49 protein-coding genes, 2 pseudogenes and 1 riboswitch (1 of these 52 running past the window's edge) are annotated in these 57671 nt (G+C 74.3%); of the genes and pseudogenes, 23 read left to right on the forward strand and 28 right to left on the reverse strand.

Annotated features, from left to right (window positions below):
- Positions 1–613: 613 nt before the first annotated feature.
- The 4 genes from ACI79O_RS08340 to ACI79O_RS08355 are packed head-to-tail and all read right to left on the reverse strand — an operon-like array spanning position 614 to position 5864.
- The gene (locus ACI79O_RS08340; RefSeq protein WP_456887038.1) at positions 614–1237 is read right to left on the reverse strand and encodes an isochorismatase family protein; all 624 of its coding nucleotides are present in this window, start codon (positions 1235–1237) and stop codon (positions 614–616) included.
- Positions 1234–3111 carry a hydantoinase B/oxoprolinase family protein gene (locus ACI79O_RS08345; RefSeq protein ID WP_456887040.1) on the reverse strand — a complete coding sequence of 626 codons (1878 nt, stop codon included), beginning with the start codon at positions 3109–3111 and terminating at the stop codon, positions 1234–1236. Before ACI79O_RS08345 ends, ACI79O_RS08340 begins: the two co-directional genes overlap by 4 nt.
- 3 nt (positions 3112–3114) lie before the next feature.
- On the reverse strand, positions 3115–5175 hold the full coding sequence (locus tag ACI79O_RS08350) for a hydantoinase/oxoprolinase family protein (RefSeq protein ID WP_456913835.1): 2061 nt from the start codon (positions 5173–5175) through the stop codon (positions 3115–3117).
- Positions 5172–5864, reverse strand: coding sequence for a GntR family transcriptional regulator (locus ACI79O_RS08355; protein ID WP_456913836.1), 693 nt, complete (start codon positions 5862–5864; stop codon positions 5172–5174). The genes ACI79O_RS08350 and ACI79O_RS08355 overlap by 4 nt, the downstream gene beginning before the upstream one ends.
- A 177-nt stretch (positions 5865–6041) precedes the next feature.
- Between ACI79O_RS08355 and ACI79O_RS08360 the strand changes: the two genes are divergently transcribed.
- Both ACI79O_RS08360 and ACI79O_RS08365 read left to right on the forward strand, forming a co-directional pair.
- Positions 6042–6929, forward strand: coding sequence for an isocitrate lyase/PEP mutase family protein (locus ACI79O_RS08360; protein WP_456913837.1), 888 nt, complete (start codon positions 6042–6044; stop codon positions 6927–6929).
- Positions 6930–7052: 123 nt separating this feature from the next.
- Positions 7053–13010, forward strand: a complete 5958-nt coding sequence (locus ACI79O_RS08365; RefSeq protein ID WP_456913838.1) for a DUF4011 domain-containing protein — start codon at positions 7053–7055, stop codon at positions 13008–13010.
- Between the two features lie 203 nt (positions 13011–13213).
- Here the strand turns inward: ACI79O_RS08365 and ACI79O_RS08370 are convergent, their stop codons facing one another.
- On the reverse strand, positions 13214–15433 hold the full coding sequence (locus tag ACI79O_RS08370) for a SpoIIE family protein phosphatase (protein ID WP_456913839.1): 2220 nt from the start codon (positions 15431–15433) through the stop codon (positions 13214–13216).
- A 10-nt stretch (positions 15434–15443) separates the two neighbouring features.
- Positions 15444–15794, reverse strand: a complete 351-nt coding sequence (locus ACI79O_RS08375) for an STAS domain-containing protein (RefSeq protein WP_456887052.1) — start codon at positions 15792–15794, stop codon at positions 15444–15446.
- 68 nt (positions 15795–15862) lie between these two features.
- Between ACI79O_RS08375 and ACI79O_RS08380 the strand changes: the two genes are divergently transcribed.
- Entirely contained in the window at positions 15863–16291 is a 429-nt protein-coding gene (locus ACI79O_RS08380) for an ATP-binding protein (RefSeq protein ID WP_456887054.1), read from the forward strand.
- Between the two features lie 11 nt (positions 16292–16302).
- On the opposite strand, the gene ACI79O_RS08385 is transcribed toward ACI79O_RS08380, so the two are convergent.
- From ACI79O_RS08385 to ACI79O_RS08395, 3 genes are all read right to left on the reverse strand, one after another.
- The gene (locus ACI79O_RS08385) at positions 16303–16659 is read right to left on the reverse strand and encodes a cupin domain-containing protein (protein ID WP_456913840.1); all 357 of its coding nucleotides are present in this window, start codon (positions 16657–16659) and stop codon (positions 16303–16305) included.
- Between the two features lie 61 nt (positions 16660–16720).
- A complete protein-coding gene (locus ACI79O_RS08390; protein ID WP_456913841.1) occupies positions 16721–17050 on the reverse strand; it encodes a hypothetical protein in 330 nt (109 codons plus the stop codon).
- Positions 16978–17685, reverse strand: coding sequence for a TIGR03557 family F420-dependent LLM class oxidoreductase (locus tag ACI79O_RS08395; RefSeq protein ID WP_456913842.1), 708 nt, complete (start codon positions 17683–17685; stop codon positions 16978–16980). The genes ACI79O_RS08390 and ACI79O_RS08395 overlap by 73 nt, the downstream gene beginning before the upstream one ends.
- A gap of 198 nt (positions 17686–17883) precedes the next feature.
- Between ACI79O_RS08395 and ACI79O_RS08400 the strand changes: the two genes are divergently transcribed.
- Both ACI79O_RS08400 and ACI79O_RS08405 read left to right on the forward strand, forming a co-directional pair.
- Positions 17884–19047: an RtcB family protein gene (locus tag ACI79O_RS08400; protein WP_456913843.1), complete on the forward strand. Its 1164-nt coding sequence runs from the start codon at positions 17884–17886 to the stop codon at positions 19045–19047.
- 98 nt (positions 19048–19145) lie between these two features.
- A complete protein-coding gene (locus ACI79O_RS08405; RefSeq protein WP_456913844.1) occupies positions 19146–20075 on the forward strand; it encodes an MBL fold metallo-hydrolase in 930 nt (309 codons plus the stop codon).
- 15 nt (positions 20076–20090) lie between these two features.
- Here the strand turns inward: ACI79O_RS08405 and ACI79O_RS08410 are convergent, their stop codons facing one another.
- The 3 genes from ACI79O_RS08410 to ACI79O_RS08420 all read right to left on the reverse strand — a co-directional run bounded on the left by ACI79O_RS08410 (position 20091) and on the right by ACI79O_RS08420 (position 21071).
- Entirely contained in the window at positions 20091–20390 is a 300-nt protein-coding gene (locus ACI79O_RS08410; RefSeq protein WP_456913845.1) for a hypothetical protein, read from the reverse strand.
- Positions 20391–20473: 83 nt separating this feature from the next.
- Positions 20474–20671, reverse strand: a complete 198-nt coding sequence (locus tag ACI79O_RS08415; RefSeq protein WP_456887065.1) for a hypothetical protein — start codon at positions 20669–20671, stop codon at positions 20474–20476.
- A gap of 247 nt (positions 20672–20918) precedes the next feature.
- Positions 20919–21071 (reverse strand): hypothetical protein, encoded by a 153-nt coding sequence (locus ACI79O_RS08420; protein ID WP_456873727.1) that lies wholly within the window; start codon positions 21069–21071, stop codon positions 20919–20921.
- A 354-nt stretch (positions 21072–21425) separates the two neighbouring features.
- A riboswitch (cyclic di-AMP (ydaO/yuaA leader) is annotated at positions 21426–21577 on the forward strand.
- Positions 21578–21589: 12 nt separating this feature from the next.
- Here ACI79O_RS08420 and ACI79O_RS08425 point away from each other — a divergent pair.
- Both ACI79O_RS08425 and ACI79O_RS08430 read left to right on the forward strand, forming a co-directional pair.
- Complete coding sequence (locus tag ACI79O_RS08425) at positions 21590–22111, forward strand: C40 family peptidase (RefSeq protein WP_456887067.1); 522 nt, start codon at positions 21590–21592, stop codon at positions 22109–22111.
- Positions 22112–22167: 56 nt separating this feature from the next.
- Entirely contained in the window at positions 22168–23082 is a 915-nt protein-coding gene (locus tag ACI79O_RS08430) for a carbohydrate kinase family protein (protein ID WP_456913846.1), read from the forward strand.
- Positions 23083–23084: 2 nt separating this feature from the next.
- On the opposite strand, the gene ACI79O_RS08435 is transcribed toward ACI79O_RS08430, so the two are convergent.
- Positions 23085–24161 (reverse strand): extracellular catalytic domain type 2 short-chain-length polyhydroxyalkanoate depolymerase, encoded by a 1077-nt coding sequence (locus ACI79O_RS08435; protein ID WP_456913847.1) that lies wholly within the window; start codon positions 24159–24161, stop codon positions 23085–23087.
- A 185-nt stretch (positions 24162–24346) separates the two neighbouring features.
- Here ACI79O_RS08435 and ACI79O_RS08440 point away from each other — a divergent pair, with 185 nt between their 5' ends.
- A complete protein-coding gene (locus ACI79O_RS08440) occupies positions 24347–25534 on the forward strand; it encodes a DUF222 domain-containing protein (protein ID WP_456913848.1) in 1188 nt (395 codons plus the stop codon).
- Positions 25535–25658: 124 nt separating this feature from the next.
- Here ACI79O_RS08440 and ACI79O_RS08445 read toward each other — a convergent pair whose 3' ends face one another.
- Together ACI79O_RS08445 and ACI79O_RS08450 are read right to left on the reverse strand one after the other, a co-directional pair.
- The gene (locus ACI79O_RS08445; protein WP_456913849.1) at positions 25659–26807 is read right to left on the reverse strand and encodes a hypothetical protein; all 1149 of its coding nucleotides are present in this window, start codon (positions 26805–26807) and stop codon (positions 25659–25661) included.
- Positions 26797–30132, reverse strand: coding sequence for a TM0106 family RecB-like putative nuclease (locus tag ACI79O_RS08450; protein ID WP_456913850.1), 3336 nt, complete (start codon positions 30130–30132; stop codon positions 26797–26799). Before ACI79O_RS08450 ends, ACI79O_RS08445 begins: the two co-directional genes overlap by 11 nt.
- Positions 30133–30233: 101 nt before the next feature.
- Here ACI79O_RS08450 and ACI79O_RS08455 point away from each other — a divergent pair, with 101 nt between their 5' ends.
- The 3 genes from ACI79O_RS08455 (at position 30234) to ACI79O_RS08465 (ending at position 33389) form a co-directional block, all read left to right on the forward strand.
- On the forward strand, positions 30234–31637 hold the full coding sequence (locus ACI79O_RS08455; RefSeq protein WP_456913851.1) for an ADP-ribosylglycohydrolase family protein: 1404 nt from the start codon (positions 30234–30236) through the stop codon (positions 31635–31637).
- A gap of 363 nt (positions 31638–32000) precedes the next feature.
- Complete coding sequence (locus ACI79O_RS08460; protein WP_456887079.1) at positions 32001–32621, forward strand: hypothetical protein; 621 nt, start codon at positions 32001–32003, stop codon at positions 32619–32621.
- A gap of 87 nt (positions 32622–32708) precedes the next feature.
- The gene (locus tag ACI79O_RS08465) at positions 32709–33389 is read left to right on the forward strand and encodes a helix-turn-helix domain-containing protein (RefSeq protein ID WP_456913852.1); all 681 of its coding nucleotides are present in this window, start codon (positions 32709–32711) and stop codon (positions 33387–33389) included.
- A 20-nt stretch (positions 33390–33409) separates the two neighbouring features.
- On the opposite strand, the gene ACI79O_RS08470 is transcribed toward ACI79O_RS08465, so the two are convergent.
- Positions 33410–34033, reverse strand: a complete 624-nt coding sequence (locus ACI79O_RS08470; protein WP_456913853.1) for a hypothetical protein — start codon at positions 34031–34033, stop codon at positions 33410–33412.
- Between the two features lie 133 nt (positions 34034–34166).
- Between ACI79O_RS08470 and ACI79O_RS08475 the strand changes: the two genes are divergently transcribed.
- Positions 34167–34538: a DUF1330 domain-containing protein gene (locus ACI79O_RS08475; protein WP_456873699.1), complete on the forward strand. Its 372-nt coding sequence runs from the start codon at positions 34167–34169 to the stop codon at positions 34536–34538.
- A gap of 215 nt (positions 34539–34753) precedes the next feature.
- Positions 34754–34951 (forward strand): annotated as a pseudogene (locus ACI79O_RS08480) (tetratricopeptide repeat protein); the annotation flags it as partial.
- A gap of 294 nt (positions 34952–35245) precedes the next feature.
- Here ACI79O_RS08480 and ACI79O_RS08485 read toward each other — a convergent pair.
- The 3 genes from ACI79O_RS08485 to ACI79O_RS08495 form a co-directional block, all read right to left on the reverse strand.
- Positions 35246–36637 (reverse strand): DUF4407 domain-containing protein, encoded by a 1392-nt coding sequence (locus ACI79O_RS08485; protein ID WP_456913854.1) that lies wholly within the window; start codon positions 36635–36637, stop codon positions 35246–35248.
- A gap of 134 nt (positions 36638–36771) precedes the next feature.
- Positions 36772–37170, reverse strand: coding sequence for a type II toxin-antitoxin system VapC family toxin (locus tag ACI79O_RS08490; RefSeq protein WP_456913855.1), 399 nt, complete (start codon positions 37168–37170; stop codon positions 36772–36774).
- Positions 37167–37391 carry a FitA-like ribbon-helix-helix domain-containing protein gene (locus tag ACI79O_RS08495; protein WP_456913923.1) on the reverse strand — a complete coding sequence of 75 codons (225 nt, stop codon included), beginning with the start codon at positions 37389–37391 and terminating at the stop codon, positions 37167–37169. Before ACI79O_RS08495 ends, ACI79O_RS08490 begins: the two co-directional genes overlap by 4 nt.
- 344 nt (positions 37392–37735) lie before the next feature.
- Here ACI79O_RS08495 and ACI79O_RS08500 point away from each other — a divergent pair, with 344 nt between their 5' ends.
- Positions 37736–38872, forward strand: a complete 1137-nt coding sequence (locus tag ACI79O_RS08500) for a hypothetical protein (RefSeq protein ID WP_456913856.1) — start codon at positions 37736–37738, stop codon at positions 38870–38872.
- 142 nt (positions 38873–39014) lie between these two features.
- Here the strand turns inward: ACI79O_RS08500 and ACI79O_RS08505 are convergent, their stop codons facing one another.
- Complete coding sequence (locus tag ACI79O_RS08505) at positions 39015–39959, reverse strand: hypothetical protein (RefSeq protein WP_456913857.1); 945 nt, start codon at positions 39957–39959, stop codon at positions 39015–39017.
- Between the two features lie 601 nt (positions 39960–40560).
- Between ACI79O_RS08505 and ACI79O_RS08510 the strand changes: the two genes are divergently transcribed.
- The 3 genes from ACI79O_RS08510 to ACI79O_RS08520 all read left to right on the forward strand — a co-directional run bounded on the left by ACI79O_RS08510 (position 40561) and on the right by ACI79O_RS08520 (position 43357).
- Complete coding sequence (locus ACI79O_RS08510; RefSeq protein ID WP_456913858.1) at positions 40561–41775, forward strand: hypothetical protein; 1215 nt, start codon at positions 40561–40563, stop codon at positions 41773–41775.
- Between the two features lie 28 nt (positions 41776–41803).
- Entirely contained in the window at positions 41804–42493 is a 690-nt protein-coding gene (locus ACI79O_RS08515; protein WP_456913859.1) for a DUF6308 family protein, read from the forward strand.
- Between the two features lie 177 nt (positions 42494–42670).
- Entirely contained in the window at positions 42671–43357 is a 687-nt protein-coding gene (locus ACI79O_RS08520) for a DUF732 domain-containing protein (protein ID WP_456913860.1), read from the forward strand.
- Between the two features lie 245 nt (positions 43358–43602).
- Here ACI79O_RS08520 and ACI79O_RS08525 read toward each other — a convergent pair whose 3' ends face one another.
- Entirely contained in the window at positions 43603–43728 is a 126-nt protein-coding gene (locus ACI79O_RS08525; RefSeq protein ID WP_456913861.1) for a hypothetical protein, read from the reverse strand.
- On the opposite strand from ACI79O_RS08525, the gene ACI79O_RS08530 reads away from it, so the two are divergent.
- The 3 genes from ACI79O_RS08530 to ACI79O_RS08540 all read left to right on the forward strand — a co-directional run bounded on the left by ACI79O_RS08530 (position 43729) and on the right by ACI79O_RS08540 (position 46521).
- Positions 43729–43935, forward strand: a complete 207-nt coding sequence (locus ACI79O_RS08530; protein WP_456913862.1) for a hypothetical protein — start codon at positions 43729–43731, stop codon at positions 43933–43935.
- 83 nt (positions 43936–44018) lie between these two features.
- Positions 44019–45224: a hypothetical protein gene (locus ACI79O_RS08535; RefSeq protein ID WP_456913863.1), complete on the forward strand. Its 1206-nt coding sequence runs from the start codon at positions 44019–44021 to the stop codon at positions 45222–45224.
- A 91-nt stretch (positions 45225–45315) separates the two neighbouring features.
- A complete protein-coding gene (locus tag ACI79O_RS08540) occupies positions 45316–46521 on the forward strand; it encodes a hypothetical protein (RefSeq protein ID WP_456913864.1) in 1206 nt (401 codons plus the stop codon).
- Positions 46522–46541: 20 nt separating this feature from the next.
- On the opposite strand, the gene ACI79O_RS08545 is transcribed toward ACI79O_RS08540, so the two are convergent.
- On the reverse strand, positions 46542–48197 hold the full coding sequence (locus ACI79O_RS08545) for an FAD-dependent oxidoreductase (protein ID WP_456913865.1): 1656 nt from the start codon (positions 48195–48197) through the stop codon (positions 46542–46544).
- A gap of 127 nt (positions 48198–48324) precedes the next feature.
- Between ACI79O_RS08545 and ACI79O_RS08550 the strand changes: the two genes are divergently transcribed.
- Positions 48325–48843 carry an HAD domain-containing protein gene (locus ACI79O_RS08550; RefSeq protein WP_456913866.1) on the forward strand — a complete coding sequence of 173 codons (519 nt, stop codon included), beginning with the start codon at positions 48325–48327 and terminating at the stop codon, positions 48841–48843.
- Positions 48844–48936: 93 nt separating this feature from the next.
- Here the strand turns inward: ACI79O_RS08550 and ACI79O_RS08555 are convergent, their stop codons facing one another.
- The 4 genes from ACI79O_RS08555 to ACI79O_RS08570 form a co-directional block, all read right to left on the reverse strand.
- On the reverse strand, positions 48937–50034 hold the full coding sequence (locus tag ACI79O_RS08555; RefSeq protein ID WP_456913867.1) for a DUF475 domain-containing protein: 1098 nt from the start codon (positions 50032–50034) through the stop codon (positions 48937–48939).
- A 56-nt stretch (positions 50035–50090) separates the two neighbouring features.
- Positions 50091–50732 carry a TerD family protein gene (locus ACI79O_RS08560; protein ID WP_456913868.1) on the reverse strand — a complete coding sequence of 214 codons (642 nt, stop codon included), beginning with the start codon at positions 50730–50732 and terminating at the stop codon, positions 50091–50093.
- An 86-nt stretch (positions 50733–50818) separates the two neighbouring features.
- Positions 50819–51481 (reverse strand): TerD family protein, encoded by a 663-nt coding sequence (locus tag ACI79O_RS08565; RefSeq protein ID WP_456913869.1) that lies wholly within the window; start codon positions 51479–51481, stop codon positions 50819–50821.
- 447 nt (positions 51482–51928) lie between these two features.
- Positions 51929–52438: an HNH endonuclease gene (locus tag ACI79O_RS08570; RefSeq protein ID WP_456913870.1), complete on the reverse strand. Its 510-nt coding sequence runs from the start codon at positions 52436–52438 to the stop codon at positions 51929–51931.
- Positions 52439–52532: 94 nt separating this feature from the next.
- Here ACI79O_RS08570 and ACI79O_RS08575 point away from each other — a divergent pair.
- A pseudogene (locus tag ACI79O_RS08575) lies at positions 52533–53433 on the forward strand (phosphorothioated DNA-binding restriction endonuclease).
- A gap of 16 nt (positions 53434–53449) precedes the next feature.
- Here the strand turns inward: ACI79O_RS08575 and ACI79O_RS08580 are convergent.
- On the reverse strand, positions 53450–54637 hold the full coding sequence (locus ACI79O_RS08580) for a thermonuclease family protein (RefSeq protein WP_456913871.1): 1188 nt from the start codon (positions 54635–54637) through the stop codon (positions 53450–53452).
- 414 nt (positions 54638–55051) lie between these two features.
- Between ACI79O_RS08580 and ACI79O_RS08585 the strand changes: the two genes are divergently transcribed.
- Entirely contained in the window at positions 55052–55720 is a 669-nt protein-coding gene (locus ACI79O_RS08585; protein ID WP_456913872.1) for an HD domain-containing protein, read from the forward strand.
- Between the two features lie 172 nt (positions 55721–55892).
- Here the strand turns inward: ACI79O_RS08585 and ACI79O_RS08590 are convergent, their stop codons facing one another.
- A protein-coding gene (locus tag ACI79O_RS08590) for an AAA domain-containing protein (protein WP_456913873.1) crosses the window boundary here: on the reverse strand, positions 55893–57671 show its 3' portion. It continues 3843 nt past the right edge of the window; the window shows 1779 of its 5622 coding nt (coding positions 3844–5622); its start codon lies beyond the right edge, outside the window; it ends in the stop codon at positions 55893–55895.

Here is a 57671-nt window from a genome sequence, read left to right on the forward strand (position 1 = left end):
CGACCCGCCGCCCCCCCCCCCCCCCCCCCCCCCCCCCCGGCCGGCCCCCCCAGCCCCCCCCCCCCCCCCCCCCCCCCCCCCCCCCCGGCGGCGGGGGCGGCGGCAGGGGCGACGGTGACGGCGCGACCACCGGAGGCGGCGGGACCTCGACCGGGGGCGGCGTCACCGCCACCGGAGCGGGCGACGGCACGGACGACGGCGCGGGCGTCGGGGTCGCGGTCGGCGGAGCCGCGGGCGCGGACGTGGGCGCGGGCCCGGCCGCCGGCGGCGGGGCGACGGGGTCCCCGGTCCGGACCGCGGGCGCGACCAGCGCCGCCAGCCCGACGACCACCGCCAGCAGCACGACCGCGCCGCCGGCCACCCAGCCGCGACGCCAGACCGCGCCCTCGGCGCGGTGGCGGGAGCGGCTGGGCAGCACGTCGGTGTCGCCGTCGCCCGGGTCGTCGAACGCGCCGTCGAACACGTCGTCGAACACGTCCAGGGGCGAGGGGGGCCGGCCGGTGTGCACCGGCGCGAACCTACGGAGCGGAGGTCCCCGGCTCCGCGCGACCCGCCGGACGGCGAGGGCGGCGCCTCCCGGGGGCAAGGGGGGACACCCGGGAGGCGCCGCCGGTCAGGGGAGGCGCTGGAGCGCGGTCAGCGCCTCGGCCAAGTTCACGACGTCGGCGTACTTGGCGTCGAGGTCGGCGAGGTTGTTCTCGTGCAGGGCGGGGGTCCGGTCGGCGCAGGCCTGGCGCACCACCTGCGGCCGGAACCCGGAGTTCAGCGCGTCCATCGCGGTGGCCCGCACGCAGCCGGACGTGGAGACCCCGGCGACCACCACGGTGTCCACGCCCAGGCCGGTCAGGGTCGGCGCGAGCGTCGTGCCGAAGAACGCCGAGGCGTACTGCTTGACCACCACCGGCTCCCCGGGGTCGGGCTTGAGCGCGAGCTCACCCCACTCCCCCGGCGCGTCCTCGGCGAACGCGGCGAGCGCCGGCACCTTGCGGACGAACAGCCCGCCGTCGGCCAGGCCGCGGGTGTAGCGCACCGCCGTCCACACCACCGGGTGCCCGGCGGACCGGGCGGCGGCCACCAGCGCGGCGGTGGCCTCGACCGCCGGGCCCGGGTCGGGCAGGGCGAACGGCCCGCCCGGCTCGGTGTAGGCCCGGCAGAGGTCGACGACCACCACCGCCGGGCGCTCGCCCCAGCCGACCCGGCCGGAGAACGACGGGCCGTGGGGCCCGGGGGCGCTCATCCCGCCGCCCACACCGGGCGCCGCGGCGCGGGCAGGCCGGTCTCCTCCTCGCAGCGGGCCAGCAGCTCCTCGATCGGCGGGCCCATGTCGAAGACGGGCAGCTCCGCGGGCCGGTCGGCGCGCATCGTGTCGCGCAGGGTCTCGGTGGCGTCGGCGTCGACCTCGCCGTCCTCGGTCAGGCAGACGCCGTACCGCTCGGCGCCCCGGGAGGTGACCAGCCCGCGGCGGACCTCCCGGGCCACCAGCTCCGGGTCGCGCTGCAGCGGGTCGCCCCACCCGCCGCCGCCCCAGGTGACGAAGTGCAGGACGTCGCCGGGCCGCACCGGGACCCCGTGGCACTTGCTCGGCAGCACCTCGCGAGTGCCGTCGGCCCGCTCGATCCACTTGCGGCCGCGGGCGCCGGGCTGCCCGCCGTTGACCCCCCACGGGTAGGTGAGCCAGCGGTCGTCGTGGATGGCGATCTCGCCGGGCTCCTCGAACACGTAGGCGACGTCGACGCCGTTGCCGCCGCGGTGCAGACCGGCGCCGCCGGTGTCGGGGACGGTCTCCCACCGCTCGATCCGCAGCGGGTAGTAGGACTCGAGGTACTCGCAGGGGATGTTGACGAAGCTCGGCCACAGCGAGTGCCCGTCGGGGCCGTCGCCGAGCGGCCGGCCGGGGATGCCGCCGAACCCGATCGAGTACAGCTGGAACCACTCGCCCTTCCGCTCCCCCGACGAGTAGTGGCCGGAGTACATGAAGTGCGGCGAGGAGGAGAAGCCGGCCGCGTTGAGCAGCGCCGGGTTGGTCTGCCCGAGCAGGCCGCCGAACAGGTCGAACACCCGCCCGATGCCGTGGTTGCGGCCCGACAGCGCCGCCGGGAACTCGGGCTTCCAGTACGACCCGTCCGGGATCGTGACGTCGACCAGCGGGTAGAAGCCGTCGTTCCACAGGATCTGCGGGTCGGCCACGGTGATCATGTAGATCCCGAAGAACATCCGGGCCAGGTTCTCGTTGAGGTAGTAGTTGATCGGGCCGGCCGCCTGCGGCGAGGACCCGGTGAAGTCCAGGTGCACCTTCTCGCCGGTGCGGGTCAGCGACAGCTTCAGCTCGTAGGGGCCGTTGCCGACGCCGTCGTCGCAGATGTAGTCGGTGAACGAGAGGGTGCGGCCCTCCTCGAACACCATCTGCAGCAGCACCTTCATCGCGTCGTGGTTGCGCTGCAGCAGCGCGTCGAGCGCCGACAGGTAGGTGGCCGTCCCGAACCGCTGGCACATCTCCACCACCCGCCGGGCGGCGGTGCGGCAGGCGGCGACCAGGCCGTTGAGGTCGGCGCGGTTCCAGTCGGGCTTGCGGACCTGGTTGAGGATGATCCGCAGCGCGTCGTCGTTGAGCACGCCCTTGCGGTAGAGCTTGAAGGGCGGGATGACCACGCCCTCCTCGTAGATGGTGCGCGCGTCGGTGGGCATCGACGACGGCGTCTTGCCGCCCACGTCGGACATGTGGCCGAACATCGACGCCCAGCCCACGACCCGGCCCTCGTGGAACACCGGCATGACCAGCAACCAGTCGTTGGCGTGGCTGATCGCGGCGCCGCACGAGTACGGGTCGGACGTCAGCAGGACGTCGCCCTCCTCGACGGTGTCGTCGAAGCCGTCGAGGAAGTCGGGGATGGACAGGCCGAACTGGCCGACGACCATCTTCCCGCTGGGGTCGCCGATGAGCGGGAACTCGTCGTGCTGCTCGCGGATGCCCGGCGACAGCGCGGTGCGGAACAGCACCTCGTCCATCTCGTAGCGGGCGTTGCGCAGCCCGTTCTCGATGAGGTCGAGGGTCACCGGGTCGACGTCGACGCGCTCCACGCCGCCGGTCGCGGTCTCGATGATCCGGGCCACGGGTCAGCCCTCCGAGGGGGTGATCAGCAGGGACCCGGACGCGTGCACTTCCGCCGCGTGCCCGGGCAGGACGAGGGTGGTGGAGTCCATCTCGGTGACGATCGCGGGGCCGCGCACCACGTCCCCGGCCCGCAGCCGCGCCCGGTCGTAGACGCCGGCGGTCACCCGCTCGCCCTCGACGTGGACCGGGTGCTCGGTCACCAGCGCCCCGGACGGGTCGCCGTCGCCGGCCTCGAGGTGCACCGGGGTGACGTCGGGCCGCGGGCCGGTGACGGTGGCGCGGGCGTTGACCAGCTCGTGGTCGACGTCGAGCAGGAAGGAGAACAACCGGTCGTGCTCGGCGTCGAAGGCCTTCCCGAGCTCGCCCAGCGCGCCGTCGCCGTCCAGCCACGCGGGGTCGACCTCGACCGGGATCTCGAAGCCCTGCCCGTGGTACCGGACGTCGACCTGGAAACCGACGGTCTGGTCGGCCCGCGCCAGGCCCTGCGCGGCCAGCCGCCCGCCGGCCTCGTCGGCCAGCTCGCGCAGGATCTGCGCCAGCTCGCCGTCGGTCAGCTGGCCGAAGCGGCGCAGCACGGTGCGGGCGGACTCGTCGCGCCGGCTGGTGGTCGCGTCACCCAGGGCGCACAGCACGCCCGGTGACGGCGGGACGATCACCGGCCACGCCCCGGTCAGCTTGCCCAGCGCGTTGGCGTGCAGCGGCCCGGCGCCGCCGAAGGCGACCAGCGCGAAGTCGCGCGGGTCGAAGCCCTGCTGCACCGAGACCAGCCGCAGCCCGCCGAGCATGTTCTCGTTGACGATGTCGACGATGCCGGCGGCCGCGGCCTCCGGGGAGTCCAGGCCCATGGCCTCGGCCACCTTGCTCACCGCGTCCCGCGCCGCCTCGACGTCGAGGGTGATCTCGCCGCCGGCCAGCGCGGAGGGCAGGTAGCCGAGGACGACGTTGGCGTCGGTGACCGTGGGGTCGACCCCGCCCTTGCCGTACGCGGCCGGGCCGGGGTCGGCGCCGGCCGACTGCGGGCCCACGCGCAGCGCCCGGGTCAGCTCGGGGACGTGCGCGATCGAGCCGCCGCCGGCGCCCACGGTGCGGACGTCGACGCTGGAGGCCCGCACGGTGAGGTCGCCGACCTCGGTCTCCCGGCCGATCCGCGGGGACAGGTCGCGCACCAGCGCCACGTCGGTGGAGGTGCCGCCCATGTCGAAGGTGATCAGGTCGCGGTGACCGCATTGCTCGGCGACCCACACCGCGCCGGTCACCCCGCCGGCCGGGCCGGACAGCAGCATGGTCACCGGTGCCGCGACCGCGGCGTCGGCCGACTGCAGGCCGCCGTCGCTGCGCAGGATGGACAGCTCGCCGGCGACACCGCCCTCGCGCAGCCCCTCGGAGAGGTGGCGCACGTACCGGTCGACCTGCGGCTGCACGTAGCCGTTGGCCACCGTGGTGAGCGTCCGCTCGTACTCGCGCAGCTCGGGCAGCACGTCGGAGGACAGCGACACCGGGACGCCGGGCAGCACCTCGGCGGCGAGCTCGCGGATGCGGCGCTCGTGCGACCCGTCGGCGAAGGAGTTGACCAGGCTGACGGCGAGGGCCTGCACGCCGCGGCGCGCGAGCTTCTCGAGCTGGGCCCGGACGTCGGCGTCGTCGAGCGGGCGGACCACCGACCCGTCGCTGGCGATCCGCTCGTCGACCTCGACGGTGTCCTCCAGGTCGGCCAGCGGCTCGGGCTTGGGCCAGATGATCCAGCCGGCCAGCCCGCCGGGGACGAAGCTGCGCGCGATCTGCAGCACCTGCCGGAAGCCGCGGGTGGTGACCAGGCCGACGGTGGCGCCCTTGCCCTCGAGGATGGCGTTGGTCGCGACCGTGGTGCCGTGCAGCACCTGGGCCACCTCGGCCAGCGAGATGCCGGCGTCGGCGCAGACCTTGTCGATGCCGGTGAGCACGCCGACCGCCTGGTCGGCCGGGGTGGAGGCGGTCTTGGCCCGCCAGGTGGCGCCGCTGTCCTCGTCCACGAGCAGGACGTCGGTGAAGGTGCCCCCGACGTCGACTCCGAGCCGGTAGCTCATGCGGTCTCCTCCTGGCGGATCGCGGTGGCGGTCATCTGCAGCCGGGCCGCCCGGACCATGACGGCGCGGGCGTTGGCGATGTGCGAGGTCATGACGGCGCGGGCCCAGGCGGGGTCGCCGGCGCGCAGGGCGGCGACGATCTCGCTGTGGTGCGCCAGGCTGCGGCGCAGCGACTCCTCGTCGTAGGTGAGGAAGTTGCGCCGCACGATCGGCGGGTGGATGGCCGCGGCGAGGGCGGCGGCCAGGGCCGGGTGCGCGGCGAGGGCGACCAGCCGGTCGTGGAAGGCGCGGTTGAGCGGCACCAGCGCGTCGAGGTCCTGGCCGGGACCGGGGGCGCCGACCTCGTGCATCCGCCGGGCCAGGGCGTCGAGCTCCTCGACGTCGGCCGGCCGGGCGTTGGGCACGGCGTGCGCGGTCAGCTGCGGCTCGAGGACCGACCGCAGGTCGAACACGCCCTCGAGCTCGGCGACGGTCCAGGTGGCCACCCGGGCGCCGCGGTTGGGGACGACCTCGACCAGTCCCTCGGCGGCCAGCCGGGACAGCGCCTCGCGCACCGGCGTGCGGCTCACGCCGAGCCGGTCGGCTAGCTCCACCTCGCCCAGCCGCGCGCCCGGGGCGAGGTCCCCGCCCATGATGAGTTCGCGCAGCGCGGCCAGTGTCCGCTCCGCGGACGTCTGCGGACGTGTCACCGGTCACACCTCCCCGTGATTGCATGCAAGGTAGGGGTGCCGACCGCCGGACACAAGGGTCCGCCGGGAGACCCCGCAGTTCCGCTTCGACGGTTGCCGTGCACGTCAGGACGGGTGCAGACTGCGCGCGACCCGGACCGGCCCGAGTCGGGCTCTGTATGCAACCGAGGGGGCACCGTGGGTGATCTGCTGGAGAACGGCCCGGCTCCGCGGGCCCGGCTGCGCGAGCTGCTCGCCGGGCCCGGGCCGCTGGTGGCGCCGGGCGCCTACGACGCGCTCTCGGCCCGGCTGGTCGAGCAGGCCGGCTTCGACGCCGTCTACATGACCGGCTTCGGGACGACGGCCTCGCTGATCGGCCGCCCCGACGTCGGGCTGCTGTCGGGTGCGGAGATGGTCGACAACGCCCGGCGGATCGCCGCCGCCGTCGACGTCCCGGTCATCGCCGACGCCGACACCGGCTACGGCAACGCGCTCAACGTCGTCCGCACGGTGCAGCTCTACGAGCAGGCCGGGGTGGCCGGGATCCAGCTCGAGGACCAGGTCATGCCGAAGAAGTGCGGGCACATGAGCGGCAAGGCGCTGGTCGGCACCGCGGAGATGGCCGGCAAGGTGCGGGCGGCGGTGGCCGCGCGGCGCGATCCCGACCTGGTGGTGATCGCCCGCACCGACGCGGTGGCCGTCAGCGGGGTCGACGACGCCCTGGAGCGCGCCCGGGCCTACGCCGACGCCGGGGCCGACCTGCTCTTCGTCGAGGCGCCGACCACCGAGGCCGACGTCGAGCGGATCGCCTCGGCGCTCGCCGGCGTCGCGCCGCTGGTGTTCAACTGGGCGGAGGGCGGGCGCACGCCCCCGCTGTCGCTGCAGCGGATGACCGAGCTTGGGTTCGCGCTGGTCATCTACCCGATCGGCACCCTGCTGGCCGCCACGGCGGGCATGCGCTCGCTGCTCGCGGCGCTGCGGGCCCAGGGGGTCCCGCCGCTGGAGGGGCTGCCGTCCTTCGGCGAGTTCACCGACCTCGTCGGCCTGCCCGAGGCGCAGGACCTCGAGCAGCGCTTCGCGGGGTAGGGGCGCTCATCATCGGCAGCCGCCGGAGGGCTCCGGACAACGTCTCGGCGCTCCTGTCACACCCGCCCCAGACGCTCGCGGCGATGACCGGACCGTTCCGTCCGGGCCGGTAGACAGGATCCCGTGAGCACCACCGACGCCCGGCCGCATCCGCACGACGGTGCCCCCCGGGTGGCCGTGGCGATCACCGCCACCAGCACGCCGGTGCTCTCGCACGCCCTCGCCCACAACCGCGTCCCGGTGGTCTCCCGGCTGGCCTTCGCCACCCACGGCGCGGCGGTGTCGGGCGCGGTGGTGCGGCTCGGCGTCCAGGACGCCGAGGGCCCGGTGGGGCGCCCGGTGGAGCTCACCGTCGACCTCGACGCCGACGCCACCACGGTGCTCAGCGACGTCGACCTGGTCATGGACCCCGCCGCGATGCTGCAGATCGAGGAGCAGCGGCCCGGCGTCATCGAGATCGACGTGACCGTCGACGGCGCCGACGTCGGCGGCACCGCCGTCCCGGTGCAGGTGCTCGCCGCCGGCCAGTGGCTGGCCACCCCTCTGCCGCTCGCGCTGGAGCTGCTGGCCGCGCACGTGCTGCCCAACCACCCGGCGGTCCCGGCGCTGCTGACCGAGGCCGCGGCGCTGCTCGACGAGCGCACCGGCGACGCGTCGCTGGACGGCGGGGAGGCCGGCCCGGAGCGGGTCGACGAGATCGTCTCCGCGGTCGCCGCCGCGATGCGGGCCCGCGGCATCCGGCACAGCGAGGCGGCCGCCGACTGGGCGCACATCGCGCAGAAGGTGCGCACCCCCGGCGACGTCCTCGACGGCCGGGTCGGCACCTCGCTGGACACCACGGTCGTGCTCGCCGCCGCGCTGGAGGCCGCCGGCGTCCGCACGCTGCTGTGGCTCACCGAGGGCCACGCGTTCCTCGGCTACTGGCGGGAGGAGCGCAGCGCCGAGAGCGTCGCGACCACCGACGTCGCACCGCTGGTGGACTCGGTCGGGCTCGGCCTCGTCCGGCTGGTGGAGACGACGCTGCTGACCAGCCGCAGCGACGGGGACCCCGACGCCGAGCGGCTGCACCGCGCGGCCCGCGACGCGTGGCTCACCGGCGGCGCCGACCGCGTCCTGGGCGTCACCGACGTCCACCGCGCCCGCCGCGACGGCATCCTGCCGCTGCCGGCCCGCACCCGCGGCCCCGACGGCGCGCTGCAGGTGGTCGAGTACCGCGCCGCCGAGCACGACCCGGCCGCGCGCCCGCCCGGCCGGCACGCCGCCCCGGCCGCCGGCGCCGGGGTGCCGCCGCGGGTGCAGCGGTGGAGGGACGACCTGCTCGACCTGGGCCTGCGCAACCGCCTCGTCCACCTCCCCCATGGCGCCGGCCTGCCGCTGGTCGTCCCCGGCCTCTACCTGGCCACCCTGGCCGAGCTGCTCGCCGACGGCGGGGTCACCCTGCTGCCCAGCGACCGGGTGCCGGCCGCGGACGCCGACGGCGGGCCGCGCTCGGCGCGGGAGCTGCCGGTCGGCGTGCTCGGCGAGGTCCTCCACGAGGGCCGCGCCGTGCACGCCGACGTCACCGAGGGCGGCTACCTGCCGCGGCTGCGCGCGCTGGCCGCCCGGGCGCGCACCGTCCGCGAGGAGACCGGCGCGAACGAGCTGTACGTCGTCGCCGGCAGCCTGGCGTGGGAGCTCGACGGCCGGTCGATGCGCTCCCCGCTGGTCCTGCTGCCGGTGGTCCTCTCCCCCGCCGACGGCTCCTACCGGCTGGCCGCCGACGACGCCGCGGTCGCCGTCCCGAACCGGGTCCTGCTGGAGAAGCTGCGCCGGGTGCACGGGCTGACCGTGCCCGGGCTCGACGGCGAGGACGACGACGGCGTCGACCTCGAGGGCGCGCTAGCCGCGGTGCGGCAGGCGCTGGCCGACGCGGCGCTGCCGTTCCGCGTCGAGGCCACCGCCGACCTCGCCGTCCTGCCCGCCGCCCGGTTCCGCGCGTGGCGCGACCTCGACCGGTCCTGGACCGAGCTGGCCGCCAACCCGCTGCTCGCCCACCTGGCGCACACGCCGACCGCCCCGTTCGCCGACCCGGTGCCACCCGCCGCGGCCGACGCCGACCTCGACGAGCTCGCCGCCGCCTGCCCGCTGCCCGCCGACGCCGCCCAGCTGCGCGCCGTCGCCGAGGCCGCCGCCGGCCGCACGTTCGTGCTCGAGGGCCCGCCCGGCACCGGCAAGTCGCAGACCATCGCCAACCTGGTCGCCCGCGCGGTCGCCGAGGGCAAGCGGGTGCTGGTCGTGGCCGCCAAGCAGACCGCACTCGACGTCGTCGCCCGCCGGCTCGAGTCGGTGGGCCTCGGCCCGGCCACCCTCCCCCTGCACGGCGACGCGGCCCGGCCGGCCGGGCTGCGCGCCCGGGTCCGCGCGGCGCTGGACCGCCCGGCCGGCGTCGAGGACCCGGGGCCGCCCGCCGACGTCGAGGGCCTGCGCGCCGCGCGCCGGACGCTGACCCGCTACGCCGACCGGCTGCACGCCCCCAACGCGGCGGGCCTGTCCTTCCACGCCGCGCACACCGCCCGGCCGGCCGCCGGCGAGGACGTGCCGCGGCTGCCGCTGCCGCAGGAGTTCGCCGCCGCCGCGCCGGCGGAGACGCTGACCGCGGTGCGCCGCGCGCTGGCGCTGCTGCCCGCCGTCGCCGACCTGGTGCGCCCCTCGCCGCGGCACCCGTGGGCCTTCGTCGACACCGCCGGCGTCGACCTGCGCGCCGCCCACGCCGCCGCCTCCGCCGTCGACGCCGCGATGCGCGCGCTGCCGGCCGAGCCGCACCTGGCGCGGGCGCTGCGCGAGGTGCGCACGCCCGGCGACCTCGACGACCTCGCCCACCTGCTGTCCGCGCCCGCCGTCGGCCTCGACGTGCTCGACGAGGTGCCCACCGAGCGCTGGTCGGTGGCGACGACGACGGTGCTCGGCGAGGTCGCCGCGTTCACCTCCGCCGTCCACCCGGGTCTTGAGCTGGCCACGCCCGAGGCGCTCGCGCTGCCGCTGGCCGACCTCTACGTCGCCGCGCAGACCGCCCAGGCCGGCCACTGGTGGGCCCGGCAGGAGGGCCTGCGGGCGGTGCGGGCGCAGCTGGCGCCGGTGCTGCGCCCCGGCGTGACCCTCAAGCTGCGCGACGTCCCGGAGCTGACCGCCGCGCTGTGGCGGCTGCAGACGGCGGCCACCGGCATCGCCGCGCGCGCCTCGGTCATCCCCGGGCTGTCGGTGCCGGCCGGCTGGAACCCGCTGCTGGCCCCCACGCTCCTCGACGGGCAGGTGGCCTGGCTGCGGCGGGCGGGCGCGGTGGTCGACAGCGCCCGCGAGTTCGCCGTCGCGCTGCGCCGCTACGTCGTCGCCGGGCCCGGTCCCTCCCCCGAGGCGGCCGCCGCCGTCGTGCGGCTGCGCGACGAGCTGGACCGGCTGCTGCGCGTCTGCCGCAGCACCCCCGCGCGGCTGGCCGCCTGGTGCGGCGACGACGGCGTGCTGCTGCGCTGGGCGATGACCCGGCCCGAGCGCGGCGTCGAGCACAGCGGGCTGATCTCGCTGCGCCGGTGGGCGGAGTTCCTCGACACCCTCGAGCCGCTGCGCGACGCCGGCCTGACCGACGCCCGCGCCGCGCTGGTCAGCGGCCGGCTGCCCGCCGAGGACGCCGTCCGCGCCTTCGAGCTCGGCCTGGCCGCCGCGTCGGCGACCGAGCGCAGCGCCGCCACCGGCCTCGACGAGTTCGACGCGGCCGCGCACGACCGGGCGGTCGCCCGCTTCACCGCTGCCTCCCGCGCCGTCCGCGCGCACCTCACCGGCGCGCTGCCCGCCGCGGTGGCCGCCCGGCGCCCCGACGACGACCTGCTCGGCGCGCTGCGGGATGCACTCGCCGACGGCGGGCCGGGGGTGCGCGCGCTGCTCGCGGAGCACGGGGACGTGGTCACCGCGCTGCTGCCGTGCGTGCTGGCCGGCCCCGACGCGGTCGCCCGGTTCCTCCCGGCCCGCGCCGGCCTGTTCGACCTCGTCGTGTTCGACGAGGCCTCGCAGCTGCGCGTCGCCGACGCCGTCGGTGCGCTGGGCCGGGCCCGCGCGGCCGTCGTGGTCGGCGACGGCGCGCAGCTGCCGCCGACGCCGCTCGCCGAGACCACCGCCGCCGGCGACGAGCTGCCGGAGCTGCCCGGCACCGCCGTCGAGGACGAGGAGTCGATCCTCTCCGAGTGCGTGCGCGCCGGGGTGCCGCGGCTGGAGCTGTCCTGGCACTACCGCAGCCGCGACGAGTCGCTGGTCGCGTTCAGCAACGCGCACTACTACGGCAACCGGCTCTCTTCGTTCCCGGCGCCCACGCCGGGACGGCCGTCGGCCGGGGACGGCGGGCACGGCATCTCGCTGGTACGGGTGCAGGGCACCTTCCACCGCACCGGCGCGGGCCGGCTGCTGCGCACCAACCCGATGGAGGCCAAGGCCGTCGTCGCGGAGGTCCGCCGCCGCTTCGACGCCGCCGCCCCGGGCGAGGTCCCCTCGATCGGCGTGGTCACCGTCAACGCGCAGCAGCGGGCCTACGTCGAGTCGCTGCTGCGCGACGCCGGCGACGAGCGGCTGGCCGCGGCCCTCGACCGCACCGACGGCGAGGGCGTGTTCGTCAAGGACCTGGAGACCGTGCAGGGCGACGAGCGCGACGTCGTGCTGCTGTCCACCGTGTTCAGCGCCGACGACCGCGGCGTGCTGCCGCTGAACTTCGGCCCGCTCAACCGGGTCGGCGGCGAGCGGCGGCTCAACGTGGCGATCACCCGCGCCCGCCGGCAGGTCGTGGTCTTCTCCTCCTTCGACCCCGCGGCGCTGCGGGCCGAGCAGACCTCCTCGCTGGGCATCAAGCACCTGCGCGCCTACCTCGACCTGGCCGCGCTCGGCCCCGACGCGCTGCCGCGGGAGGCGCGGCGGCCGGGGATCCCCGACCGGCACCGCGACGAGATCGCCGCCGCGCTGCGCGAGCGCGGGCTGGCGGTGCGCACCGACGTCGGCCTGTCGGGGTTCCGCGTCGATCTGTCGCTCGCCTCTCCCGACGCGCCCGACACCCCCGTGGTGGCCGTGCTGCTCGACGGCCCGGCGTGGGCCCGGCGGCGCACGGTCGGCGACCGCGACGCCCTGCCCGCCGAGGTGCTCGCGGGGCTGCTCGGCTGGCCCGCCGTCGAGCGGGTGTGGCTGCCCGCGTGGCTGCGCGACCGCGACGCCGTGCTCGACCGGCTCACCGCCGCGGTGACCGCGCTGGCCCCGCCGGCGCCCGCGGCCCCGGTGCTGGCCGTCGTCGACGCGCCGCCCGCGCTGCCGGACGACGACGAGGAGCCTGCCGGTCCCGGCCCGGCCCCGCGCGGTGGGCCGGTGCTTCGGTCGGTGGCCTCGGCCGCCGTCGCCGCCCTGCCGGCGCCGCGGCACCTGCCCGACCCGGCGGCCGCCGACCCCGAGGCCCCGCCGGTGACGCCGCCGGTCGTGCTCAGCGTCGTCCCGCCGGTCCCGGAGGAACCCCTGGCCCCCGAGGAGCCGCCCGCCGAGCAGCGGTTCCGGGCCTGGGCGCCGAAGCCCGCGGGCGACCGGAAGGTCCTCGACGCGCTGGCCGACCCGCGCAACGCGCGCCTGGTCACCCGCGTGCTCGCCGCGGGGCTCCGGGCGGAGGGGCCGGTGCACCGCGACCGCCTGGTCCGGCTGGCCGCCGGCGCGTTCGGGCTGTCGCGGGTCAACGAGGCCCGGCGCGACGCGCTGCTGGCGCTGCTGCCCGCGCACACCCTCGACGGCGACGTGGTCTGGCCGGCGTCGGTGGACCCGGCGACCTGGACGACCTACCGCCGCCAGACCGCCAGCGCCGCCCGGCCGCTGGACCAGGTGCCGCCGCAGGAGGTGGGCAACGCGATGGCCGCGCTGTGCCGCGGGGCCGGCGGGCTGGCCCGCGAGGACCTGTTCGCCCGCACCGCCGAGGTTTTCGGTTACCGGCGTCGCACGCCGTCCCTGGTCCCGCTGCTCACCGCGGCACTCGACCGCGCGGCCGCCGCCGGCCGGCTGACGGTGCACGAGGACGGCCGCGTCACCGCCTGCTAGAGGACCCCTGCTGCCCCCGCCACTCGCACGCTCGTGGCGGGCTCCTGCAGGAGGGCCGCCGCGCGCAGTCGTGCTCTGCACACAGGTGTAGGCAGAGCACGAGCTTCGTCGGGTCACCTCCGGTGACCCCCTTCGTGCTCTGCACACGGGTGTAGGCAGAGCACGACCGTCCGCGGGAGCACACCGGTCCGGCGACGGCCGGGTCAGACGCGCGCGAGCCCCACCACGGTGACGTCGTCGGTTCCCGCCGGGTCCAGCGCGGCGACCACCGCGTCGACCACCTCCTGCGGCTCCCCCGCCGCGGCGGCCACCGCGTCCCGCACGGCGGCCATGCCCTCGAGCAGCGGGCGGTCGCGGCGCTCGACCAGGCCGTCGCTGTAGAGCAGCAGCCGGTCGCCCGCGTCCAGCCCCAGCTCGACCTCCGGGTAGGCGGCGTCGTCGAGCAGGCCCAGCGCCGGGCCGCGGCCGTCGGTGACCAGGACCGCGGCCCCGCCGGCGGCGTGCACGGCCGGCAGGTGCCCGGCGCTGGCCAGGGTCAGCCGCCCGGTGGCCGGGTCGAGCTGGGCGACGACGGCGGTCGCCATCTCACCGGGCAGCAGCGCGGCCACCAGCCGGTTGAGCTCGGCCAGCGCAGCGGCCGGTCCCTCGTCGCGCAGCAGGGCCGCCCGCAGCGCGTGCCGCAGCTGCGCGGTCACTGAGGCCGCCGTCAGCCCGTGCCCGGCGACGTCGCCGAGCACCACGGCCAGCGTCCCGCCGGGCAGCGGCACCAGGTCGTACCAGTCCCCGCCGACGACGTCGGCCTCGCTCGGCCGGTACCGCGCACCCAGCGCGACGCCGGGCACCTTCGGCAGCCGCTCGAGCAGCAGCGTGCGCTGTAGCGCGGCCGCGAGCCGGTCGTCCTCGCCCGCGCGGGCCAGCACCGCCGCGCCGAGGTGACCGGCCAGCGCGCGGGCGGCGGCCACCTCGTGCCCGTGCCAGGGCCGGGCGGTGCCGCGGACGGTCTCGGTCCAGCGGGCGAACGAGCGGCGCGGGCTGAGCCGTCCGCCGTCGACCTCGGACGTGCGCGGGTCCCCGCCCCAGCTGACCTCGCGCGGCGTCTCGGGGCGGAACCAGGCGAGGAAGTCCCCGCGCCCGCCGCCGACCTCGACGGCGAGCACCCCGCTGGCGTCGGTGGCGAGGTCGTCGAAGCCCGGCAGGTCGAGGGTCAGCCGGTCGGTCGTCCCGCCGGCGCGCAGCACGGCCGGCACCAGCGCGGCGACCCGGTCGGGCGGTGGCGTCGTCCCGAGCAGGTGCAGCCGGCCGTCGAGCCGGACGGCGGCGCCGGACGCCGGCAGCAGGTCCAGCGCGGTCACCGCGCCGTCGACCAGCGCCGCGGCGGGCGTGCGCGGGCTGCGGCCGATCGCGCCGACCAGGTCGGCCTCCCGCTGGGAGACCGCGACGACGCGGTCGCGCTCGCCGGCCCCGACGGTGGTGTGCAGCAGCAGCGAGGCGGTGCGTCCGAGGAACTCCGCGGCGGTGCGGTCGGCGTAGGAGGGCCGGTGCGGACCGCTGTAAGAGTGGCAGGCGACCAGGCCCCAGAGCCGGCCCCGGTCGATGAGCGAGACCGACATCGAGGCGGTGACGCCCATGTTGGCCAGGTACTCCAGGTGCACCGGCGAGACGCTGCGCAACATCGCGCCCGACAGGTCCAGCGGCGCTCCGGTGCCCGGCACCCGCGGCGGCACGAGCGGCACCGGGGTGTAGGAGGCGTCGGGGATCAGCCGCATCCAGTTGGTCGTGTACAGCGCCCGGGCCTGGGCGGGGATGTCGCTGGCCGGGTAGTGCAGGCCGAGGAACGGCTCGAGGTCGGGGCGGCGGTCCTCGGCGACCACCTCGCCGTTCCACTCGGCGTCGAAGCGGTAGACCATCACCCGGTCGAACCCGGTCAGCGCGCGCACCTCGCGGGCGAGGACGGCGGTGAGCCCCTCCAGCGTCGTCGGCGCGGACAGCCGCTGCAGCACGGTGGGCAGCCGGCGGTGCCAGGCCGCGCCGGCCTCCCCGGCGCCGGCGACCGGCTCCCACTCGGTGACGAGCAGGCCGCCGCTGCGGGAGAGCACCAGGTCCAGCTCTGTGCCGCCGGGCGCGACCCGCAGCGGGTCGGCCTCGGCGAGGTCGCCGGCCAGCGCGGCGCGCAGCCGCTCGACTTCGGCAGGGGTGAGCAGGTCGGCCAGCGTCGCGGGGTCGGCGCCGAGGACGTCGGCGGCGTTGGCCGAGGCGACGACGACGGCGAGGTCGGGCTCGCTGACGGCGAGCAGCGCGCCGTGCGGCTGGATCGCGCCCGGGACCGCGATCGGCTCCTCGGCGCAGCGGGCCAGGGCCTCCTCGTCGACCCGCCGGCGGACGGGATCGGGCGCAGGCGGGGTCGGCGTCCCGGTGGAGGTCACTCCACCGACCCTACGACCCGACCTCCCCGTCGCCCCGGCCCGCGGACTCGACCACCGGCACCAGCCGCTCGAGCTCGAGCAGGTCGATGACCAGGCGGACCGCCTTGTTCTCCCGTGGGCACACCACCTGCAGCGACGTGCCGGCCTCGGCCGCCCGCCGCGCGGAGCGGACCAGCTGCCGGGCGCCCGAGGAGTCCAGGAAGGTGGTGTCGGTGAGGTCGATGACCAGCGACCGCGGCCCCGCGGCCAGCTCGGCCTCGACGCACTCGGCCAGTCGGGGGACCGTCGCGATGTCGAGCTCACCGCGTACCCTCAGCGCGGGTCGCCCGAGTCCCGCACCGCGGTGGACGGCGAACTGCACGATCGGGCTCCCTCGATGACGGAACGGACCCGAGGAGCGTAACGCGGCGTCGGAGAGGGGGCCTCGGCGTGGACATCTCCTTCACCGTGCGGCTGCCCGTCGACGTCGACAGCGTGCCGTTCGTCCGCGGCCTGTGCCGCCAGGCGCTCGACCACCTGCGCGTCGACCGGCCGGTCGTCGAGGAGACGACGCTGGCGCTCACCGAGGCCTGCGCCAACGTCGTGCAGCACGCCGGGGAGCACGCCGAGTACGAGGTGTCGGTCGCGATCGACGACCGCCTGTGCCGGATCACCGTGGTCGACGACGGCACCGGGTTCGACCGGGCCGAGGCCGAGGACCGGGCCCGCCTCGACGGTGACGGCGGCGCGGGCGTGCGGCTCATGCAGGCCCTGGTCGACTCCCTCGACTTCCGCCAGGACGCGCAGGGCCGGCACCGGGTCAGCCTGGAGAAGCGGCTGTCCGCCCGCCCGTCGCTCCGGCTGCTCGACCGCGAGTAGGCCGTCCCGGCTCAGGCGGGTGGCGCGTCCCGGTCGCCCTGCTGGGCGGGCGGGGACGTCGCCTCGACCGCGGTGAACGCCTCGACGATCTCGTAGGTGTGGCTCACCCCGGCCGGCACCACCCAGGAGTCGCCCGGGCCCAGCTCCAGCGTCTGGTCGCCGGCCCGCAGCCGGGCCCGCCCGGCGACCACGTAGCCCACCGTCTCGTAGTCGCGCGCCGTCTCCGGCTTGCCCGCGCTCTCCGGCTGCTCGTCCCACAGGCGCATCGCCACCCGGGTGCCCGCCGCGAGGTGGTGCTGTCCCATCCGGCCGGTGCCCGCGTCGGGGGCCGCGACCTTGGCGACCCGGTCGTCGCTCGTCTCGCTCACGGGGAACGGCTACCCGGGCGCGGGACGGGCAAGCGTCCCGCGCCCGGCGCGTCGCGACCGGTCAGGAGGCCGTCAGCCCCCGGACCCGCTCGATGAGGCCACCGGCGCAGGCGTCGATGAAGCCGTCGGGGTCGGGCCCGGCGTTCTGCAGCACGATGTGGTCGAACCCGGCGTCGACGTAGGGCTGCACGTGCCGCACGTGCTGGTCCTCGTCGGGGCCGCAGCTGAACTGCTGCTTGACGTCCTCGAGGCGCACCGTCGAGCTGGCGGCGTCGAAGTTGACCGGGTTGGGCAGCTCGCTCATGACCTTCCAGCCGGTCAGCGCCCAGCGGCTGGTCTCCAGCGCCTCCTGCGCGCCGGTGTCCTCGTCGGTGGCCCAGGCCAGCGGCACCTCGGCGTAGCGCGGACCGGACCCGCCGGCGTCGCGGTAGGCGCCGACCAGGTCCTCGCGCGGCTCGGTGGCGAACAGCCCGTCGCCGTGCTCGGCGGCCAGGGCCGAGGCGTTGCGCCCGCCGCTGGCGACGGCGTGACCGGCAGCTGGTCGGGCAGGTCGAAGACGCGGGCGTCCTCGAGCTGCAGGTGCTTGCCCTCGAAGGTCTGGTAGCCGCCCTGCCACAGCAGCTTGATGATCTGCAGCGCCTCGCGCAGCATCTCGTGCCGCACGTGGACCGCCGGCCAGCCCTTCCCGACGACGTGCTCGTTGAGCCGCTCGCCGGCGCCCACGCCGAGGGTGAACCGGTTGCCCGAGAGCAGCTGCACGGTCGCCGCGGCCTGCGCGATGACCGCCGGGTGGTACCGGATGATCGGGCACGTCACCCCAGTGACCAGGCCGATCCGCTCGGTCCTCGCCGCCATCGCGCCCAGCAGCGACCAGGTGAAGGCGCTGTGCCCCTGGTTGTCCAGCCACGGGTGGAAGTGGTCGCTCATCTCGACGAAGTCGAACCCGGCCTCCTCGGCGCGGACCGTCTGCCGCACGATCGCATCCGGCGGGAAGGCCTCGGTGGCGAGCTTCAGTCCGACCTGCATGTCGTGTCGTCCTCACTGTGGGGCTGCCGGGTCCGCAGCCAGGGCTGCCCGTGCCCCGCGGAACGGAAACGGCACACCGGGGTCCGCGGGCCGGCTTCCGGGTAATGCGGTCGCGCCGCGCGAGCCGAGCGCGTTGACTGCCCCGGCCCACCGATGGCACCGCGGGGACCGGGCTCCGCGCAGCAGGAAGAAAGGACCATGGAGAAGATCAGCGACCGCCTGCTCAGCTGGGCGTCGATCCTCGAGCCGGCCACCCGGGAGCAGGCCGAGCGCACCGCCTCGATGCCGTTCATCCACCCGCACCTGGCGCTCATGCCCGACGCGCACCTGGGGCTCGGGGCGACCGTCGGCTCGGTCATCCCCACCGACGGCGCGATCATCCCCGCCGCGGTCGGGGTGGACATCGGCTGCGGGATGATGGCCGTCCGCACCCAGTTCACCGGCGACGACGTCCGCGGCCGCAACCTGGCGGTGCTGCACGAGCAGATCGCGCGGGCGGTCCCGCTGTCGGCCGGCCGCTACAACCGCAAGCTGCGCGAGACGGCCGCGGCCCGGGCCGAGGAGCTGCGGGCACTGCCCGGGGTGGCGCAGGCCGACGGCGTGGCGTCCAACTGGCCGCTGCAGCTGGGGTCGCTGGGCTCGGGCAACCACTTCATCGAGGTCTCCCTCGACGAGGCCGACCGGGTGTGGCTGTTCCTGCACTCGGGCTCGCGCGGGGTGGGCAACCGGCTGGCGTCGACGCACATCCGGGTCGCGCAGGAGCGGACGCGGCAGCGGGGCGTCGACCTCCCCGACCGCGACCTCGCCTACCTCGAGGAGGGCGAGCCGGAGTTCGACGCCTACATCGAGGCGCTGCGCTGGGCGCAGCGGTTCGCCGCGCTCAACCGGGAGGAGATGATGGACCGCGTCGCCGAGCAGGTCTCGCGGTTCCTGACCGAGGAGGTCCGGCGCGAGCAGGTGGTCCAGTGCCACCACAACTACACCGAGCGCGAGACCCACCACGGCCGCGAGGTGTGGCTGTCCCGCAAGGGCGCGATCTCCGCGCGGCGCGGCCAGTGGGGGCTGATCCCGGGCTCGATGGGCGCGGCGTCCTACGTCGTCGTCGGCAGGGGCGACCCCGAGTCGCTGGAGTCGGCGCCGCACGGTGCCGGCCGGGCGTTCTCCCGGACCGCCGCGCGGAAGCAGTTCAGCCGGGCCGACCTCGACCGGCGCATGAAGGGCATCGCCTGGGGCCGCTCGGACGCGTTCCTCGACGAGCACCCCGACGCCTACAAGAGCATCGACGTCGTCATGGCCGACGCCGCGGACCTGGTGGAGATCCGGCACACGCTGCGCCAGGTGGTGAACGTCAAGGGCGACTGAGTCCTCCCCGGACGCTCGTGCTCTGCACACCCCTGTGTGCAGAGCACGAGCACGCCGGACCGCTTCCCCGGCGGTCCCCGGTGCAGGACAGTGACCCGGTGACGACGTCGATCGAGGCGGCCGGGCTCGAGCAGGTCGCGCCGGGGGTCTTCGCCTACGTGCAGCCCGACGGCAGCTGGATGATCAACAACACCGGCGTCGTGGCCGGCGACGACGGCACCGGGGTCATGGTCGACACGACCTCCACCGAGGCGCGCAACCGGGCGCTGTTCGCGGCGGTGGACGGCGTCGCCCCGGGCCGGCTGCGGGCGCTGGTGAACACCCACCACCACGGCGACCACACCTTCGGCAACTGGCTGGTGCCGGACGGGACGCCGGTGGTCGGGCACGAGCACGCGCGAGATGACCAGCTCGCCGCGGGCCTGATCGCCGCGCAGGTGCTCACCGGACCGGACTACGGGCACCTGGAGGTGCGCCCGCCCGACGTCACCTTCACCGGCGCGCTGACCCTGCACCTCGGGGAGCGGGCGGTCGAGCTGCACGCGGTGGGCCCGGCGCACACGCGCGGCGACGTCGTCGTCTGGCTGCCCGGCGAGCGGGTGGCCTTCGCGGGCGACGTCGCCTTCGCCGGCGGCCAGCCGTTCCTCGCCGAGGGCAGCGTGGCCGGGTACCCGCGGGCGCTGGCCGCACTGCGGGCGCTGGAGCCGGAGGTGCTGGTGCCCGGGCACGGCCCGGTGTGCCGCGGGGACCAGGTCCCCCGGCTGCTCGACGACCTCGCCGGCTACGCGGCCTTCGTCGACGCGACGGCGCGCGAGGGGCACGCGGCGGGGTGGTCGCCGCTGGAGACCGCGCGCCGGCACGCGGGCAACCCCTACGCGGCGTGGCAGGAGTCCGAGCGGCTCGTGGGCAACCTGCACCGGGCGTACGCGGAGCTCGATGGCCGGCCCCACGGCGAGCGGCTGCCGCTGGCCGGCATCTGGCCCGACATGGTCGCTTTCCACGGCGGCCCCATCGGCTGCCGGGCCTGAGGGCGTCCCCGGCGGTCACGCCGGCGCGGGGGCACCGTCCAGGCACCGCCGGGCCGCTGGGCGCATCCCGAGTCCCGCGAGGATCCCCCCGGCCCGGCACCGGCGCTCGCGGGCGCGCTCGCGCAACAGGGCGCCGAGCGCGGCGTTGACCGACCGGTCGGCGCGGCGCTCGAGGAACTCCGCCGTCGCCAGGTGGGTCGCTGCCCGCCGCAGTGCCTCCACGTGCTCGAGCCGCTCCTGCGGTCGACTTCCGGTCGGGGACCCGGCGGTCCCGTCCGCGCCCGCTGCAGCGCTGGTCGTGCTCGTGGTCGTCATCGCGTCCCTCGCCTCCGTCGGTCCCCGCATCTGTGGAGACGCCGGAAGGCGGCGGGGATGACGCGGCGCGGGGAACGAGGCGGTCAGCTGCCGGGGAAGCCCGGGCGGTCGCCGGTGCCCATCCCGCTCTCACCGGCGCGGGGCGACTGGTCGGGCGCGGCGCCCACCTCGGCGTCCTCGTCGTCGTGGACGGGGCGCTCGCCGGGCAGCACGTCGTCGTCCTGCCCGGAGCGGTCGTTCGTGCCGCCGTACGGCCGTCCGGTCATCGAGCCCTCGGTCACTGCGGACCTCCTCCGCCGAGCACCGACCGGCCGGCTGGGCTCACCCCGGTCGGTGCCGGGGTGCCCGGCCGGCCGGCTGCGGAAACCGTCGCCCCGAGACGCGGTGTGCCGGCTGATCCCGTGCTCTGCCGGCTCGATCACGCCCGCAGAGCGCCGGGAGAGCCGGCAATGGGGCGGCAACCAGCGCGAGAAGCACCGCGCCCCCCGTCCCGGAGCGGGACGGGGGGCGCGGTAGGGCGTCGGTCGGTCAGTAGGCCCGGCCGCTCGTGCCGCCCTTCTTGTTCTTGTTCTGGAAGTCGCGGACGAACTGCTTGATCTTCGCCTGGTTCTGCGGCTTCTGGAGCTCCTGCACCACCTTGGCGGCGACGCCCGAAGCCACGAGCTTCCTCAACATCCCCACGGGGTCCTCCTCCTGTCGGCTCCTGTCCCGTTGCCCCGTCAACGCGCGGGGCAACCGTGGGGATCCCGGCCTTTCACCCGTTCCACCGGTGGCGGGCCGCTGACGGGGCGTACGGACGCACCGTTGCGTCCTTTCTCGTCCCGTCCGGCGTGTCGGCGCCCGACCGGGTGCCGCCGCGTGTCCAGGACCTGGGCGTGCCCGGTGGTCGCGCTGGCGTGTCGGGTCCGGGAGGCCAGTCAAATCCGCAGGTCCGCGCCGGGCGTGGCGCCGCGTTCCGTCGGTTGAGGGCCCCCTGACCCCTCCCTACCGTCGTCGCCGGTCCGCCAGGGTCCTTCGTCGCGCCCCGTGCGACACCTGGTGGCCACGCCGAACCGGGTGCCGGAATCAGCCGGCAGCCCGGGCCGGGGACCCACTGCAGCACTGGGGTGGAGCGCGACTCGTCGCGCCGGGCGACTCCTCCGTCCGAACCCGTCAGCTAACCCGGTAGGCGGTCGCGGAGAACAGGAGAACCGTCGTCCATGACGACTGCACGCACGTCCACCGCTCGTCGCTCGTTCCGCGGCATCGCCGTCGCGGCCATCGCCGGAGCCGGCATCGTCCTCTCGCCCCTCCCGGCCTCGGCTGCCGCGGGCGGTGGTGGTGGCACCGCGACCGGGACGGTGGCCGCCGCGCCGGCGCCTGCGCCCACCGGCGCGGCCCAGGTCGCCGTCGACACCGCGCTCGCCCAGGTCGGTGACCGGTACGTCTACGGCGCCACCGGGCCGGACTCCTTCGACTGCTCGGGCCTGACCAGCTTCGCCTACAAGGCGGCCGGCGTCTCGATCCCGCGCACGTCGAAGGCCCAGTCGACCTTCGGCACCGCGGTGGCGAAGGCCGACCTCCAGCCCGGTGACCTGGTGTTCTTCTACAGCCCGGTGTCGCACGTGGGCATGTACATCGGCAACGGCCAGATGGTCCACGCCTCGACCGCCAGCAAGCCGGTGGCCGTCGTCGACCTCGACTCGATGCCGAGCTACGCGGGCGCCCGCCGGGTCGCCTGACGCACGTCGCGGAACGGTGCCCCGGCCGGGCCCTCCGGCCGGGGCACTCTCGTGTCGTGGTGCACGAGGACGGTCCCCGGTGGCCCCGCCGCGCCGGCTCCGGACCGGTGGTGGCGGTGGGCAAGCTCGTCGCCGACCAGCTGCTGGAGCTCACCGCTCCGCTGGTGGTCGGGAGCCAGCAGCGGGTGGCCCGGACGACGACGGCGGGCGGGGCGCCGGCCAACGTGACGGCGAACCTGGCCCGTCGCGGCACCCCGGCGCGGTTCGCGGGCTGGGCCGGGGCCGATCCGCTCGCGGACACGGTGCTCGCCGGACTGGCCGGGCGCGGGGTGGAGACGGCGGTGGTCCGCCGTGGCCGCACTCCCCTGTCGACGGTGCTCGTCCACCCCGACGGCGAGCGCACGCTGCTCACCGACCGCGGCGAGGGCGGGCTCGAGCCGGACGACGTCCGCGCCGCGTGGCTCGCCGGCGCGGCCGCCGTCCACCTCGACGGCTACGACCTGTTGCCTGGCCGTTTCCCGGACGCGCTCCGGGCAGCTGCCTCGCTCGCCCGGGACGCCGGCGTGCCGGTCACCGTCGACGTGGCGGCCGCGACGCGGATCGAGCGCCACGGGGCCGACGCGTACCGGGAGCTGCTCGTGGCGCTGCGGCCGGACGTCCTGTTCTGCAACGCCGTCGAGGCCGCGGTGCTGGGATTGGACGGCGACCGGCCCGCGTGGGCGCCGGCACTGGTCCTCGTGCACGCCGGCGCCCGGCCCACCCGGGTGCTCACCGCGGCGGGTGCGTGGCAGGTGCCGGTGGAGCCCCTGCCGGAGGGACGGCTCCGCGACACCACCGGCTGCGGGGACGCCGTCGCCGCCGGGGTGCTGGCCGGCTGGCGGGCGGGGGCGCCGGTCCTGGACGCGGTCCGCGCCGGCCACGAGGTGGCCGCGGTGGTCGCGGGTGTGGTCGGGGCCCAGCCGCCGCCCTGAGGTCAGCCGCCGAGGGCGCTCACCATGGCCATCACGGTCGCCATCTGCGGGCCGCGCTTGGTCGCGTAGTCGACGTCGCCGGGCCCGAGGTAGCCCCACCAGTCCCAGCAGCCCTTGGGGTTGCCCAGGGTGGCGTCGGGCCGGGCCTGCGGATACAGGACGACGAAGCGGTTGGTGTCGGCGTAGGCGTTGAGGTTGGACAGGTCGACGAAGGTGCGACCGATCTGCTCGGCGGTCTGCTGGCACCCGTGCAGTGCCACGACGACCCGACAGCCGGCGGTCGGCCTGGTGCAGTCGCGCGGGGTGTAGAGGTAGCCGGTCGACCCCATGCCGATGGCGGCCGCGCCGGTGCGGGTGACGTCGCCGATGCCCGGCGAGGCGGGGACCGCGTACGGGTCCTGGGAGAACTCGGTGACGGTGCCGCGCGGCTTGCCGGTGTTCGGTGCCTGCACCGAGCCGAACAGCACGCGCAGCGACTCGGCCTGGGCGTCGTAGGGCGAGCAGTTGTTGACGTACGGCGCTCCGGTGGCCCCGCAGGCCACCGGCCCGAGCGGGCTGATCCAGCCGTGGCCGGCCGCGATCGTGGACTGGTAGGTCAGCGGCACGCCGTAGTGGCGGTAGTAGGTGGCCAGGTCGTCGGCGACCGGGCGCTTCACGGTCGGGTCCTGACTGCCGTGGAAGAGCCAGGTCGGGATGCCGGCGAGGTTGGCCGTGGGGTCGATCTTCCCGTCGCGCTCGTACTCGGCCGTCCTCGCGTACTGGAGGGAGAGGTCGCGCGGCAGGACCGAGTCGGCACAGGCGTAGAGCGCGACGGCGACGTCGCCCATGGCACACCAGTACGGGCCCGCGCTGACCACGGCCGCGCCGTCGACCCGGCTCGAGAAGGCCACCTGCAGCTGGGTGGCCATGTACCCGCCGGAGGAGATGCCGGTGACGTAGGTGCCGTCGACCGAGAGCTGCGGCAGGGGCCCGGGTGCCGCCCGGGAGACCTGCCCTGCGGTCACTCCGGCGAATGCGAGGACGAACGCGGACACCAGGACGACGGCGCGTCGGTACAGCTCTGCTCGCGGACGGGGCACGACTCCTCCAGCTCTGCTCGCCGTCGGGTGACGGTGCTCACATCCGCCGACGCTCAAACACGTCCCGGGGCCGCTGTGCTCGTGACGCCTCCCGGAGGTGCCTTTGTAGCGATATTGGCTGCTCGCGGGCGTCTGACCTGCGGGTTCGGGTTGTCCGCCCAGCGCCGACCGGCTAGTATTCGATCATGCGTTCGAGCAGGTGGGAGACCGGTGACGTCCTCGACGACGTCGCCGCGCTGGTCGCCGAGCGCAACCGGATCGACGCCGCCCTGGCCCGCCGGGTCCGCGCCGCGGAACTGTCCCAGGCCCCCGAGCGCGACGGGCAGAAGAGCATGGCGTCGTGGCTGCGCGGGCACTGCCGGCTCTCCTCGGCGGCGGCGTCCCGGCTGGTCGGCAACGGTCGGGCGCTGGAGCACCTGCCGGCGCTGGCCGAGGCGCACGAGGCCGGGCTGGTGTCGGCCGAGCAGGTGGCCGAGGCCGCGCGGGTGGTCACGCCGCAGCGGCGGGCCGCGGCCGCCGCCCAGAACGTCGACCTGGCCGCGATGGACGCCGCACTGACCCAGGTCGCCCTCGACTGTCCCCACGCCGACCTGGTGCAGATCGTGCAGCGCTACCTCGACGCGCTCGACCCCGACGGGCCCGAACCCGACCCCACCGAGAGCCGGTCGCTGACGGTGTCCAAGCACGCCGACGGATCCCTCAGTGGACGCTTCCACCTCGACGCCGTGGGCGGAGAGAAGTTCCAGGCGGCGCTGGAGGGCCACGTGCAGGCCGACCGTCCCGCCGGCGACGAGCGCACCCGCGCCCAGCGGCTCGGCGATGCGCTCGTGCAGCTGTGCGACAACGCCCTGGCGTCCGGGAGCCTGCCGGTGCTCCGGACGGTGAAGCCGCACGTTGCGGTCCGGATCGACCTCGACGACCTGGCCGACCCCGCCACCGGGCCCGGCGCCGCCACCATGGGCTTCGGCGCCACCATCTCTGCGGCTCGCGCGCGGTGGCTGGCCTGCGACGGGCAGGTCACCCGGATCGTCATCGGCCCGGAGGGACAGCCGCTGGACGTGGGCCGGACCAAGCGGGTGGTGACCCCGGCGATCCGGCGGGCGGTGGAGGCGCGCGACGGAGGTTGTGTGTTCGCCGGCTGTGACGCCCCGACCCACTGGGCGGACGTGCACCACCTGGTGCACTGGATCGACGGCGGCGAGACCAGCCTGGCCAACAGCGCGCTGCTGTGCGAGCGGCACCACACCCAGGTCCACCACGGCTTCCGCGTCGAACGGCAACCCGACGGCCGATGGCGCACCTGGCGACCCGACGGCACCGAAATCACCGTCCCCGCACCTCTTGCCCCGACCCCGCTCGTCCCCGCCGCCTGAAGTTCGGGCTGCGGCACGAGTCTCCCGAGGTCAGCTCACGTGGGCGCTAGCGGCCTCGATGCGGTTCACCCAGGTGACTGGGGCATGCCCTACTGGCTAGGTCGAAAGGCCAGGCTGGTACAGGTCATGCGTCCGCCATGAGGTCGGCCAGGGCGTCGAACAAGATCTGCTCCGCGACCAAGTCCCCGGCGATGTCCGCGAGGTAGAGAGACGGGTACTTCTTCCACTGACTCTGACGCGCGAGTGCGATCTTGCCGCTCAGCGCCGGGATGCGCTCCAGGATTCGCGCTACTCGCTCTAGCCGATCCGCGCCCAATCTGGGCAGGAGGTCAGCGAGGTACAGCACGACATACGAGCGGGTCTTCGGACTGTCGTTGTTGGCGTTGAGCACCCACACCCCCGTGGGCTGCCCTCCGATGACGTACCAACCCGAAAGGCCTGGGGTGGCGCCTCGGCCTGGGTTGATCTTCAGTCCTCGGCTTTCGACGTCCTCGATCAAGCGGCGCATGAGAGCAACTTCGGCGGCGGGGCACCGTCCTACCGCAGCAGTGAGGAACGAGTCTCGGTCCCACAACTGGCCGCTTCCGCCTGCACCGCCCTTCGTGGCCACCGCACCGCTGGTCCGCCCGACAACGCGCGGTACGTAGACGGTGTGTCCGTCTCCCAGGAACTGCTGCAACTCAACCCCGAGAACCTCCGCCGGGGTCATCTGCTCGTTGAGGAACTCGATAATCCGAACGAGCTCGGCCGGCAACTCATCCGCGACGAACAGCATCCGGATGCGCCCAGCCTTCAGGTTCGTCTCAACAGTGCGCCAGAACTCCGCAGGGTCGAGGCCTGGCCGTAACTGCTCGAGCAACTCGTCGACGGACTTCCCATCCGCCTCGGCGGTTGCTGCCAGCGAGTCCTGGAGACCCGCCAGCGGCCAGTACTTCACGGCATTCGCGGCATAGTCCAGCATCTGGCCAACGACCTCACGGCGGATGCGCGTGTCTGAGGACCGCTTGACCTCCACGAGCACCGGCACGCCCTCGCTGTCTACGAAGAGGTGATCCAGGCTGAAGGTGCCTGCACCGTCTTGGACGCTAGGGACTCCCATCTCTCGGCGGATGAGTAGAAGTCGCCCGTCTTCGTCCCCGGCAGTGGTGGGACCGGCCAACACCTCGGGGTGGTCAGCCAACGCGGTCTGCAAGATCGCCTCTGAGTCATAGGACGACTGTTTTAGGACGGTCAGGCCGTCATCGGATCGCAAGAAGATGCCGTCAGTAGGCACGATCGCTACCTATCGCTCGAGGACTTGCCAGTGAGGGGACTTCAGCGGGGCCGCTGCCCGCCATCTCGGCCAGCCGGCACATCGCGTTCACCTGCCGCAGCTGCTCCGGCGTGCGCACCGCGGCGTCGAGCAGCAGCGGGCTCATCACCACCACCGCCAGCGCCTTGGCCCGCGACACCGCCACGTTGAGCCGGTTCAGGTCGTACAGGAACGACACCCCGCGCGGCGCCTCCTCGGCAGACGTCGACGTCGTCGAGTAGACGACCACCGGCGCCTCCTGCCCCTGGAACCGGTCGACCGTCCCCACCCGCGCCCCGTCGGGCAGCAGCGAGCGGATCAGCGCCACCTGGTTGTTGTACGGCGCCACCACGAGCACGTCCTCCGGCCCGATCGGCCGGTCCGCGCCCTCGTGGTCCACCCAGCCCACGCCCTGCAGGGACCGCCAGACGGCGGCCACCTCGGCCGCCTCCTCGGCGGACGACGCCGACGCCGCGACGGTGTGCGACACCGACCGCACCGCCAGCCCCGACCCCGACACCAGCCCGCCCGGCCGCACGGTGACCCGCTCGCGCAGCGGCGCCGACTCCAGCCGGCCCTCGTACGCCAGGTCGGACACGAACGCGGTCAGCGCCGGGTGCATCCGGTAGGTCGTGTCCAGGAAGACGCCGCGGCCGACGGGCACGGTCGGGTGGCCCTCGAGCAGGTGCTCCAGCGCCGACAGCCCCGAGTCCCCGGGGTGCACCGCCTGCGTCGGCTGGGCCAGCTGCTGCGGGTCGCCGAGCAGAACCAGCGACCGGGCCGAGCGCGCCACCGCCACCGCGTTGGCCAGCGAGAACTGCCCCGCCTCGTCGACCACGAGCACGTCGACGGCCTCGGCGAGGTCCGGCTGGGTCCAGAACCACGCCGTCCCACCGACCAGCGAGACGTCGCCGTCCAGCAGCCGGGAGGCGACGTCCTTGCCGTCCTTCGACCACTCCACACCCGGCGCGCCGCAGGCCTGGTGCTCGTCGCACTTCTGCAGCGCCGGACGTCCCACGGCGGCCAGCACGTTGCCGATGACGGCGTGCGAGGTCGCCGTGACCCCGACCTTCTTGCCGGCGTCCAGCAGCGCCCGGATCAGGTGCGACGCCGCCCGCGTCTTGCCGCTGCCGGGCGGGCCCTGCACCGCCAGCACCTCGCCGTCGAGCCGCAGCCCGAGCCGGACGACGGCGTCGCCGGCCTGCTCGTCCGGCAGCCGGCGGCAGTCGGCGGGCACCCGCCGCTCGAGCAGCGCCTGGCCGAGGCAGTCGCGGCCGGCCAGCACGTCCTCCGCGGTCGCGGCGATCGCCTCGCGCAGGCCCTTGTCGTCGATCGGCCCGCCCGGACCCAGTCCGCGGGCGGCGACCGCCGGCTTCGACGTCTTGACCACCAGGCGGCCCTCGACGGCGTCGAGCGCGACGACGGTGCCCACGCTCGCCCGCGTGTCGACGTCGACGGCCGGCTTGCCCGTCTGCAGCTTCGCGTCCTGCGGCGGGAACCGGTACTCGTACAGCTTCGACCGCTTCTCCTGGCCGACTTCGACCGGCGCCGAGAGCCCGCCGAGCGCCGTGCCGTCCTCCACCAGCGCGGCGTCGTCCAGGTCGGCGCGGGCGAAGAACTCCCACCAGCCGGGGCGGGCCTCGCGGCGGTGCCACTGCACGAGGTCGCCGAGCAGGTCGTGCCCGGCCGCCTGGAGCCGGTCGACCAGCGCGAGCTCGGCGGCCTCGGCCTCCGACCGCGGTGCCGGGCCGGTCGCCTCGGGCAGCATCGGCCGCGGCTGGCCGCCGTACAGCGACTCCAGCTCCGCCCGCTGCTCCTCCAGCCAGTCGTGCAGCTCGCGGGTCGAGTCGACGTCGTCCTTGTTGTAGAGCTCGATCGCCTCGAGGCGCTTCGGGTCGGGGTCGGCGAGCCACTGCTCGTAGGCGATGACGCTGCTCATGGCGTCGGCGACGTCGCCGGTGTGCTGCCGGCCGTACAACGCCTCGACCTTCTTGATCGAGTACGAGCCCTTGCTGATCCGCATCGACTGCTTGACGACCGGATAGAGGTCGACGAACCGCTCGGCGCGCAGCAGCTGGTCGAGCTCGGCCTCGCGGACGCCGTACCGCCCGGTGAGCCGCTTGAGCGCGCTGACCTCGTAGGCGGCGTAGTGGTAGACGTGCATGCCCGGGTCGGCGCGCCAGGCGTCGAGGACGAGGTCGACCAGGTCGGCGACCATCTGCCGCTCCGCGACGGGGTCGTGCGCCCACAGCGCGGTGAAGGACCCGTCGCGGCGCCCGATGCCGGCGAGGTACTCCAGGCCCGCGCCGTCGCCGGAGTGCGGGTCGCCCTCGAAGTCGAGGTAGAGGTCGCCGCGGCTGGGCTCGGGCAGCCGGAGCAGGCCGGTGGGTCCCGACGGCGGCAGCAGCGTGCGGGTGGGGACGCCGGTGCGGCGCTCGCGCAGCTGCTCGCGGGCCTGCTCCTGCACGCGCGTGCGGGTGGCCGCGCCGATGCGGGCGGCCCGCAGCGTCTCGGGGTCGGCGTCGGCGAGCTGCTCGAGGGTGGTGATGCCGGCGGCGCGCAGGGCGGCGCGGGTGTCCGAGCGCATGCCGGCGACGAGGGAGAGGTCGTCGGCGGCGGCCAGCTCGGCGTCGCAGCGCGGCTTCCAGGTGCACTGGCTGCAGTAGGCGACCGGGACCGGCTCGGTGGCCGGCGGGTCGGCGAGGAAGGCGGTCAGGTTGGCGCGGGCGCGGCGGGCGTAGGCCGCGACGTCGACCAGCCGCCACGGGTTGCTGACGCCGTCGCCGGTGATCACGCAGACGCGGTCGGGCTGCCTGCCCTGGAGGACGGTGAGCCGCTCGGCGTAGGTGGCCATCTGCAGCAGCGCGGGCACCTTGACGCGACGGGCGAGCTTGGCGTCGGCGACCTCGTAGGACCAGTCCCCGAGCGCCGAGGGGGTGGGCACCTTCAGGAGGAAGTCGGCCGCACCGCCCCAGACGCCGTCGAAGAACGACGCCTGCGAGATGACGTCGACGCCGTCGCGCATGGCCTGCAGGGTCATCGCCTCGGCCTCGCGGCGACCCTCGGCGTCGAAGCGCGCGGGGATGCGGACGACGGTCCGCCCCTCCGCCTCCAGCGCGTCGAGGTAGCGCAGCTCGTGCTCGGTGCCGAGGTCGGCGATGAGCGCGGCGTGGTCGTCGGGGCCCTCGGCGAGCGGCGTGAGCCGGCCGTCGGCGACGGCGAGGTCGAGCGTCGTCACGTGCGGACAGGCCTGGTGGCGGGTCAGGTCGGTGGGGCTCAGGACCAGGGAGCCGTCGGTGCGGTACATCGAGACGGGACGGTCTCATGCGGGCGCCGCGATCGGGGCCTTCCGCGCCGGGCCCCGAGTGCCTTTGTAGCGATAAAGGCACCCCACGCAGACTGGCCGACGTGACACGGGGACTGCACCGCTCGCACCGAGTGGCCGGTGCGCTGGTCGGGTCGGCGGTGGGTGACGCGCTGGGCGCACCGTTCGAGTTCGGCCCACCAGGCGCGTTCGCGGCCCGCTTTCCGGCACCCGCCCGTGGTGCCGCGACGGAGATGTGCGGCGGCGGGTCGCTCGGGTGGGCGCCGGGCGAGTTCACCGACGACACCCAGATGGCGCTGCTGGTGGCCGCGTCCCTCGTCGATCGCGGCGGGCTCGACGAGGCCGACCTGTTCGGGCGGTTCGCGACCTGGGCCGCGGCCGGGCCGCCGGACATCGGCAACCAGACCCGCGTCGTCCTGTCCTCCGGGTTGCCGTGGTCGTCGGCCGCGGCCGCGCACTTCGCGCGGTCCGGGCACGCGGCGGGCAACGGGTCGCTCATGCGGACGACACCGGCGGCGATCTGGTTCTCCCGCTCGGGCACCGAGGCCACCGTCGACGCCGCCCGGCGGATCTCGGCACTGACGCACGGCGACCCGGCGGCCGGCGAGGGCTGCGCCGTGTTCCACGAGCTGCTGCGGGTGGCGCTCGACGGCGGCGACCCGCTGGCCGCCGTCCCCGATGCCCTGTCGCTGGTGGCGCCGGAGCACCGGGACCGGTGGGCGACCGTGCTCGCGCCCGACTGGACGCCCGACCGCGCGACCGAGTCGAACGGCGCGGTGTGGCCGACGCTCGGCCAGGCGCTGTGGGCGCTGCGGCGCGGGCGCGACTTCGCCGAGGTGCTGCGGCTGGTCATCGACCTCGGCGGCGACACCGACACGGTCGCCTGCGTGGCCGGCGGGCTGGCCGGGGCCGTGTACGGGATGGGCGGCATCCCGATGCGGTGGTCCTCGCCGGTGCACGGTCGGGTGCCCGGGCACGGCGACCGGGTGTGGCGGCTGGCCGACCTGCAGCAGCTCGCCGCGGCGCTCGACGGCAGGCCGGTGCCCTCGTACGACCCCGGCGTCATCCCGCGGATCGGCCCGGTGGAGGTCCTGCCGGGGATCTGGGCGGGCAACCTCGACGGCGCGCGCTACTCGGACGAGGACTTCGCGGTCATCTCGCTGTGCCGGCTGGGCGAGCCGTTCCCGCATCCGAACCACCGGATGGCCTACATCGCGGACAACGAGCACAACGTCGACCTCGACGTGGTGCTGGCCGACGTCCTCGACGACCTCGCCGCGCTGCACGCGGAGGGCCACCGGGTGCTCGTGCACTGCCACGGCGGGGCGTCACGCACCGGGCTGGTGCTGCGCGGCTGGCTCGTGCGCGAGCGGGGGATGTCGGTCGAGGAGGCGACGGCGCACGTCGCCGAGCGCTGGCCGCACCTGGGGCTGTGGAACGACAGCTTCACCGCGGCGCTGGAGCGGCTGGCCGCCTCTCGCGGCTGACCGCGTCCCGCGTCGCCCCATCGGGCGAATCGCGCAGGCGACTGCCGGTCCGGTAGCGATACTCCGTCGGCTCGAACCACCGAGGAGAGGACCGCGCGGATGCACCAGCCGGCAGATGAGGGCCGGTACGGAGAACGCCAGCCCCCGCCCGGCAGCCTCCCTCCGCCGCGGGGTGCACCCGGCCCGCCGGCATGGGGACCCGCGCCGGGGAGCGCGGGCGGGCCACCGGCGTGGGGTCCGCCGCCCGGGCCTCCGATGGGTCCACCGGGTCCGCCGCCGGGCTGGGGGCCGCCGCCTCCGCCGCCTTCCGGAGGCCCGCCGCCCGGGCCGCAGTACTCCGTCCTGGGGATCATCGCCGTCGTCGTGGTGCTGTTCGTCCTCGTCCTGGCCGTCATCGTGGACGCCACGTCCACCGTCGAGTCGTCCGAGGCGTCGGATCCCGCGACGGCCCCTCCCCTGGCCTCGACCGCCGTGCCCAGCGCGGGCACGCCCGAGCCGGCGCCGGAGCCTCCCGGATTCGGGGACGGCACCTACCTGGTCGGCACCGACATCCAGCCGGGGCTGTACCGGGCCGACGGCACCTCCGGCTGCTACTGGGAGCGGTTGAGCGACGTGACGGGCGACTTCGACGCGATCCTCGCCAACGACAACCCGTCCGGGCAGTCCTACGTCGAGATCCTCCCGACCGACGTGGCGTTCTCGACCGACGAGTGTGGTCGGTGGACACCGGCCACCGCCGGCGGTCCTGATGTCAGCAACGGGTTCGGCGACGGGACCTACCTGGTCGCCTCGGACATCCAGCCGGGCACGTACGTGTCCACCGGCGGCTCGGGGTGCTACTGGGAGCGGCTGAGCAACCTGACCGGTGACTTCGAGGCCATCCTCGCCAACGACAACCCGTCCGGGCAGACCTACGTCGAGATCCTGCCCGGTGACGTCGCCTTCTCCACCAACGAATGCGGGACCTGGAGCCGCGTCGGCTGAGCGGGAGCGGCGTGTCGGCCGGCCGCAGGAGGCTCCTGCTGCAGAATAGATGCGCTACCGCATTATTTCCGCGACGCAGGAGGCGCCATGCTGACGGTCGACCAGGCCGCGGTCCGACTGAGGGTCAGTTCCCAGGAGGTGCGACGCCTGGTCCGCGTCGGGACGCTGCCCGCCCAGCGGGTGGGGCGCACCCTGGTGCTCCCCGAGGACGCGGTCGACGAGCGCGCGCGCCTGCCGGTCGCCGCGGGACGCGTCCTGTCCCCGTCGACCGCGTGGGCCACGCTGTGGGAGCTGTCCGGGGATAACGCGTCCTGGCTGGACCGGTCGGGCCGGTCCCGGGTGAGCACGCGGCTGCGGACGTCGGGCCCCGAGGAACTGGTCGCCGCCACCCGCGCTCGCGCCGACCGGCTCGGCCTGCGGGTCCTGCCGCCCTACCGCGATCGGGTACTGGCCACTGACGGCGTCGTCGTCTCCGGCATCACGGCGGCCGAGGCGGTGGGGGCCGACATCGTCACCTCCGACGCCCCGGCCGAGTTCTACTGCAGCGCCGAGACGCTCGACGCCCTCCGTCGCGACCTGGGCCTGTCCGACCGGGGTGAGCCGAACCTCGTCGTCCGGGTTCCGCGGTTCCCCGACCTGCCCTTGGCCGGCCTGGGCCACATGCCGGCAGCCGTCGTCGCCGTCGACCTGGCCGAGTCGGCCGACGTCCGCACCCGGCGCGCGGGGCTGGACCTGCTCGGCGCGGCCCTGGCCGCTGTCCGCGGGTGAGCACGCCCGCGCTCGTCGCGCTACCGCCGCTCACCGGAGCGCTCGACCGGCTGTGGGACCTCGTCCTCGACCTGGCCGGCCGGCTGGACCCGTCGGGCTGGGTCCTCGTGGGCGGCCAGATGGTGATGCTGCACGGACTGGCGGCCGGGCGGACGCCCACGCGAGCCAGCCAGGACGTCGACGTCCTGGCCGATCTGCTCACCGACCCAGCGGGACTGAGCCGGTGCGTGCAGGCGGTGCGGCAGTTGGACCTGCAGCCCCAGCCCGACAGCGCCGGCAAGGTGTACCGCTTCCGCCGGGCGAAGGACGGTGCCGTCGTCGACGTGCTGGCACCCGACCACTCCCCGCCGCGGTGGCCGCTGCGCACGGCGGCGGGCGGGGAGACGATCCGCGTCGAGGGCGGTCACCAGGCGCTGGAACGAGCCATCCGACTGACCGTCGCCAAGGGAGACAGGTCGGCGGTCGTCCCGGCGCCGGACCTCCTCGGCGCGCTGGTGCTCAAGGCGGCTGCGTGGACGAGCGACAACCGCGACCGGAGCCGGCACAGCGGCGACGCCGCCTTCCTCGCCAGCCTGATCACCGATCCGCTGGCCGAACGGACCCGCTTCGCCGGCAGCGACCGCAAGCGGCTCCGGCGCCTCCATGCGGTGCTCGGCGATCCCGAGGCTCCCGAGTGGCGAGCGCTCGGCGACGCGGCCGACGACGGCTACGCCACCTGGCGGCTGCTGCTCGGCTCAGGCCGCCCGTCGCGATGCCGGCCCTTGTTAGCGTCGCGGCATGGCTGTCGACCCGCGTGGCGCCGACCTCAAGCGGTACCTCCAGGAGGACCCGGGCGGGCCGGTGGTGATGCTCAACCTGCTCCGGTTCGCCGAGGGCGGCCGCGAGTCCTACGACCGATACGCCGCGGCGCTGTCGGAGACCTTCCTCCCCCGCTACGGCGGTGAGGTGCTCTACGCCGGCGACGGCGGCACCCCGCTCGTGGCCGAGCAGGGCCAGGACTGGGACGCCGTGCTCCTCGTCCGCTATCCCTCCCGCGAGGCGTTCAGCCGCATGGTGGCCGATCCCGAGTACCAGCAGGTCACGCACTGGCGCACCGAGGCGCTGACCGAGGCGGTGCTGCAGCCGACCACCGCCTGGGCGCGCGGCTGACCCCGTCGCCGAGGCGGCCACGACCCTGCCGGAGGCATCGGCCCCGGCCCTAGGGTCGAGGCATGCGGAGGCCGGTCACGCAGGACGACCTCGACGCGCTGTACTCCCCCGGCCAGACCCCCGAGAGGAGCCGCGCGGTGGCGCGGAAGCTGGAGGCGTGGGCGGCCGAGGGCACGCGGCCCGACGACGAGGTGAACGCCGCCCAGTTGCTCGTGATGGCCGGGGAACAGCTCGTCCGGGTGGGCGACGCTCCGGAGGCCGTGCGGGTGTTCCGCCGCGCCGTCGCAACAGGGGAGCCGGTCGAGCCCGACGTCCGCTGCTACCTGCACAACGCCCTGCTCAAGACAGGGGACGTCGACGCCGCCCGCGCGCTGGCGGAGCAGGTACGCCGGGAGCGCCCGGCCGACGCCGACGTCTACCTCCTCATCGGCGAGGACCACGAGCTCCACGGCGACCTGCGCGAGGCCCACCGCTGGCTGACGCTGGGCGTCCGCCGGGCCCTGGGGGACGTCGAGGACGCGTCCGAGGCGGATGCCTACAGAGCAGCCAGCGAGGCCGCCCACCTGCTGGCGGCCCGGCGGCGGGTCCGCCGGGCGCTGGGCATGGCGCCCGACGAGTGGGACGAGCTGGTCCCGAGCCACCGGACCTCGACGACCTGCCCGACTGAGGGTCAGTCCGTCCGCACGAGCTCGCTCGGCGTCACGCCGTCACACCGGCACCCGGTTGGCCGGGCGCCGCGACGGGCGGATGGTGCGCGCGGCGGAGCGGGCCAGGCGGATGGGGCCGGTGTCCCACAGCGGCCGGCCAGGCTCCTCGACCGGCGGCGCGGGCCGCGGCGCCGGCGGGCGGGCGGCCTCCTCGGCGTCGGCCTGCGCCTGGGCGAGCGTGGCGAGGTGGCGGGCGCGGATGGCCGCCTTCTGCCGGTCGAGGCGCTCCTGCTCGGCCATGACCAGCAGCTCCTCCTTGGCCTCGGCCACGGTCCGCCGCGACTGCTGCTGCAGCTCCTCGATCTCGACGTCGCCGCCGTCGCGCAGCGCGGCCAGCCGGTCGTAGGCGGTCGGCGGGCCGAAGTTGAGCAGCACCTTCATGAGCACCGGCAGGATCTCGACGCACATGAACAGCAGCGACAGCATGAACTTGGCCGCGGCCAGGGTGGCGTTGCGGTCGCTGAGCCGGTCGAGCGCCTCGAGCCGCAGCAGGATGCCGCCGGAGCCCTCGTTGGTGGCGTCGAACGCGGCCTGGAGCCGGTCGAGCTCCGCCGTCAGCCGGGCCAGCTCGGCCGAGTCGGTGGCGAGCGCCGCGGCGGCGAGGTCGGCGCTGCGCGACTCGGCGTCGGCGGCGGCGTCGGTGGCGGCGTCCAGCTCCGCCCGGGCCGAGGCGACGACGGCGACCTGCGCGTCGGCGGCGGCGCGGGCCTGCACGTAGGCGGTGCCGGTGCCCGCCTCGCCGGTGCCGCAGGTGCCGTCGAGCTCGCACTGGGCGCGCGCCTCGAGGTCGCGCTGGGTGGCCAGGGCGGCGTCGTAGGCCTCCTGCCGGGCGGTCAGGTCGGCCTGGACGGCGGCCAGGGCGGGGTCGGCCTGCCCACCGGTGGCGACGACGTCCTGCGCAACCGCGACCCGCTCCTGCAGCTCATCCAGGCCGGCGAAACGCGCGTCGGCCTCCAGCGACTCCCGGTAGGCGTCGGCGGCCTCGGCCTGCATGACGGTGATCTCGGCGTCGATCTCCTTGTGGAACACCTGCAGCGTCAGCGGGGTGGCGACGACGACGCCGAGCACCAGCGCGAGTCCGACCCGCGGGACGGCGAGGGCGAGGTTGCGTGCGAGCGAGGCGTCGTGCGCCATGCCGACCAGCAGCATCCGGTCGAGGTTGACCACGACGGCGCCCCAGCCCAGGCCGAGCACGAGCGCGAACGGCCACCACACGCCGAGGGCCATGTGCAGCGCGAACGCCGCCGAGGCGACGGCGAGCCCACCGGTGCTGAGCAGGACGCCGCCGAGCGCGGCGAACCGCGGCCGCGCGCCGGGCGCCGCCTCGAGCAGGTCGGGCCGCGCGCCACCGAGGACCGCCAGGCGGTCCTGGAGCCGTCGTCGTCCAGCCATGCGAGAGCACTCCCCGGCGACGGGGGTCGAACCGCCGCTCCCCTGCCCCATCGGCAGCCCGGCGGCCGGCCGCGACCTCCTCGTCACATCTGCCCCACGCCGCGGGACGGACCGGTCCCGCCAGCAGGTGCCGGTCAGCCGTCGGGGGTGCGGAAACGGCACCGCGGGCCGGACGCTGCGGCGAGCCGGCGGTCGAGGGTCCACAGGGCGGCGTCGAGCTCCTCGGCCAGCGCGACGTAGGCGGCGTGGTAGGCGGTGACGGCCGGGTGCAGCGCCCAGACACGGTCGCCCAGCGGCTCGTAGGGGAAGACCGTCACCGGCAGCTGCACGAGGTCGCGGTGCGCCAGCGCCGCGGCATCCCGACCGAGCCGGCCGGTGAGGACCGCGCGCCGGAGCACGTTCGCCACCTCGACGTACAGGTGCGCCGGCGCCACGAGCATCTCCCCGGGCAGGCCGTCGCGGGCCCACGTCCCGTCCGCGCCGTCGTCGACGAGCGCGGCGACCACCACGGAGGAGTCGACGACGGCCGTCACCGGCGGTCGTCGTCGCGGAGCTCGAGGATCTCCCCGGCGGCCAGCCGGCTCCCGGTCGCCCGGATCCGGTGCTCGACGCGGTCCCACAGGTCGACGGGGCTCGGCCGCCGCGCCAGCTCGTTCAGCTGCGCGCGGACGTACTCCTGCAGCGACTGACCCGCCCGGGCGGCTCGGGCGGCGAGCTCGTCGCGTGTCTCGTCCGGGACGTCGCGGATGGTCATCGACACGGGCACACATGCGAATTAGCAGCAGCGACTGCACAACGCTGTCGCTGCCGTCCCGTCGTGGCCACGGGCGGTGGCGGGGCGCCTCCCGGTGATGCGGCCATCGCTCCCGCCCCTCCCACGATGCTGTCCCCGATGGGCTCCGCAGCGCCGGAGCTGCACCTCACGCCCCATGGAGCGCAGGACCCACCGTCGCCCCGGACCTCACCGGACGACCGTCAATTGGATGGCAGGCTGGCCCGCCGACGGGACGTCAGGCGAACGGCGGGAGCACGGTGCTGCAGCAGGGGACGTGTCCGGTCTGTCGCCGGACGGAGAGCCTGACCCCGCAGAAGCTGCGGATGAAGGTCCACTGGGTGGCCGACGTGCGGTGCGCCGGGACCGGCCAGAAGCCCGTCGACCCGCCGCCCCGCACGAGCCCGGGTCGGTCGGCTCGCCGGTGGCGGTGGGCGCTCGCCGTCGCCGCGCTCGCGGTCGCGCTCGTCGTCGGCCTCGTCGCCGGATCGGGGAGTGACGACGACTCCGCGCAGGCGTCCGGTCCGGCGCGGAGCACGCCGTCGGAGACGGTGCCGTCGAACGAGGCGCCGGGGGTGGACACGTCGGTGCAGGACGCTCTCGCCGAAGCGGGAGTCGGTGCCGCGCTGGTCGCCCAGCTCGGCCAGGTCGCTGGGGACACCGGGTACGGCCTGACCCGCGGGGTGCCGCTCACCGGGGACGCCGCCCGTGGCTTCGCCGTCGTCCAGATCACCACGTGCCGCGAGGCGGCGTCCGGCTACCGCAGCCTGGACGACGTGCAGGCGAGCGACGTCGCCAGCGGCGCGTCGGAGGCCGACGCCCGGACGATGGCAGTGTTCCTGCGTGACGTCTTCTGTCCCGCGGTGCGTCCGTCGCCCGAGCCGACTCCCGGAGCGTCGACGCGCGGGACCGCGGCGGAGCAGGACGGCACGCGCGGACTGATGAGCTCCGCCGATCGGCTCGACGCCACCCTGACGGCCGGCGCGGTCACCGACTGCGCGGCGGCCACGGGGCAGCCGACGGGTGAACCGCACGCCTATCGCCTGCCCGGGGGCGAACTCCTCTGCGGCGACTTCATCACCGACGGCCCCTGGGATCCGCACTTCGTAGGCCTCAGCGTGGTGTTCCCTCAGCCGGTGTCGACGGATCAGGCCCTCGCCGTGGTGACCTCGCTACTGCCGCCGGACGCCCGGCCGGGGACCACGCGCGAGGGCACCAACGCGTCCTACGCGGCCGTGTCGGGCAGCTGCCTGAGCGTGCTGTGGACGTCGACGACGATCGGCGACTCGGTGGACCGGGTGAACCCGAGCTGGGGCAACGACCCCGAGGTCACCGCGGTGCTGTACTCCGACCGGCAGACCTCTGACGGGTCCAGCTCCGTCTTCGACGGCACCGTCCGGCTGGCCACGGTGGGCGTGGGCGGCCACAACGTCGGCGCGACGACCAGCACCGTCACCTGCTGACCAGGCGTCGGGCTCCGTCCCCTCGACGTACCGGGTGAGGAGCTCCGGCCGGGTGGCGCCTACTGAGCCTCCCTGTCCCGTCCGTCGTCGTCCGTGCGTCGACGGAACGTGCGCGCGGTGATCCCGCTGGAGATCCTGCCCGTCACCGACCTGGCCCGGTCGAGGGTCTCGCTGCCCAGGCGCTTCGACGCATCGACGCCGTCCGCTCCGGTCTCCACGACCCGATCCCTGAGCTCCGCGGCCGCAGCCGTCCACGCCTTCGCCTCCAGCGAATCCCCTCCGGGCTCGATCCCGAGCCCCGTCCGTGGAAGTCGGCGACGGCGGTGATGACGTGCTCGCTGGACTGCACGACGGCCGGGGACGCCACCGGGTTCAGCAGCACCTTCGTGTTGGCGGTGGCCGCAGCTGCGGCCATGCGGACCAGCAAGCGCTCGGTGGTCTGCGAGATCGTGTCCAGCCGCTTCTGCCGGACCGCTCGCAGCCCGAGGCGGTGACCGTCCAGGTCGTCCGGAGCCACCTCCAGCACCCGGTCCAGCTCGATCACAGCCACGGCGTCCAGCAGCTGGAAGCAGCGAGCCAGGACTGCGGGCCAGCTCTGGACCTTGGTCTCGACACCCTCCGTCGCCTTGGCGAGATCACCGATCTTCGCCTTGCTCTCCACCTTCTCCGCGAGTGCGTCGAGTTGGCGCAACGCGTGGGCCTGCGTCCGCGCGATCGTCGCCGACGAGGCCTGGACCTTCGACCACGTCACCTCGTTGACCCGACCCCCGTGCTCCCGGATGGTCAGCGCTTCGTCGATGTTGAACCCCACACCGATCACGTCCGCCAGGACGGCGTCCTCCTGGGCGCGGAGCACGTCGTCGAGCTTCTCGTCGATCGTGGCGAGGTAGTCGGTGATCTCGTCCATGACCTGCTGCATCGCCAGCTGCGTCATGATCCCCGCGGCACCGCTGAGGAGCGCCGGATTGGCCGCCTTCGATCCGGGCCCCTGGGCGATCTGGAGCCACGACTTGATCGATCCCGGGTCTCCGACCATCGCGTGGCTGACACCTGGCGTCCTGCTCGGCATCAGCCCGTACTTCTTCACGCGATCCGCCGACTCCGGGGTCAGCTCGACCCACCGCCCCGAGGCGTCCGCGACCCTCGAACCGGCATCCGCGAGCGCGGCCCGCGGCTGAGGACGCTCCCGAGCTTGGGCAGGTGACGAGACCTCGGCGCCAGCCCCTCGGAGACGAGGAACCGGTCGACGGCCGCCCCATCGCCGATGACCGCCAGACCATCACCGTCACTGATCAGCTGGATCTCGCTGCTCATCGTCGCTTCCAGAGGTCGAGCCGGCGCCCGTTGCGTGGGCGTCCGGACCATCGGAAGACAGCCCGCGGCACTCAAGGTCAACCCTCCCCGCGCTCCCACTCGGCCGGAGTCGGTTGGCAAGCCGCCGCCATCGCAGGATCTCGAGCCCCCCGTTGCAGTCAGCGTCATCGCAGCGGTGACCGCCCCGGCTCCGGCCTTCGCCCTGGACCGGCATCGTCCGATCCTGCTCCTGGCGCGCCACGGGTCCGCCCACCTCGAGGGAGGCGAGTGACCGCACCAGCACCACGGGTCCCCCGTCGGCGCGCCGGAACGTCGCCGTCTGCTTCGACGAGCGAGCCTCCCGGGGACGCCCGTTCCGTCTGTGGGAGACACCCGTGCCCGACACCGCCACAGCGCGCAAGCTGTTCAACGGCCCGCCGGCCGCCGCCATCGCCGCGTCCGTGGACGACCGGCTGGTCCGCGAGGACTGCCGGTCCGACCGCTTCGCCCAGTTCGGCGACGCCGACACCGTGCTGCTCGTGGCCGGTGAGCAGGAGGGGCGCGACATCGAACTGGCGCTGGCGTACGGCGTGGCCTGGGCCGGCCGACGCCGCCTGGTCCTGGCGCTGCCGGAGTGGTCGAGCACCGCCACCGCGCAGCGCATCCCGTGGTTGCGCTCCGCGATCCGCCCGGCGCTGTGGCTGCACGACGGCCGGCGCTCCGTCCCGGCACCCGAGCGCAGCCGCGAGGACACCGTCGCGGCCGTGACCGCCTCCCTCGGCGGGACGACGCCCGAGTCGGAGTTCCGCCGGGCCGCCACGGCACTGCACCTGCGCGAGCGGAGCGACTGGGTCACCGAGCTGGTGGACCTGGCCACCCAGGACGACCGCCTCGACTCGGCGCACACCCAGTCGGAGCGGTCCTGGCACCACCGCGGCCAGCGGGTGCTCTCGGTCGTGCGCGCGGGTGGCGGCGTCCGTGTCCGTGCGGGCATCCACCACTCCGCCGCCGACCGCGCACCGCGGACCCTGCTGCTGGACGGTCCGCTGTCGGCGGCCGCGCTCGGGGAGATCCGCGGGGAGGTGGACGCCGCGATCGCCTCGCGGTCGAGTGGGGACGACCCGGGCGTCCGGCGCGACGACGAGCACCTGCTGCAGGCCGTGCTGCGCCGCTTCCCGGCGGTGGTCGGCATCGAGCAGCAGGCGATGCGGGAGGTCCCGGCCTGGCGGCCGACCGACACCGCTCGCGGGTGGGCGCGCGGGTACGTGGACCTGGTCGGGCTCGACGGCAACGGGGACGTGCTGGTCACCGAGACGAAGCTCGAGAAGAACGCCGACCCGCTCTCCCTGCTGCAGGGACTCGACTACCTGGTCTGGGCGCAGGCGTACCGATCCGCGCTCGCCGGCCGGCTGGGCGCGGCCGACGGTGCCCGGATCCGCCTGGCGCTGGTGGTGGGCGCCCGCTCGGACGGCACTCCGCACCTGCCGGCGTACACGCGCGCCCTGGCCGCCGCCCTGGACGACGACGTCCCCTGCACCGCCCAGGTGGTGCGCGGCTGGGCCGAGCCCGACCCGCGCCCGGTCGGCGAACCGCTCGACCTCCTCCCCTGACGACCCACGACACCGACCCGGAGTCCCCGTGAGCTATCGCCTCCCCGAGGCCCTGCAGACCGACGACGACACCCGCGCCCTCGCCTTCCTGCGCGAGTACCACGGCCGCGACGGCGGCCCGGCCTACACCGGCTCCTACTTCGACGGGTGGGGTGGGCAGCAGGACCCCGACCGCTTCACGGCCGAGGACGTCGTCGCCGTCACCTTCCTGTCCGTCGTCGTCCCGCCCATGGCCGCCCACCGCCTGCTGTACACCGAGGCGGAGCGATTCAACCGGCTGCTCGGCCAGGTCGGCCCGGACCGCGACTTCGCGCAGGAGGCCCAGCCCGTGCACCGGGACTGGCCGGGCTGGCGCCTCGAGACCGCCCTTCGGGAACTCCCTGGGATCGGGCGGACCATCGCCAGCAAGCTCTGCGCCCGCAAGCGGCCCCGACTGCTGCCGATCTACGACTCGGTCGTCGGCGAGGTGACCAGCGCGCAGTCGCAGCAGTGGGAGCCGCTGCGGGAAGCGCTGCGGGCCGACGACGGCGCGCTGCACCGCCGACTGCTCGCCCTGCGCGACGCCGCGGGTCTGGGTGCCACGGTGTCCGCCCTGCGGGTCTACGACGTCGTCGCGTGGATGGAGGGCAAGAAGCGAGGCGTGCGCCCGACCACCCGTGACGAGCGACTGGGTGTCGAGCTCACCGAGGGAGCCTCCCTCCCTACCCCGGAGGAGTGAGGACCGGTCCTGCCGTCTGCTCCAGGGATCCGAGCGCGCTTACCGTCGGCGCTCGTCCGTCGGGGAGGATGCATGGCGAGCACCGGGCAGTGTCCCGTCTGCAACAGGCTGGTGACACTCACGGCGAGCCGCCGGCTCATCAAGACACACGTCACCAGGCGCGCACGGTGCGCGGGGATGGGGCAGCCACCCGTCGAGGGCACCGTGGTCGACGACGCGGTACCGGAGGTCCGGCGCCTGCCCGCGGGGAGGGCCGCTCGTGAGACGGCGGTTCACCGGGCCGAGATCCGGGACATGGCCGCCCACGTCAACGCGGCCGACGACGAGGCGGCGCCGGTGACGGCTGCGACCACCGAGCTGCCGGAGATCGAGTCCGACGCCCCAGCCGCTCGGAGCTCCGGACGAGCCGGCGTCTGGGTGGCCGTCCTCGCCGCGCTTGCCCTGACCCTCGTGGTCGTCCTCGCGAAGGCCTCGGCCTTCTCCGCCGAAGAGGCCGCCGAGACCACCCGCGCCCCCGAGGTGGCACAGGAGCCGGAACCGACGGCGACCTACTCGGGACCCTCGACGTCGATCCCGCAGACTGACGAACAGCCGGCCTCCGGGAACGGGAACCCGTACGGCCTGCCCGCCTCCGTCGTCGAGCAGACCTTCCTCGAGTCCATCCACGCCTCCGGCCTGTCGGCGTACGGGCCGGACAGCGAGCAGGTCGAGCTCGCGCACGTCATGTGCGGAGCGCTCGACCGCGGTGCCTCGTCCGAGGACGCGATGGACGCGCTCATGAGCTCGGGGTACTCCAGCACCACGGCCGGCGCGTACTTCGGACTGGCCGTGGCGTCCTTCTGTCCCGAGCACAGCACGTGGTGAGCACTGCGCCGCCGGGCCTCTCGCCGTCCTGATCGACGGAGTCAGCGGCTGCCCTCCCGCCAGGTCGGGCTGACGGCGCTGGTGACCGTGCGCAACCACGAGGACGGCGACGCCGACGACGTCGTCCTGGCGCGGTACGACACCGACCTGCAGCCCGTCGGCGAGCCCGTGGTGCTGGTCGGCGAGGAGGTGGGCACCGGCCATGCGCTCGCGGTGCTGACCGACGGGACCGTGCTCGCCTCGGTCTACGCCGGCGGGTACGAGACCGGCCGGGCCCTCCTGCTCACCGTGCGGAACGACGCCGTCGTGGCGAGCACGGGGTCCTGCCCGGCCCGGCGCCCGACCTCGCCGTCGAGCCGGGCGGGGGGCACGTGTACCTGTCCCACGGGCGCCCGCAGAGCCCCGTCGGCGTGGCCACGGTGGACCTCGCCACCGGGCAGGTCGTCGCCGACGTACCGGTGTGCGCGGACGGGACCCCGGCGCCGGTCGCCCTCGCCGCGGACGGCCGGACCCTCGCCTCCGCCGCCGGCTGCTGGGACGAGCACGACCACCTGGACCCCGCCGTCCTGGTCGGCTGAAGCGGGGTCCACGTGATCGCCAAGTGGGCGGCAAGCCGCGCGGCCGAGGGTGCGGAGGACCCCACAGCCCAGGAGGCCCACGCATGCGCCCGACCCGGCTCGGCACCGCCGCGCTGCTCAGTTCCGTCCTCGTGGCGGGCTGCTCGTCCACCGTCGCCGGCTCCGCGCTGCCGGCCGGCGCCGGGCCGTTCACCGAGGTCCTCGACCGGATCGACCTCGCCGACGTCGACGACCAGCTCGACCTCTACGACGTCGCCGCCACCCCCGACGGCTCGTTCGTCGCCCTGCTCACCGGCAACCTCGGCACCGCCAACCGCCAGGGCGGCGCGCTGGTCGAGCTGGTGCCCGGCGACGACGGCCTGACCGTCGGCGCCGTCGTCGAGGGCGCGCCCTACGCCGGGGACGGCGCCGGCGGCGACCTGTACGTCGCCGACGACGGCACCGTCGTCGCCGTGGGACCCGTGCTCGCCGGTGACGGCAGCGACGACGAGGACCGGGACCTCGCGCTCACCGTCCTCGAGCCCGGCGCCGGGCGGGCCGACGTCGTCCACGTCGCCGCCGATCCCGACCTCGGCACGCCCGACGAGGCCACCGGCGCCCTCTCCCCCGACGGCGGCACCTTCTACGCGAGCCTGCGGTGGGAGACCCGGGAGGACACGTACGTCAACCGCGTCGCCGCGATCGACGTCGCCACCGGCGCGGTGCTGGCGAGCGACCAGGTGCGCGTGCCGACCGACAGCGTGGCGGTCGTCGACGAGATGGCGGTGCTGCCCGACGGCGGGGTGCTGGCGCTCGTGCAGAACACCAGCGACAGCGCGGGCGAGGTGTCCGGCGCGCAGCTGGTCGAGTACGACGCCGAGATGGAGCTGGTCGGCGAGCCGGTCGAGGTGGTGCCCGACGCGTCCTACGACCTCGGCTACACCCTCGACGTCCTCCCCGACGGCACCGCGGTGGTCACGGTCGTCGTCGGGGACGACGGCGACGACTTCCGCCTGATGACCGTCCGGGACGGCGCGGTGCAGGACAGCGCCGCGATCCCGGGCAAGCCGTGGGACGTCGCCGTCGACGCCGCCGGGCGCCACGCGTACGTGAACCACACGCGGGCGGAGAACGGGGGCGCCGTCGCCACGGTCGACCTGGCCACCGGCGAGGTGGTCGCCGGCGTCGTGCTCTGCGAGGAGCTCGGCACCGGGTCCGACCTCGCGCTGGCCGCCGACGGCAGCAGCCTGGCCGCGAGCGCCGCCTGCCCCGGAGTGGACTCCGGGAGCCCGCTGTACCTGCTCGGCTGACGGCCCGGCGCGGAGTGATCCACAAGGGGCCCGCAAGCGCGCCCGCCCAGTGTTGCCCGCACCAGCCCCCGCACCCCAGGAGCACCGACCCATGCGCCCGTCCCGGCTCCGCGCCACCCTGCTCGGTTCCGCCGTCCTCGTGGCCGGCTGCTCGTCCGCCGTCGCCGGCACCGCCGCGCCGACCGGCGGCGGACCGCTGACCGAGGAGGTCGGGCGGGTGCAGGTCGACGCCCAGGTGGAGCGCGACGTGCGCCTCACCGACATCGCCGCGACGCCCGACGGCGGCTTCGTCGCCCTGCTCACCGGCGATCTGGGCGCCCCGCCGCGCAGCCTGCTCGTCGAGCTCGTCCCCGGCGACGACGGCCTGACCGTGGGCCGCACGATCCAGGGCGCGCCGTTCGCCGACCTCGGCGAGGTGCACGTGGCGCCCGACGGCACGGTGGTCGCCCTGGCACCCGTGCTGCCCGAGCGCGGTGACCCCGGCAGCGGCGACGGCGGCCGCGAGCAGGACCTCGCCCTGGCCGTGTTCGCGTCGGGCGCCGACCGGCCGGAGGTGGTGCGCGTCGCGGCCGACGCCGAGCTCGGCACGCCCGACACCGGCACCGGGGTCCTCTCCCCCGACGGCGCCACGCTGTCCGCGAGCCTGCAGTGGTACGTCGACGGGGGCACGGTCAACCGGCTGGCCACGGTCGACGTCGCCACCGGGGAGGTGCTCGCGTCGGCCGAGCCGCAGGTGGCGACGCCCGGGCAGGCGGTGGCGCGGGACGTCGCGCTGCGCCCGGACGGCGGGCTGGCGGCGCTGGTGAGCGTCGACCGCGACGCCGAGGGCAGCGTGGACGGCGTCGTGCTGGCCTCGTACGACGCCGAGCTGCGGCCGGTCGGCGCGCCGGTGGAACTGGTCGAGCAGGAGGACAGCACCGGCTACGCGCTGCAGGTGCTGGGCGACGGGGCCGTGCTGGTGTCGGTGCTCGCCGGGGACCGGGAGACCGGGTCGGCGCAGCTGGTGACGGTGCGGGACGGCGCCGTGGCGGAGGTCGCTCCCCTGCCCGGGCCGGTGATCGACCTGGTGGTCGGGCCCGGCGAGGAGCACGTGTACGTGCAGCACGACACGGCGGAGGACGGGGTGGCCCTGTCGACGGTCGACCTCGCCACCGGCGAGACGGTCGCGGAGGTGCCGCTGTGCGACGACGGCATCGCGGCGCCGGTCGCGGTGGCCGCCGACGGCAGCGCGCTGGCCGCCGGCGTCGCGTGCCTGGACGGGCGGGAGTACCAGGACCTGGCCGTCCTGCTCGGCTGAGCCGCCGGTGCCCGGGCGGGTCAGGACGCCAGCAGCCGGTGGACCTGCTGGATGGCGATCGAGCCCTCCCCGACGGCGGAGGCCACGCGCTTGACCGACCCGTGCCGCACGTCCCCGGCGGCGAGCACGCCCGGGATGCTGGTCTCCAGGGGGAACGGACGGCGCCCGAACGCCCGGACGGCGTCGTCGCTGAGGTCCCCGCCGGTCAGGACGAAGCCGCCGTCGTCCTGCTCGATCCTCGGCGGCAGCCACTCCGTGTGCGGGATGGCGCCGATCATGAGGAAGAGGGCGGCGGCGCCGACCTTGCGCTCCTGGCCGTTCCTCCGGTCGCGCAGCACCAGGTGCTCCAGCTGCCCGCCGCCCCCGCCGTCGACGACCTCGGTGCTGGTCCGGACCTCGATGTTCGGGGTCTCCTCGATCTGGCGGACCAGGTAGCGCGACATCCCGGCGTCGAGGGACGCCGCCCGCACCACGAGCGTCACGCAGCGGGCGTACCGGGCCAGGTGGACGGCGGCCTGTCCCGCGGAGTTCGCGCCCCCGACGACGAAGACGTCCCTGCCCGCGACGCGCGGCGCCTCCGAAGCGGCGGCGCCGTAGTACACCCCGGCGCCGCGGAGCGCCTCGAGGGGTTCGACACCGAGCCGGCGGTAGCTCGCCCCCGTGGACAGGACGACCGCGCGGGCGACCACGACGCCGCCGGTGTTCAGCCGGACGACGACGCCGTCGCGCTCGGCCTCCAGGCTCGTGGCGCGCTGCATGAACGCGAAGCGGGCGCCGAAGACCCACGCCTGCTGGTAGGCCCGGCGGGCGAGGTCCGCGCCGCTGATGCCGCGAGGGAAGCCGAGGTAGTTGCGGATCGCCGAGCTCGACGTGGCCTGCCCACCGAGGCCGCCGGAGTCGATGACCAGGGTGCGCAGCCCCTCGGAGGCGCCGTAGACGGCCGCGGACAGGCCGGCGGGGCCGCCGCCGACGACCACGAGGTCGTACTCCGTGCGGTCGGGGGTGACCGCGGTGCCCGACGCCCGCGCGATGTCCACGTCGCTGGGGTCCTCGAGGATGTGGCCGTTGGGCATGACCATGAGCGGGAACCGCCGCTCACCCGCCTCCGCGAGGCGGGCGCGTCCCTCCGCGGAGCCGGCGAGCAGGAACCGGTGCGGCATGGCGCAGCGCTCGAGGACCTCGCGCATCTCGTAGGCCCGGCCCGACCAGCTCTCCCCGATGACGTCGATGGTGTACGGGGTCCGGCGCTGCGAGTCGGCCCAGCGCAGCAGGAAGCTCGACATCGCCTGGTGGAACTGCTCGTCCGGCGGCTCTGCAGGCCGGAGGGCGTAGTGGTCCATGCGGCCGCCGGCGATGGCCTCGAAGATCGCGTCGCCGGCGTCCGGGTTGCCCAGGCGGCCGTAGCCGATGAGCAGGACGCGCTGGGCGTGCGGGAAGAAGGAGCGCACCTGCGCCAGCAGGTCGGTCCCGGGTGAGCCGGCGAGCCGCTCGGCCGCCAGGACCAGGGCGACCTGCTCGCCGGCGGCCGCGAACTCCTCCAGCCTGCCAAGCGCCTCGCGCGGTGTGTCCAGGCAGCAGATGCGGTAGTCGCGCTGGTACCGGTTGCGCAGCTCCCGCTCGACGTCGCGGAGCAGGGCGGGGGCGTCGTCGACCGCGACGATCAGCGGGGCGCTCATGTCGTGCTCCCACACATGTGCCCGAACGGTAGGAGCGGGCGCCCGGTGGGACCAGGCGCGAAGGTCCCTGGTGACGCTGCAGGTGGTCCCGCTCGACCGAGCGTCACCGCGGGGTGCAGGATCGGGCATGGGCTCGACCGGCGACCGTCCGATCCTGCTGCTCGACGTCGACGGCGTGCTCAACACGCCCCGCCGGGAGCTGCCCGAGGGCTGGCGGCGGGGCACGTTCAACGGCTACGTGCTGTCGTGGGACCCGACGGTGACGGCGCGGCTGCGGGAGCTGCACGAGTCGGGCCGGGTGGAGATCCAGTGGCTGACCACCTGGACCACCGACGCGGACCGGCTGCTGGCCGAGCCGATGGGGCTGCCGCGGGGGCTGCGGACCCACGCCCGCGCCGACTCCGCGCCGACCGGCTTCCTCGGCGTGTTCGGCGGCGCGTCGGGCTGGTGGAAGCTGGAGGCCGCCCGCGAGGTCGCCGAGTCCGAGCCCGACCGGCGGATCGTGTGGATCGACGACGACCTCGCCGAGCAGGCCGAGGACACCGGCGACTGGCTGGCCGCGAACCCGCACGTGCTCGTGGTCGCGCCGGACCTGTACGTCGGGCTCACCCACGAGCAACTGGACGAGATCGAGGCGTGGCTGTGACGCGCCGCTGACCGTGCCCTGCCGGTAGGGAGCCGGAAGACGCCGGCGCCCCGGCCGCGAGTGCGGCCGGGGCACCGGGTCGTACGGGTGGGATCAGACCGAGACGGTCTCCCGTTCGGGCTGCGGGTCCTCGTCGGGCGCCGCACTCACCTGCAGGGCGTCCTCCCGCCGCTGCGCGATGACACTGGCGACGACCGCCGCGACGATGAACAGCAGACCGCTGAGGCCGGTGACGTACTCGCTGATGTGGAACCGCAGCTCGAGGATCATGATCGCGGCCAGCACACCGATCGCCCACATCGCACCGTGCTCGAGGAAGCGGTACTGCTCCAGCGTGCCCTTGTCGACCATGTAGATGGTCAGCGACCGCACCCAGAAGGCGCCGATCCCGAGGCCGAGGGCGATGATCAGGATGTCGCTGCTGATGGCGAAGGCGCCGATGACGCCGTCGAAGGAGAACGACGCGTCGAGCACCTCGAGGTAGAGGAACGCGGCGAAGCCAGCTCCGGCGACGGCCTTGGTGGCCGTGGCGGTGGCCGACGGCGTCGACTCCCCGTCCTCGTCGTCATCGGACTCCATCAGCTCGTTGAGCCCGCCGATGAGCAGGTAGGTGAACAGGCCGGCGAGGCCCGAGACCAGCACGGTGGCGTACTTGTCGTCGTCGGCGATCTGCGAGCCGACGTAGATGACCGCCAGCGCGATAACGATCGACAGGTAGGGCAGCTTGCCTGCCTTGGCGAGAGGCCGTTCCAGCCAGGCCAGCCAGTGAACGTCCCGCTCCTCGTCGAAGGCGAAGTTGAGGAAGATCATCAGCAGGAAGATCCCGCCGAACGTGTAGATGGCTTCCGCCGAGGCCTCGACGTTGCGGGCGTAGGCCTCCTGGTCGGTGAGCGCCAGGTCCCACACCTCGGGGATCGACAGCTGCGCCGTCACCGAGACGAGGAGGATCGGCAGCAGCAGGCGCATGCCGAACACGGCGATGAAGATGCCGACGTAGAGGAACAGCTTCCGCCACAGCGGACTCATGTTCCGGAGGACCTTGGCGTTGACGACGGCGTTGTCGAAGGACAGGCAGACCTCGAGGACACCGAGGACGGCGACCGCGAGGAGTGCAGCCGGTCCGCCGAAGACGACGGCGGTCACGAGGGCGGCCGCCGTCAGAAAGACGGAGAAGCCGAAGTAGCGGATCAAGGGATGCCTTTCAGGTGACGCATCGTGGGCGGTCGTGAGTCGGTGTGGTAAGCGGACTACTTGCTGCCGGCCGTCCAGCGCAGGCCCCAGCCGTACGCCCTGTCCAGGTGGCGCTGGCTGCCCTTGAGGTAGCGGATCTCCCGTTGGATGTTCAGCTGCCCCCGCTCGTTCGACAGCATGGCGATCGCACAGAAGCGGGTGTCCTGGCCGTGGTCGTCGAGCTTGACCGTGATCTCGTTGCCGTTCTCCGTGTAGAGCGTGACGACGCCGTCCGCGGCGCCCCAGTTCGGGGCGCCGTCGTAGATATAGGCGAAGACGAGGATCCGCTTGATCTCGTCGAGGTGGTCGAGGTTGACGACGAGGTTCTCGCCGCCGGCGTTGGTGCCGGACCGGTCGTCGCCGTCCAGGAGGACGTAGGGCGGCCAGTCGAGGTCCCCGAAGGAGTTCCCGAGCGCTTGGACTACGCCCTTGTCACCGTCGGTGGTCTCCCACAGGCAGCCGAGGTCGAGGTCGACCGCCTCGGCCTTGCCGAAGAACCCGCGCCCGGGACGCTGGGTCCAGTTGAGGTTGATGCGCATCTGTCCGCGAGCGCCTTGCGCCTTGGACAGCGAGACGGATGGAGCCGCCTTCGTCAGCGTGACCTTGCCGAGGGAGACGCCGCCGGGCTTCTGCTTCGGCGGACGGGTGTAGTCGACCATGACCTGCCTTCTCGAGGTGTCTGCAGAGGAGAGGTCGCGGCCAGCCCGCGCCGGGTGGCGCGGGCTGGACCACGGTGAGGGCCGGGTCAGCCGACGTTGACGCCGAAGTCCTGGGCGATGCCACGGAGACCGGAGGCGTAGCCCTGGCCGACGGCGCGGAACTTCCAGTCGCCGTTGTGCCGGTAGAGCTCGCCGAAGACCATCGCCGTCTCCATCGAGGCGTCCTCGGTGAGGTCGTAGCGGGTGATCTCGCGGCCGGTGATCTGGTCGACGACGCGGATGAAGGCGTTGCGCACACCGCCGAAGTTCTGGCGGCGGTTGTCGGCGTCGTGGATGGACACCGGGAAGACGATTTTCTGAACGAACTGCGGGACCATGGTCAGGTCGACCTGGATCATCTCGTCGTCGCCGTCGCCCTCACCGGTCAGGTTGTCGCCGGTGTGGAGGACGGAGCCGTCGGGGCTGCGCAGGTTGTTGTAGAACACGAAGCCGGAGTCGTCCGGGGTAACCCGGCCGCTGGCGTCGAGCATGATCGCCGACGCGTCGAGGTCGTACTCGAAGTTGGAGAACGAGTTCACGTCCCAACCGAGACCGACGTTGATGGCCCTGAGGCCGGGGGCCTCCTTGGCCAGCGAGACGTTCCCACCCTTGGCGAGGACGACAGTCATGTTCTTCTCCCGTGGTGTTCCCGGCTGCAGGTAGCGCGCCGTGCGACGCCAGGTCCGCTTGGTCCGGAGCTGGCCCTTCACGTCCGCTCGAAAGACGCTGCTCACCTCGAGTGGTTGGGCAGTGCCCGAGCGTCAGAGCTGGACGGCCGAGGATGCTGCCTCACGGCGACTCGGAACACCACCGTCTGGCGCCCCGTGCGGGTGATTTCCGGGACGGCCGTGTCCGCTGGGTCATCTGAGCAGAACCGTGGCGGGGACGAGACCGGCGGAGTCGGCTCCGCATGGCGCCTTCGAGGGGTCGCATAGCTGTCCCCACCGCGTGACTCATCGTCGTCCTCGCCACCGCGTTGCCCATCCACCGCCAGACGCGCTGGAGAGCGGATGGCTGCGACGGATGCTGACCTCAGCGACGAGGCCGGCGGGTACAGGTACACCGCGGAGCCAGACTGCTCTGTGGGTCTCCAGCACCCCCGCGACGCCCGACAGCAGTCTCGTCGCCCTGCTCGCCGCAGACGTCAACGCGGATGATCAAGCACGCTGCTCCTCCGGCCGCCCGTGCCGGACGATGACGGTCGGCACACCGGCCGGGAAGTAGTCCAGGCGTCGCCGTGCCAGCCGCTCGAGCTCCCAGGTCCACGGCACGCGCGCTGCCTTGCGGGTGTTGTGATGCGGGCAGAGCGCCTGCCCGTTGGCGACGCTGGTCGACCCGCCTCGGCTGTGCGGGTGCACGTGATCGGCCTGCAGGTCCTCCGTGGCCTGGCACCGACTGCCGAGCCAGGAGTGGTGTTCGCAGCGGTGACCCGCCCGCTGGAGGATCAGCCGCTTGTCCGCCCGGAGGAAGCACCGTTGCGGATCGCGACGGCTCCTCCCGTGAAGCAGGCCGGGGACCCTCCGAACAACGGCGTTCAGGAGCAGCAGGCCCACCAGCGCACCGAGCCACGGCTCCGCCGCGAGGTGGTGCAGCAGGCCGCCGAGTACGCCATCGCCGACATCCGCCGGGTCGACCACCGTGGACGGTTGAGCGAGGAGGGCGGGCACGGCTTCGACGTCGGGCGCCCGATCGGCACCCTTGAGCGCCGCGCCGGAGGTTCACCCGGCCGTGTGGGATGCCGGTCGGCGATGGTCAGCAGCCATGGCAGGTCTCGACGTCCAGGATCGGGAGATCCTCGACAGGCTGGCGTCGCTACGCCAGCACCAGCAGGACGGCCGCCGCTCCCCCCACAAGCCACTGCTCGTCCTCCTTGCGCTGAGCCGGCTCGCGGCCAACGGGTCGAGCGAGCTGCCGTGGGACGTCGCCGAGTGGGAGCTCGCGGACCTCATCGAGGAGTTCGGCCCGCCGTCGAGAACCGGCAAGGCGCAGAGCGCCGCCTACCCCTTCACCCGCCTGCGCTCCGACGGTGTCTGGACCCTCGACCGCGACGTCCCCATGGACACCGTGAGCCCGCTGTGAGCCGGCGTGACCGGGCGGCTGGAGGCGTCCCTGGAAGCAGCGCTGCGGTCGCGTCCGGGACTGGTCGACGAGGTCCCCGTGTGCTGCTGGAGGCGCACTTCCCGGCCACCGTCGCACCCGACGTCCTTGTCGCCGTCGGACTCGACGCCGAGTTGCTGCACGGCGGCACGGTCGCGCCGGCGACCGGTCGGCGTCGGAGCAGTGCCTGGCCGGCGCAGGTGCTGGAGGCGTGGGACCGGCAGTGCGCGTTCTGCGGCTTCGACGGTCAGGTCGGTGGCGTCCCCGTCGGCCTGGAGGCGGCGCACATCCGGTGGTTCACCGTCGACGGACCCGATGAGCTCGACAACGGCCTGGCGCTCTGCTCGTTGCACCACAAGCTGTTCGACCGCGGTGTCCTCGGCCTCGACGACCACCTGACACTCGTGGGGTCCCACGCTTCTCGGCCCGTACTCCGCACGGCCGGACCGTCTACGAGCTCCACGGCCGCCGGCTGAGGCCACGCCCGGGGACGCCGACTCCCGCTACTCGCCACATCGTCTGGCACCGCGAACAGGTGTTCCACGGGCTCCCGCTGGCCGCCTGAGCGCTGCCCGGAGCCCTCAGCCGATGGGGAGCCGAGTCACGCAGTCGATCTTGGTGTAGCGCCGGCCCTGGTCGTCCAACGACGTCCCGTGCGGCCCGTAGGCCCGGCATCCCGTGTAGCCGTCAGACCCGCCGGTCGGGGCGGGCGCGGGTTGCGGAGCGGGCGCCGGAGCACCACCGCCGGACCCGGACGACGGAGTCCGTGAAGTAGAGCCCGTCGACCCTCCACCCGAGGAAGGACGCGAGGACGTGCTCGGCTGCGAAGCCCTCTGAGCGGCTGCCTCCTCGGCCGCCTGCCGGGCGGCTTCCTCGGCTGCTTGCCGAGCAGCCTCTTCGGCCGCGCGGCGAGCCGCCTCCTCGGCAGCACGCCGTGCCTCCTCGGCAGCACGCGCCTCCGCTTGGACTCGTGCCTGCGACTCGGCGAGCGTCGCGTCGTTGGCGTCCCGCGCGGACGTGAACTCCGTGTGCCTGGCCACGGCCCGCTCCCTCAGCCCGGCCAGTGCGTCGGAGTCGAACGCGACCAGCGGGAAGGTCTCGGGATCGGCGCTGAGGACATCGATCAGCTCCGAGGCAGTAGCGAGGAGCTCCTCGATGACCTCTCCGGCTGCTGCGATGTCAGCGGGCGAAGCGGTCGATGACATGGGCGCGGGAATGGGAGTGTTCTCGAGAGCTGCCACCTGTGCGGAGAGCGTGCACTCGATGCCGCCGGCATAGAGCCCCCGTCCGTACTGCTGCGCCTCCGCGTGAGCGGTGCGGACCACGTCTAGGAATCGGACGTTGTCGCCGACCGCGATGGGAACGGCGTAGCCCTCTCGCGCGATGTCAGCGTTCATCAGCCTCCCGCCGAGGAAGACGCCAGCCAGTTCGCGGCCGTAGCCATCCTCTCGCTCGACGTCGTATTCGAGGCGCACGGACGTACCCGGCGGGAGCCGAGACTCGAGGTAGGCAGTCGCCTCGGGACCCATGCACTGCACCGGCTGGTCGGGGTCGACGGACTCAGGCGTGTCGATGTTCAGCAATCGCACTCTGTGCTGGGCACCGTCGTACAGGACGTCGATGGTGTCACCGTCCACGACATCGACGACCGTCGCCTCGACGGAGTCGCCCCAGGGGCTCACCGCGATGACGCCACCCACCGCCACCGCCCCTGCGAAGGCGGGGATGAGGACCTTGGGTGTGGTCAGGGCGTTCAGGAGCGTCGACACGTGTCCTCCGAGAAGCGATCATGAGCCGCGACATCGTAGGGACCAGCCGTCCTTGAACGGACCCCGCCGGCCCACGGCCGCCCTCATCGAGTGACTGTTGGCTCGGATGTGAGTGGCGCCCCCGGCGGATCACGGCCTCTCGGGTGCTGACGGCAGTTCACTGACCCAGTCGCCGATCGGGAGAGATCGGGAATGGCGCCGCTGCAACGAGAGCTCCGCGACCGCCCTCACCCGTGCGACGGATTCGACTGAGGTGAGGTTCGTGCGCTACTGGCCGCCGATCCCCCACGTGTGGGACCGATGGCGACGATCCCTGCCAGCCCAGCCGCCACACGACCGGGTGACCCACGGAGGACGCCGCGGTCACTGATGGTTGTACGAGGTGGTGGTTGCAGTGACGAGAGGACGGGACGGATGACGACGCTCGAGGACCGCAAGACGATGGGCAGCGGCCCGCTGTCGACCCGCTACGACGAGGCGCTGGCGTACGCGTCGGAGCACCATCGCAAGCAGCTGCGCAAGGGCTCTCGGGTGCCCTACATGACGCACCTGATGAGCGTCAGCGCCTTGGTGCTGGAGCACGGCGGCAGCGAGGACCAGGCGATCGCCGGACTGCTGCACGACGCGGTCGAGGACGCGCCGAAGGGCACCGGTGGCGAGGTCCTGGCCGAAATCCGGAAGAAGTTTGGCGACGACGTCGCGGACATCGTGCGGGCCTGCTCGGACGGGCTGGACGCGGACGGTAACCGCAGCGGGACATGGGCCGAGCGGAAGCGACCGTACGTCGCGGGGCTGCGGGACAAGCCGCTTGACGCCCTGCTGGTGACCACCGCGGACAAGACACACAACGGGCTCTGCATCGCCGCCGACGTCCGCCGCTACGGGCAGGACTTCTGGTCGACGTTCAACGCCTCACGCGAGGAACTGCTCTGGTACTACACGAGCGTCGAACGGGCCGTGGCCGAGCGGCTGCCCGGCCACTCGATCACCGCGGCTCTGCAGCGGGCGGTCGCCGAGTTGCTCAGCGCCGCAGGCGTCAAGCGGACCGAGGTCCCCACGGATTTTTCAGCGATTGTCCCTTAATTAGATCGGCCCCACCGACCGGACGAACCTGACGGAATTGCCATCTAAGGGCATGTCAGCCACGTTGGCATGGTGAGATGTCAGTGGCCGCCACGTTCTCCGCAGGAGTTCTTCAACCCCGCTCTCGGCCGCCCAGACAGCACTCTTCCGTTCTCTCGTGCAGCTCATCGTTCTAGCCGCCGCTTGGCGTGTGCCCGAGGTCTTGGAGCCGTTGACGCGCCCGCTCGACTTCCGCAGATGTGAAAAGAGATGTGAATCGGGGATCCAAAACCGCCGCTTCAGCGCTTAGATTGAGCAAGCCTGCTTCCCACAGCGTGGCCAAGCCGTCGTGCACCTTGGCCTCGGCCAACAGTTGGCGCGCTGCCCGCCATCCACCTTGTTCGTTCATCATCCGTTGAAAGTAGGTAGGGCGGTAGCCCGTGCGTCGGGTGACCTCTGCCATGTCCCGACGCAAGCGTCGATCGAACTCCAACTTCGCCTTCTTGGAGGCCGCCGGGGATTCATCCTCAACTTGCGCTGAGGTGCTGCTCGGCACCTGCGTCGCCGAGGACAGCCCGCGCCCCTCATCATTCAGCGCGGGCAGCACATACCTCGCGCTCCGTCCCCAACCGCGCTGGTCGAGCCGGCCCTCTGCGCTGAGGCTCCGCAGGATCCACAAGGCTTCACCCGGGTCAATACCCAACTGGCTGCAAACGAGCTCCGTCGTCAAGCCCGTTGTCCCTACGAGGGCCAGGACGGACTGCCGGATGCGGTCCGGTTTTAGCTCATCCGCTGCAACCGTCCGCGGTTCGACGACGGCTGGGCCTGAGCCGCTATCAAGTGCTCCGCTTTCATCCGTCGGGACAGCATCTGCGGACGTGACGGCCGCGGGGGACATGGGGCCGTCCCTGTCGGGACCTGCTGCGCTGGAGCCCGTGAAGGCTACTGCCAGCGAGCCCTTCCCTGATTGGAGGCGGACGTAGTGCGTCGCTCTCGTGGCCCCGCGACGCTCGAGCAGACCCGCCACGGTCATGCGCGTAAGCAGGAGTCGAGCCTCCTCGGGTGTCACCTCCAGGAAACGGCGGACCATCTCGGTGTTCACCGCGCCATGAGCCGCTAGCTCTAGAATCAGCCGCTCCGGATCCCCCTTCTCTCCGCCGTCGCCTCGGACGATCTCGAGCGCTTCCTGCAACCGTTCGTCAAGCTGGGCTTTGACTGGGCGCGAAGAGGCGACTTCCGACGGCGCGGATCTCTGCGGTGCCGGCTCCGGCATGGCCGCGCCGACTGACTCCACCGCAGTGGTGGCGGTCGGAGATCCGATGGACGGGGAAGCCTGATCCGCCGCATTGGCGTAGTCGGAGAGTTCCTCTTCGTCACCTTCGGCGGTGTTTGGCGACTCAACCGGCGCCCAGTCCGCAGCGATGCCATCACCGGTGGCAATCCGTGTGGGGCCGATGCCGCGTCGGTCGAGGGTGAGCCACAGGTCAGCGAGAGCTGCCTCGGGGTCCAAATAGAACCGGGACTCACGGATGCGCCAGAACTGCCAGCCGCAGCGGCGCAGCTCGAGCTCGCGGGCAAAGTCGTTGGCCAGCTGCTCCGGCGAGCTGTGCCATGCGTCGCCATCACACTCGACGGCGAGCTTGCCCTGCGCACCGGTGATGACCAGGTCGATGCGCCGGCCGTTCACCTCGACCTGCGGGGTCACGTGGTAGCCCCGCTGCTGGATGCGCCGGAAGACCCGCTGCTCGAAGAGGCTGTCGAAGTCGGGGTGCCGCTCGTCCTCGGGCACGTCCTCGGGCATAGGCGCCGCTGCAGCAACCGGCACTGACGTCATGTACGTGAGGAGCTGGGCCCGTAGGTCGTCGGCCCGCAGCTGGTCGGCCATCACCGAGTGGAAGAGCCACAGCTGGTCTCGGGCGCGTGAGGCAGCGACGTTGAAGCGGCGACGGGCGTCAAGGGAGGTCTGCGCTGA

The sequence above is a fragment of the Geodermatophilus sp. SYSU D00696 genome (assembly GCF_054050235.1).

Coding starts and splice junctions, on each gene's coding strand:
- ACI79O_RS08470 (WP_456913853.1), bottom strand. CDS start 34,033: ATGGAGGCGCCGGAGCCGCTTGCGGTCGCTGCCGGCGAAGCGGGTCCG.
- ACI79O_RS08450 (WP_456913850.1), bottom strand. CDS start 30,132: ATGTACCGCACCGACGGCTCCCTGGTCCTGAGCCCCACCGACCTGACC.
- ACI79O_RS08485 (WP_456913854.1), bottom strand. CDS start 36,637: ATGGCTGGACGACGACGGCTCCAGGACCGCCTGGCGGTCCTCGGTGGC.
- ACI79O_RS08400 (WP_456913843.1), top strand. CDS start 17,884: ATGGAGAAGATCAGCGACCGCCTGCTCAGCTGGGCGTCGATCCTCGAG.
- ACI79O_RS08520 (WP_456913860.1), top strand. CDS start 42,671: ATGGGGCAGCCACCCGTCGAGGGCACCGTGGTCGACGACGCGGTACCG.
- ACI79O_RS08465 (WP_456913852.1), top strand. CDS start 32,709: ATGCTGACGGTCGACCAGGCCGCGGTCCGACTGAGGGTCAGTTCCCAG.
- ACI79O_RS08340 (WP_456887038.1), bottom strand. CDS start 1,237: ATGAGCGCCCCCGGGCCCCACGGCCCGTCGTTCTCCGGCCGGGTCGGC.
- ACI79O_RS08585 (WP_456913872.1), top strand. CDS start 55,052: ATGACGACGCTCGAGGACCGCAAGACGATGGGCAGCGGCCCGCTGTCG.
- ACI79O_RS08495 (WP_456913923.1), bottom strand. CDS start 37,391: ATGACCATCCGCGACGTCCCGGACGAGACACGCGACGAGCTCGCCGCC.
- ACI79O_RS08440 (WP_456913848.1), top strand. CDS start 24,347: ATGCGTTCGAGCAGGTGGGAGACCGGTGACGTCCTCGACGACGTCGCC.
- ACI79O_RS08545 (WP_456913865.1), bottom strand. CDS start 48,197: ATGAGCGCCCCGCTGATCGTCGCGGTCGACGACGCCCCCGCCCTGCTC.
- ACI79O_RS08535 (WP_456913863.1), top strand. CDS start 44,019: ATGCGCCCGACCCGGCTCGGCACCGCCGCGCTGCTCAGTTCCGTCCTC.
- ACI79O_RS08350 (WP_456913835.1), bottom strand. CDS start 5,175: ATGAGCTACCGGCTCGGAGTCGACGTCGGGGGCACCTTCACCGACGTC.
- ACI79O_RS08540 (WP_456913864.1), top strand. CDS start 45,316: ATGCGCCCGTCCCGGCTCCGCGCCACCCTGCTCGGTTCCGCCGTCCTC.
- ACI79O_RS08410 (WP_456913845.1), bottom strand. CDS start 20,390: ATGACGACCACGAGCACGACCAGCGCTGCAGCGGGCGCGGACGGGACC.
- ACI79O_RS08500 (WP_456913856.1), top strand. CDS start 37,736: ATGAAGGTCCACTGGGTGGCCGACGTGCGGTGCGCCGGGACCGGCCAG.
- ACI79O_RS08550 (WP_456913866.1), top strand. CDS start 48,325: ATGGGCTCGACCGGCGACCGTCCGATCCTGCTGCTCGACGTCGACGGC.
- ACI79O_RS08425 (WP_456887067.1), top strand. CDS start 21,590: ATGACGACTGCACGCACGTCCACCGCTCGTCGCTCGTTCCGCGGCATC.
- ACI79O_RS08395 (WP_456913842.1), bottom strand. CDS start 17,685: ATGCAGGTCGGACTGAAGCTCGCCACCGAGGCCTTCCCGCCGGATGCG.
- ACI79O_RS08560 (WP_456913868.1), bottom strand. CDS start 50,732: ATGGTCGACTACACCCGTCCGCCGAAGCAGAAGCCCGGCGGCGTCTCC.
- ACI79O_RS08475 (WP_456873699.1), top strand. CDS start 34,167: ATGGCTGTCGACCCGCGTGGCGCCGACCTCAAGCGGTACCTCCAGGAG.